Genomic DNA, 57,671 nt, shown 5'->3' on the forward strand with positions numbered 1-57,671 from the left:
TTCTGAATGACCTTGATCTGTTCGCGCAGAAAATACTCGCGCTGGCTCTTAGCCATCACGGTTTGCGTCTGTGCCTGGATATAACTCTCCAGTTCGTAGCGCTGGATCACTCGCTCGATAAAAACACTCAAATCCAGGAGACGCTGCTCCACCGACAGATCAGCCAGCATAATCTGCTTTTCCTGAAAGGAAAACGGCAGATGGGTAGCCAAAAAATCCGCGAACAAACCGGGCGTTTGCATCATACCGGCTTCTCTCAGTAGGCTGGCCGGATATTTTTGGTTCAGCCGTATCAATTGCCGCAGTCGTTCCGTGATCCGCTCCACCAATAAAGTTGACTTTTCATCCATAATATCCAGCTCCGTCTGCTCGGTTGCCTGAGCGCGCAGCACATCTTCTCCGTTTGGCAGATAGGTATGCACCAAACCACGCTGCTGACCTTCCAAAATAACCTGCTTTTGACCGCTGGGCAGGCGGATGATTTGCTTTACGCGGCAGATCGTACCAACCAAAGCCAGTTTATCGGCGTCCACCTGGGCGGCGGTATCATCCGCTTCTTTGCGATAACCCACAATCAGCACCTGTTCACCCCGCGCCATGGCGTCTTCCACATCGCGTTCCACTTTACCTTGCATAAAATCCAGCCGCAGCATGGTATGCGGGAAAACAACAACCTCTTCCAAAGGCAAGACGACATAACTCTTTGCTTCTGACAAGTAAACAGCCCCTCTTTTTATACAATCTGGTTCTCAGATTATGATTCATCCTTAAAATAATTCGCCAAACCTGCCGCAGAATCCTGCCTGCCGCTCACTCGCCCTCAATGCGGCGCCGGAAAGATAAAAAACGGCTTCTTTCGCAATGGCTTGACCGGCGTAAGAAACCGTTTTATCGGTTCGTCTGCTAATTCTCTTCGATCACTAATTTGCCCATCTGCTCCAATTTCTCGAGAGACGCCTCAACCATCCGGACTTTACGCTTCGGCTCCCGCGTCACGAAATTGGCGGTGGTGGAACCGCTAAGGATGTGCAACCCCTCCTGTGCCATGAATTTACCAGCAAACTCCTGATCACTTCTCTTTTGCTCCGGCGGACCGGGCAGAATCGTTAAACTGAGCGCTTTTCTGCGGTGAATCAGCAGAATCGAGGTATCGTCAGCTGCATAACCGCCGGAGATTTTTTGGTTAATGCAAGGATTTTGTCCAGCTTTTGCTGCCGGTGCGCATACTCCGTCAGAGCATGCTGCAAATAATCCGCAATTCCACTGGCTCCGATGCCGAAAACATATTTGGCGCCCATGCCGGCTTGCGTTACGCCGTCAGAACAAAGAAACAAACTTTCATTTTCCCGCAGAATACCGAAACTTTCCCAGATGATCTCAAAACCTGCCGTGTAGCAACGCGGCTTCATCACCTGCGCTGTCCCTTCACTGATCAGAATCGACCTGGGTGATTCGTGATCCTCTGTTTTCTTATTAATTGCTGTCAGGAAGATGTTCGGCAAGGAATTGAGAAATCATCGCCAGAGATGCTGACATATTCTCGCTTTTGATAAAAATCCCATCGGGGACCTTGAGATTGACCGGAGCAAAATTCCAGATGGCAATGATGCCGCCCGCCAGCATCAGGTCACACACCGATTGCGCCTGATCGGCCGGTACTGTAATAATTCCAATATGAATCTTTCTGCTCTGACACAGATTGATGAATTTTCCCATTGGCAGGATCAATTTGCCTTCGATTGTCATATGATGCAAATTGGGGTTGCTGTCAAAACCCGCAACGATATTCAAGCCATAAGTTTGAAAACCGGGATAGGTAAGCAGAGCCTGACCTAATTTTCCAACACCAACCAGCACGGCTTCATCTTTACTGTCATATCCCAGACGGGATTCAATCCCCTTGGTCAATTCATTGATATTAAAACCGGTCCGGGGTTTGCCGCCGGTCATACTGACAGCAGCCAAATCTTTTCTGACTTGAACTTCATTCAATTTCAAGCTGTTGGCAATCATCGTGGCGGAAATGCTGGTGACTTCTTTATGATTGATTGTCTGCAAATAGTGCAAATAATCCGGCAGGCGCTTGAGTGTTTGCATTGAGATCGGCTTTCGATTTTTCATTGTCACAAAAAGAGTCCTCCTTGTGCAGCTTATTTCGATAACATTATATCGATTACCGGTGTTCCCGTCAAGAGCAGCGCTCCTGCATTTTCACCTGATCTCATTGCGCGTTGATTCGGCATTGCTGAAAAACAGACTGATCATTCTGCTGTGAAATGATCAGTCTGTTGCCCGAGGGTTCCATCCCTTGCCGGCGTGCAGGTGATGGTTTTTATGCTTCGTTTTGCTCGCCGCCGACCACCTTTTCTCCGTCGGCAAGATAATTGTCATGCGATAACAGCAGGACCGGTGTTTTTTCTTTGCGCATAACCGCATCATCAATAATCACTTTGCGGACATCCCGGCGGGAAGGTATTTCATACATCGTCTGCATCAAGACACCTTCCAGAATGGCACGCAGCCCGCGTGCTCCCGTATTGCGGATGATGGCTTCTTTCGCAACTTCTCTGAGCGCATCGGCCGTAAATTCCAATTCGACAGCATCAAGAGCGAACAGCTGCTGATATTGTTTCACCAAAGCGTTCTTCGGTTCGGTCAGAATGCGCACCAGTGTATCTTCGTTCAGCGCATCCAACGTTGCGATGACAGGAATACGACCGACCAGTTCCGGAATCAGTCCATAACGAATTAAATCAGCCGGAATGACCTGATGGATCAACTCGTTCATGGTCATTTCCTTTGCAGCCCGCACTTCTGCACCAAAACCGATCGTCTTTTTGCCGACTCTCGTCTCGATCAATTTGTCCAGACCATCAAACGCACCACCCACAATGAAGAGAATATTGGTGGTATCCAGTTGGATAAATTCCTGGTGCGGCAATTTGCGGCCGCCCTGAGGAGGCACATTGGCTACGGTGCCTTCCAGAATTTTCAATAACGCCTGCTGCACGCCTTCGCCGGAAACATCCCGGGTGATGCTGCGGTTCTCGCTGCGGCGGCTGATTTTATCAATTTCATCGATATAGACGATCCCCTGTTCCGCCCGTTCGATATTATAATCGGCAGCCTGAATCAGACGGAGCAAGATATTTTCCACGTCTTCACCGACATAACCTGCTTCGGTTAAAGTGGTAGCATCGGAGATGGCAAACGGCACATTGAGGATCTTCGCCAAGGTCTGAGCCAGATAGGTTTTACCCACGCCGGTCGGACCCAGCAGCAGAACATTGCTCTTGGCTAATTCCACCTCTTCATTTTTTTGTTTGCTTTTTGATTTTGTTCCCTGGATGCTGCTCTTTTGACGGATTCGTTTATAATGATTGTAGACTGCAACAGACAGCGACTTTTTCGCTTCTTCCTGACCGATGACATATTGATCCAGTGCCTGCTTAATTTCCAGAGGTTTCATCAATTCCTCCAGCGCAAACGCTTCTTTGGGATCATTTTTCAGTTCGTCTTCTAAAATCTCGTTACATAAATCAATACACTCGTTGCAAATAAAAACTCCGTTGCCGGCAACTAATTTACGCACTTGATCCTGCGGCTTACCGCAGAAGGAACAAAAAAATTGTTTCTTATCGTCCCGAAATCCTTTCGCCATCTTTCTCCTCGCTTAATCCAATCAAACCTGAAACGCAATGATTATTCCACTGCCGCTTCGGTTAAGAATTCTATTGTTTTTTTATAAGCCACTTCGGCAGCGATTTCCGGATACATTCCTTGATCATTGACGATTTTCTGGAATGCATCCACTTCCATTTGGTAGGTTTTGGCCATTTCAGCCACTTGTTTTGCGATTTCTTCTTCTGTTGCCACAATGCTTTCCACTTTCGTGATCTGATCAATGACCAGAGTCTGTCGCACCGCTTTTTCTGCCTGCGGTTTGAAATCTTCTTTCATATTTTCCGCTGTTTTACCGAGAATCTTTTGGTAATCAGCTAATTTCAGACCCTGACGCATCAGAGAATTCTCAAAGTTACGCATCATCTGCTCTGTTTGACGACTGATCAGAATTTCCGGAATTTCCACCTGCGCATTCGCCACTACTTTGGCCAGCACAGCATTCCGCTTGGCTTCTTTGTCCTGTAAGACTGCCGTTTCTTTCAGTGTATTTTCCAGCTGAACTTTCAATTCCGCCAGCGTCTCCACATCGGAGACATCCTTGGCAAAATCATCGTCCAGGGGCAAAATTTCTTTGCGATGGATTTCAGTGATTTTGCAGAGGAAAACCGCGTCTTTGCCGGCCAATTCGGCAGCATGATAGCTCTCCGGGAAAGTGACCTGAACCGTAACCTCTTCGTCGATATTTTTACCAATCAATTGATCTTCAAAACCGGGAATAAAAGAATTGCTGCCCAATTCCAAATCATAATTCTCCGCTTTGCCGCCTTCAAACGCCACACCGTCCACAGAACCGTCGAAGTTCAATTTAATAAAGTCACCCGGTTGCGCGGCGCTTTCCACGGGAACCAGGCGCGCATGTTCATCCTGCAAACGCTTCAGTTCGGCTTCCACCGCAGCTTCGCTGACTTCGCTGTGTTTTACTTCTACTTTAATCCCTTTGTATTCGCCCAAGACAACTTCCGGATTTACGGTAACCACGAATTTGATTTCCGCCGGCTGTCCTTTGGCGAAGCTGAGCACATCCACTTCCGGACGGTCGATCGGATCCAGATTGGTTTCTTTCAGCACAAACTCGTAAGCTTCCGGCAATAAGGCATCCACCGCTTCATCATAGAGCATTTCGACGCCGTAGCGGGCCTCCAGCATGGGGCGCGGAAACTTTCCTTTGCGAAAACCGGGAACATTGATTTGTCTGACCACTTTTCTATAGCTTTTCTCCAAACCCTGTTCCACTTCCTCCGGGCTCAGTTCTACGTTGAGCGTAACATAATAACGCTCCTGACTTTGAGATTTCAGTTTCATAATATCATATCCTCCTTTTATTACCGGTCGCGCTGCGCGTCCTTGCTTCATTCCCTCCCTTACCTGGAATCAGGGGAGAGATTCATATACAAATTGGAGCGGAAAACGGGACTCGGACCCGCAACCTCCACCTTGGCAAGGTGGCGCTCTACCAATTGAGCTATTTCCGCACTACGCTTAACATTATATCAAACAAAGCGGAAAATGCAAGGCGGTTCCGACGTTATTTTCTACTGAAAAGATGCAGAATATTGTGCTTTTTGCTGATGAAGATCAACAGGGAATCCCTGGCTGTGCCGGGCTTTCTGTTAAAGCGAGGCACGCAATTCCATCATAGCATCGCGGATTCTGGCTGCTTCTTCAAAATCCAGCGCTTTGGCGGCGGCTTTCATATCTTTTTCCAAACGCCCAATCAAATCCTGCAGCTCACGTTTGTCCATCTTGGCCACTTTCTCTTTGCTGAGATGCTCATAGGAATCCCCTCTGGCAATGGAATCGATCACGCTGTGCACGTCTTTGCGAATCGTGGTCGGCGTAATATGATGTTCCAAATTGAAAGCGGTTTGGATTTTGCGGCGGCGGTTGGTCTCATCGATGGCAATTTGCATCGAATCTGTGATGCGATCAGCATATAAAATGACCTTGCCGTTTGAATTTCTGGCCGCCCGGCCGATGGTTTGAATCAGCGAGCGCGCGCTTCTTAAAAAACCTTCCTTATCCGCATCGAGAATGGCGACCAAAGAAACTTCCGGCAGATCGAGACCTTCCCGCAGCAAATTGATGCCTACCAGCACATCGAAACTGCCCAGGCGCAGGTCGCGGATAATTTCCATGCGTTCCAAAGAATCGATTTCATGATGCATATAGCGGACTTTCACACCCAGTTGGTTCAGATATTCGGTTAAATCTTCCGCCATTTTTTTGGTCAGCGTTGTGATCAAAACGCGTTCCTGCCTGGCGGCACGCAGTTTGATTTCCGCCAATAAATCATCGATCTGACCCTTGATCGGTCTTAAATCCAATTCCGGATCGAGCAGACCGGTTGGCCGGATGATCATCTCCACGGTCTGACTGCTGTGAGCGGCTTCATATTCACTCGGCGTCGCCGATACGAAAATGACCTGATTGATATGAGCTTCAAATTCGGCGAAGGTCAGCGGCCGATTGTCAAAGGCAGACGGCAGGCGAAAACCGTACTGCACCAGCTTTTCTTTGCGGGCGCGGTCGCCGCCGTGCATGCCGCGAACCTGCGGAATCGTGACATGCGATTCATCCACCATCATTAAAAAATCATCCGGAAAATAATCCAGCAGAACATCCGGCGCTGTGCCGGGCATGCGACCGGAAAGCGGCCGCGAATAATTCTCAATGCCGCTGCAAAAACCCATCTCCATCATCATTTCCAGATCATACTCGGTGCGCTGTTGAATGCGCTGCGCCTCAATCAATAAGTCATTCTCTTGAAACCAGGCCACCCGCTCTTCCATCTCCTGTTCAATCTCCACAATCGCACGCTTCACATTCTCTTCCGAAGTGACATAATGACTGGCGGGGTAAATATCAACGGCATTCGGCGTTTCCAGAATTTCCCCCGTCAATACATTAACACAGGAAATCCGATCCACCTCATCGCCGAACAATTCAATCCGATAAGCCAGCTCGTTGGTATTGGCCGGGATGACTTCCACCGTATCGCCCCGCACCCGAAAGCGGCCGCGCTGGAAATCAATTTCATTGCGCTGATACTGAATCGCCACCAGGCGGCGTAAAATATCTTCCCTGCGAATTTGCTGACCCAGTTCCAAATGCAAATGCAAATTCATATATTCCATGGGGGAACCCAAACCATAAATACAGGAAACCGAGGCGACGATGATCACATCCCGGCGGGTCAGCAAGGCAATGGTCGCCGCATGACGCAGTTTATCAATTTCATCATTGATCGAGCTGTCTTTCTCAATATAAGTGTCAGTCTGAGGAATGTAGGCTTCCGGCTGGTAATAATCATAATAACTGACAAAATACTCAACGGCATTCTCCGGAAAATACTCTTTGAACTCGCTGCACAACTGAGCTGCCAGAATCTTATTATGAGCAAGCACCAAGGTAGGCCGCTGGGTTTGCGCAATGACGTTTGCCATTGCAAAGGTTTTGCCGGAACCGGTGACGCCCAGCAAAGTCTGACCCCAATAGCCCGCGTTGATGCCGGCTACCAATTGCTCAATGGCTTTCGGCTGATCTCCTTGCGGCTGATAGGGAGCGTGCAATTGAAATAGTCCCATCTTTGTCTGTTCTCCTCCCAGAAAATCACATTCACCCGTTGCTGTCCTAGTCTGCCGCCAGCAAACCTTGTAGGACTTCCCTTGCTTTCTCGTACTGCGGATCACCGCCGCCGTCCAACAAAACATAACAATCGGCGTTTAAATTCTGCACTGTTGCCAAATCCAGTTGACCGGTTGCCTGCAACCCCTTGCTCGTTTGGTAGGCAGCCACCGCGTTTTGGGTTGCCTCAGCATATTCCGTTTCTGCCGCCACCGGGAAGCCCAGCGCGTTCAGTTTATATTGCAGTAAAGAGAGATCGGATGGTTTCAATTTTGCCACATCAATCGTGCCAAGCGGGAACCAGGCATCCACCACGATGAAATCGGGAGTCAAGCCGACATCGGCGACCTGACGACCATTTCTGGTATACCAGTTGCTGGTGGTAAAAGTAATTCCGGAACCGTTCGATAAATTGACGGAACTCTGTCCCACCCCTTTACCATAACTCTGCACACCGACCAGCGGTACGCCGCTGTCCTGCAAGGCGCCCGCCAACACTTCGGAAGCGCTGGCGCTGTATTGGTTGATCAGCACCACCATTGGGAAACCACGCTCTTTCAGCTGGGAAAACTCCTCATCTGTATAACCATTGGCATAAACAATGGAGAAAATTTTACCCTCCGGCAGCAGACACTGCGCCGATTCCACTACGCCGGTATGCGTACCGCCGCCATTGTTGCGCAGATCGAGAATCAACCCGGTCATGCCTTGCGCTTTGAATTCTTCAACCAGGGCGGCTAACTGCTTGCCGGTCTGATCATTAAAGGAAGTCAGTTCGATATCGGCGATTTTATCATCGCTCAAACTGCCGGTCACCGTTTTGGTTTCTACGGTCGCTCTGGTGACGGTGACCTGCAAATCCTCCATGCTGCCGGGACGGCGGATGGTCAAAACAACATCCGTGTTCACCGGACCGCGCACCAGCGTGACGGCGTCATCGGTGGACCAGCCCACGACATCGACACCATCCACCGCCAGAATCTGATCTCCGGTTAATAATCCGGCGGCTGCAGCCGGAGAATCCTCATAGGGCTGCACGATGGTAATATAACCGCCGTTTTCAATCACAGACGCTCCGATGCCGGAATAAAAGCCACTGCTGTCATCCATTTTCATCGAAAAAGTCTCCGGGTCATAATAAGCCGCATATTTATCATCCAGAGCAGCCAGCATGCCTTCGATCGCACCGTCCATCAGTTTAGCGGTATCCGGGTTCAGAGTGGAATTTTCGGTTACATACTGATAGGCTTCCATAAACGCCGAGAGATCCGGGTTGGATGAGATCAAATTGGCCAGATAAGCAGTGTATTTGCTTTCCTCTGTTTCGGTTAAGCTGCCCGATGGGCTGTTCACCATGTTATAACGGCGCCATAATTGCGTGCCGTTAAAGAGCAGAGCCACAGCGAGCAAAAGACAACCCGCAAAGAAAACCAGATTACCGCGGCCGATCGGCTGTTTCAGCCGAGGCGTCGGTTCCGGCAGCACAGGCAAATGCTCCTCTTCGGGCGGCAACAAAATCGCAGGACCCTGCGCCGCGTCCGGCTCCGGCTGCGTCTGAGCGGGCAGTTCCGTTGTTCCCTCTGCCGCCGGCTCCGGCTGTGTCTGAGCTGGCAGTTCCGTTGTCTCCTCTGCTGCCGGCTCCGGCTGCGTCTGAGCGGGCAGTTCCGTTGTCTCCTCTGCTGCCGGCTCCTGCGGCGTCTGAGCGGGCAGTTCCGTTGTCTCCTCTGCCGCCGGCTCCGGCTGTGTCTGAGCGGGCAGTTCCGTTGTCTCCTCTGCTGCCGGCTCCTGCGGCGGTATCTCACTGCCTGGCATACCTTCCGCGTTTGATGCCAGCGGCTTATTGATCCGATCCTGCTCAGCGGGCTCCGGATTTTTCTTTTCCTCGATTTCCATACAATACGACTCCTTTTGTTGCGGGATTCTCACTCTCGAATCCTGCGCATTCTTGCCAAACCATTCACTTAAGCCAGATAATTCCAGGGGTCAACCCGCTCTCCGTCGACACGGAACTCAATATGCAAATGCGGTCCTGTGCTCCAGCCGGTAGATCCCACCAGCCCGATCACGTCACCCTGATCGACGGTATCCCAAACACCGACTAAAATTTGTGACATATGACCATAGACCGTGACGATGCCGTTACCATGGTCGAGCATGACCATATTGCCATAACCGCCGGTATTCCAGCCGGCATAAATCACCGTGGCGTTGTCCACAGCCAAAATATTGGCGCCGTAAGGACCCGCAATATCCAAACCACCATGGAAATTACTATTGCTACCGCCAAAAGGATCATCCCGCCAGCCGAATTCATCCGTTGTAACATAAGAGCTGGGCAGAGGCCAGATATACTGTCCGCTGCCGTAGACATTGCCCTGATTCTGCGCCTGCAATTGACGGATGGTTTCTGCCAAGGCCACCGCCTGCGCTTCAAAGGCGTCATAGGATGCCTGCCAGCTTTCTTTCTGACTCTGAATGTTCCCCATTAAGCTGTTGCGCTCCGTTTGCATGCTTGCCAGTTCCTCACTGCGGACGCCGGCCTGGTAGGCCAGTGAGGCTAAATAACTGTTATAGTTTTCCAGAGACGTATTGATTTCCTCTTGCTGCTCCCTCAGGAGACGCTGTTCTTCCAGTAATTCGACATCTCTTTGGAACAGCAAAGTGATCTGATCAAAACTGGTCAGAAATTCACTGAAGGAGGAACTGCCGAAGAGGACTTCCAGGTAACTGACGTTGCCGTTCTCATAGAGAGCGCGCAACCGTGTTTTGGAAACTTCGTATTTCTTCTGCAGTTCCGCCTCGATGGAAGCCAATTGCTGCTGCCCTTGCAGCACATTCTGCTCTGTTGTGGCTTTCTCATTTTGCAGATAGGCCAGCTCTTTGCCGGTCCAGTCCAACTCCCAATCGATTTGGGCCAGTTCCGTCAGAAGACTGTTGGTCTGTTGATTGGCCCATTCAATTTTACCCAGCAGTTCCGCTTTCTGCGCATTGGCCGCCGCCAGAGCCGCTTCATAATCTGATACTTCATCGGCACTGGCAAAACTAAAAGCGGCAACCAGACAAAGGCAAAGCAGACTGATGATCCATTGCTGTTTTTTCATTTTTTCACCTATTATACTTTTAAATAACGGCCCAGGGAAAGCGCACTGCCGATAATTCCAATCAGGGCACCCCCGGCTATCAGTGTGAAGAATAAACCGCGCATAAACGGGAACACCGGCAGCACCGGCAGAAAGGGAATCGAGGTTGTCACATAACCGACAAAATAATGATAAATCAGAAAAATGAAACCGCCCGCCAGCAAAGCGCCAAAAATCCCCATGATCATTCCCTCCAAAATGAAAGGCCAACGGATAAACCAATCGGTAGCGCCAACGTACTTCATGATCTGGATTTCCTGCCTGCGGGCAAATACAGTCAGGCGAATCGTATTCATCATCACAAATAAGGTCGCGGTAGCCAGAGCCAACATGACTGCAGTCATGCTATAACGGATCGCCTGGGTGATACTCAGCAGTTTTTCCACTTCTTCTCTGCCATACTTGACTTCCGCGATCCCATGCAGCTTTTCCAAAGCAGATGCCACCACAGCGACCTGTTCGATCTCCGTCGTCGTCACTTCAAAGGAATTGCGTAAAGGATTATCGCTTTCATACCCCGCCAATAAATCCGAACGGCTGCCTAATTTTTTTGAAAGGCGAACCAGTGCTTCCGCATTGGATACGAAGACGGTTTCTTTGACCGCAGGCATGGCTTCAATCTGGCTCTGCAGCAGGGCAATTTCCTCCTGCACCACCTGATCGTCCAGATATGCGGTGATCTCCAACTTACCTTCCACATCGCGCGCGATATAATCCAGGTTGGCGGTCAGCACCAGAAAAAATCCCAGTATGATAAACATTACCAGCGTAATACCCACCGAAGCAAACATCATCCAGCCGTTGCGGCGCAAACCGGTAAAGGCTTCTTTAAAATAATAAGCGATGGTGTGGGGTTTCAATTGTTATATCCCCCTTCCAGGCGTTCATTTACTTTCTTCCCGCCTTCCATCACAATGACCCGATGCTTCATGCGGTTGACCATTTCTTTATCATGCGTCGCCATAATGACGGTCATGCCGCGCTCGTTGACCAAACTCAAAAGGCGCATGATTTCCCAGGAAGTCGCCGGATCCAAATTTCCGGTTGGTTCATCACAGATTAATATACCGGGGTCATTTGCCAGCGCTCTGGCAATGGCGACCCGCTGCTTCTCACCGCCGGAGAGCTGATCGGGAAAGGATTTGGATCTGGTTGACAGACCAACCAATTCCAGCAGCAAAGGCACCCGATTATGAATCTCCCGGTTGGATGATTCCACTACCTGCATAGCAAACGCCACATTTTCATAAACCGTCTTCTGCGGCAGCAGCCGGTAATCCTGAAAAACGACGCCAAGTCTGCGGCGTAAGGCCGCCACCCGGTTGCGGCGCAACCGATTGATGATTTGGTTATCCAGCGTAATCTTGCCGGCTGTTGGGCGCTCTTCGGCAGTCATCAGGCGTAAAATTGTCGATTTGCCGGCGCCGCTGGGACCCACCAAATAAACAAATTCCCCTTTCTCGATGGAAAAGGAGACATTATCCAAAGCCTGCACCCGGTTGTTGTAGATTTTACTGACTGAATCAAAAGTAAACATGATCCTCCCCCTGCGGCCACCGGCTGCTCCCTACCGGGGCTGCCGAAGATCCGCTGATTGGACACCGATCGATCTGTATCCGATTCTGTCTTGAGTTAAAGACGAATGAAAGTGCCTAAAATGTTCCTTTTTCATCATAGGAACTTGCATGAATCTTCGACGAAGTGATTTTGTTTTCCTCTGCTATGCGAATTATTTCATAAAGTTAGCAATAAATGGATTTTACCTGTTGTGAAAAAACGCAAAAGAGAGTAAAATAGAATAACAAGGATTTATGCTGGTCTATTTTTAAGCATTATGATCAAAGACTGCAGCCAAGACAGATCAAAACGCTGTCATATCGCAAGGCAGTTGAAATCAGAGTAAATTACGGTCAGGATAACAGGATTATCGCGGAACTTATGGAGGCAACATGGCTAAAAAAGGTACAAACAAATTACAGCTCATTCCCCTGGGCGGTGTGAGCGAAATCGGTAAGAATATGACGGCACTGCGTTTTGGGCAGGAAATCATCCTGATCGATACCGGTTTAAAATTTCCCGGGGATGATATGCCCGGCATCGATTACATTATTCCCAATTTTTCCTATGTTCTGGAACACAGGGATCTGATCAAAGGACTTTGCCTGACTCATGGTCATGAAGATCACATCGGCGGGGTTGCTTATTTGGAACAGCAGCTCAAAATTCCGATCTGGGGTTCCACACTGACCTTGGGCTTATTGGAAAATAAGCTGAAAGAGCACAAAATAACGGCGGAAACCCACACGATTCAAAATGGCGACATTGTACAGTTCGGTCATCATTTTAAAGTTGAATTCATTCAGAATAATCACAGCATCCCGGACAGCTTTGCTTTAGCCATCCGCACACCGGCAGGAATCCTGATCCATACCGGTGACTTTAAGATTGACCAAACGCCGGTCTCTGGACCCACGATCAATCTGCAAAAGCTGGGAGCCTACGGTCAGGAAGGTGTATTGGCTCTGATGATCGACTCAACCAATGCCGAACGGGAAGGCTTCACCAAATCAGAGCGCGTCGTCGGCAAAACGTTTGAAGAAATTCTGCGCAGCCATACCGAAGGACGCATCCTGATCGCCTCGTTCGCCTCCAATATCCATCGCATCCAGCAAGTCTTTGATGTTGCGGAAAAATACGGCCGCAAGGTTTCGGCGGTCGGCCGCAGCATGATCAATAACATTGAGATTGCCGGCCGTTTGGGCTATTTGAAATATAACGAGAAGAATTATCTGCCGATTGAAGCAGTCAGTTCGATCAAAGACAATGAGCTGCTGATTATTTCTACCGGTTCTCAAGGGGAACCGCTGGCCGGACTGACCCGCATGGCCATGCAGAGCCATCCCAAAGTCAACATTCGGGAAGGCGATCTGGTGATCCTCTCCTCTTCTCCGATTCCCGGCAATGAGCGTTTGGTCAGCAAGGTCATCGACGGTCTCTATCGCTGCGGCGCTACCGTGATCCATCAGGGGATGAGCGAAGTTCACGTTTCCGGTCATGCCAGCCGCGAAGAATTAAAACTGATCCTCAGCCTGACGCAGCCGCGTTATGTCATCCCTTTCCACGGCGAGTACCGGCATCAGGCAAGCATGGTACGTTTGGCCGAAGAAATGGGAATCGGCCGTACCCGCAGCTATCTTGCTGAAATCGGTGATGTGATAGAGATTTCCAACGAATCGCTGCGTAAGGTTGGCACCGTCACAGCCGGCCCGGTTTATGTCGACAGCTCGGGAGTCGGTGATGTGGGAAATGCTGTGCTGCGTGACAGAACGCAATTGTCTTTGGATGGTACTCTAACGGTAGTAATGGCAATGGACCGCAGCCATAAGAATATCCTCAGCGGGCCGGAAATTCTGACGCGCGGTTTTATTTATGTCAAAGAATCGGAAGAACTGATGCGGGATATCCGTCAATTGGTCAAGGGTATCGTGGCAGAACAGGTTCAAATCGGCAATACCGACCTAAACCTCATCAAAAACACCTTGCGGGACGCTTTGAGCGGTTATTTGTTTGAAAAAACCGAGCGTACGCCGATGATCCTGCCGATTATCATGGAAATCAGCTGACGGAGCGATCGGCCGACCCTTATCACTGTCTGAAAAAATCCGCCCGGGCGATCAGCTCAGGCGGATTTTTATAATTAGAAAAGAAATCTTCTAACGCTTGCGGCTGCTGATCAGATTCTTCTCCAGGTAATTTAAGGAATCCAGCGCCAAACAGGTACCCAGGCCGACACACTCGATCGGGTTATCGGCCACGTAAGTATGAATCCCGGTTTCCTGCGTCATCAATTTATCCAGGCCGTCAATCAAAGCACCGCCGCCTGTCATAATGATACCGCGGTCCATGATATCGGCCGCCAGTTCCGGCGGAGTGCGTTCCAAAACAGTTTTTACCAGACTGACGATGCTGTCGATCGGTTCCTGCATTGCTGTCATGGCCTGATGAGAAGTAATTGTCACATTTTTGGGTAAACCGGTGACTAAATCACGGCCGCGCACTTCCAGATAAACTTCGCGCGAGCCCGGAAAAGCGGTGCCGGCTTGAATCTTGATATCTTCTGCGGTGCGTTCGCCAATCAACAGGCGATATTCATTGCGCATAAAGCGAATGATTGCTTCATCCATTTTATCGCCGGCAATGCGGGCCGCTAGAGAAACGACAATACCCCCCAGAGAAATGACTGCGACATCAGTCGTGCCGCCGCCAATATCCACAACAATGGCGCCGTTCGGTTTGGCCACATCAATGCCAGCCCCCATGGCAGCTGCCAGTGGTTCTTCGATCAGGAAGGTCTGGCGTGCTCCGGCTTCGCTGGCTGCTTCCAGCACGGCTCTTTGCTCGACCGTTGTAATTCCGGAAGGAACCCCAATCATCAGACGCGGCCCGAAGAAACGATTTTTACCGCAGACTTTGCGAATAAACGCCTGCAGCATCTGTTGGGTCACATCATAATCGGCAATGACACCTTCCCGCATGGGGCGGACAGCAATAATATTGCCCGGGGTGCGACCGATCATTTGACGCGCTTCTTCCCCGATGGCAAGTATCTTGCCGGTATCTCTGTCGACCGCAACAACAGAAGGTTCATTGAGTACAATACCTTTATTCTTAATGGAAACCAAAACACTGGCGGTTCCCAAATCGATGCCAACATCCATACCAAAACCAAACATGTTAAAATCCTCCCCCGTGTGCCTTTCGATCATTTTCGAACAGGCATGCTTCCGCAGTCCCAATTCAGATTCGCCGCTGTTTTCACTGAATCCTGCCTGTCCTATGAAATTTGTATCTCCTGTCCGCTCCGATAAAACATTTTTTTAGTCTCAGCACCGCGGCCCACAGCGATTGATGAGAAGCAACAGAATTCTTGATAATTCAAATCAATTCCCGGAAAAACCGTCTGCCTTACGACTAACTTTTGGACTTCGGTTCTTCCGCAGCTTTTTTACCGGGCAATGGCTGAGGATTCTGCTTTAACCAATATAAACCTTCACGCAGTACAACGCGGTCACGCAGCAGGATATATTTCATGGTATAATCAACGCATTGGTTCTTGCGCATGCGGAAACTGGCCTGCTTGGGTGTAAACCAACGCAATTCAAAGCCCAGCCGTCTTTCATTGGCACTCAAGTCGTTGCCAATCGCTTCTCCGCTAACCCTGCCGACAAAACAATAAGAAAGCTGCAGATAATGATTCTGTGCCTTATGTTCCTCAATCGTACCGATTTCGGCTAAAATTTCCACCGGGAAACCGGTTTCTTCCCGTACTTCTCTGATAAAAGCCGCTTCTTTGCTTTCGCCGGGCAAGATGCCGCCGCCGGGCAGTTTATAGATGCTGAGTTTTCTTAAGTACATTAAAGCGATTTTGCCCTGATCATTGATGACCACGCCTCTTGAGCCATAACGGGAAATACGGGACACCAGACCAAGATCTTCCCCGGTCACCTGTCTGTCGGTAATGCGTCCCAAAAAGCGCATGTTCTTTACACCTCTTCACTCTGCAGCCTTGACAGTTCTGATTTGAACGCGGTTCGCGGCCTGATCCGCCGCTTTCTGATCCCGGGCCCGGACGCGCTGCCGGTCTTCGTCTTATCTCGTTTCTGCTTCATCTTCCAAAGGGCGCATCAACGGGAATAAGACTCCGTCGCGAATATTCTCCAGGTTTAAAAGCACCTGCAGTAAACGGTCAATCCCCATGCCCCACCCCGAAATCGGCGGCATACCATATTCCATACACTTGAGATATTCATGATCGAGCGGCATCGCTTCGGCATCGCCCCGGCTGCGCAATCCCGCCTGCTGTTCCAAACGGATGCGCTGATCAACCGGATCGACCAATTCAGAATAGGCATTGATCAGCTCCGCACCGTTGACTACCAATTGGAAACGATCGACAATCTGATTGTTCTCATCATTGCGCCGCGCCAAAGGGGAAAGATCCAAAGGATGACAGATCAAAAAAACCGGACTGATCATAAATGGACGGCTGACCTTTTTGTATAATTGATCAATCAGATTCCCTTTACCAAGGCTCTCCAGATTTTCATGTTCCAGTTTGATTCCCTGCCCGCGGATGGCGGCCAGCAGTGCGGCGGCATCCGCACACGCGTCGATATCGATCGCCGTATCTTTGAGAATTAAGTCCCGGAACGAAACGACCGGCCATTCCCGGCTGAAATCAATCTCCTGCTCACCGATTTGCAATAAGGTGCTGCCGAACAATTCCTGCAGCACAGTCAGAATCAATTCCCGCAGCATCTTCATATTGTCCCGGTAATTAAAGTAAGCGCTGTAACCTTCAATCATGGTGAAGTCCTGTAAATGTACCGGACTGATTCCTTCGTTCCTAAAACAGCGGGCAACCTCAAAGACATGCTGAAAGCCTCCCACGATCAGGCGTTTCAGATAAGTCTCCGGCGCGATCCGCAGGTAAACATCCAGATCGAGTGAATTATGATGGGTCACAAACGGCGTTGCCAGAGCGCCGGAGGCCTGATTGGTCAGGATCGGTGTCTCCACCTCCAAAAAGCCTCTGTCTTCCAGAAAATGCCGGATGGTACTCAGCAATTTGGAGCGCATCAGGACAACCTTGCGTGTTTCTTCATTAGAGATCAAATCAAGATAACGTTGGCGATATCGTAATTCGGTATCCGCCAAGCCATGCCATTTTTCCGGCAATTCCCGCAGCGCCTTACCCAGAAAAGTATAACTTTCCACTTGCAGAGAACGCTCACCGCTGTTGGTGGTAAACAGGGTGCCGCAAAAACCAAAAAAATCGCCGATATCGACAATCTTATGAAAAAAATCATATTGGTCTTCCAATGTGTTCTTCTTGAGGACAAACTGCAGTTTGCCCTCAAGATCCTGCAGATGCCCAAATGTAATCTTACCCATCTTGCGCATCGAAACGACACGTCCGGCAATCCGGACATCCGCTGTGCCGTCCGGCAGAAGAAACGCATCTTTTAACGTGTGGCTGACAGAAAAGCGCTCAGGATAAACTTGAATGCCTGCCTCCTGCAGCAATTTTAGCTTATCGACTCGATAGTCGGCGAACTTATCATAATAGTCTTTATATTGTTCCACATCCATTCACATAACCTCCACCAGTTTACTGAATTATAATTGTAACCCCCCGCATCTGTTAATGTCAAGTAGCAGCGAAGAAATTATCATATATCTCATATTTACGTTAAAATCCAGCCCTTTTCATCTTGACACTGCAGCAAAGCGCCTCTATAATTATATATTAAGGAAGCTAATGGTTTAAGAAACGAATCAAATCGATACGGAAAGGTAAAAATCATGAAGAACAACGAACTACATATCTATCTTGGCCGCCTGTTCCGCAGTCACTGGCGCGAAACCACCAATCGTTTTGCGAAGATAGGTCTGAGCAGTGCGCAGCCGAAATTACTGCATTATCTCTCCAACCATCCCGGTGCCATGCAGCGGGAAATTGCGGATGGCTGCAGCATCGAATCCGCTACCGCCACCAGCATCTTAAGCGGCATGGAACAAGCCAAATTGATTTACCGCGAAGCGGATGGCAAAGACCGCCGGATCATGCGGACTTTCTTAACCGAAAAAGGACAGCAAACGCAGCAGGAAATCGATCGTATTTTCTTTGAAGTGGAAAATATCTGCTATCAGGGTTTCAGCGAAGCCGAAATCGAACAATTGTATCTCTTCCTGGACCGAATGTATCAAAATATGCAGAAAACCGAAAGCGAATAGGAAAATCCTGCTTCTTCACGCATAAAATTCCAACCTGAAATAACCGTCTCCCGCTCTGATTCGCACAGCGGCAGACGGTTTTTCTTGCATTCGCTTCTCACTCTTATTTTGCATCGGCCCAGCTGTTGCCGATGTTGGCTTCTGCCGTCACGGGAACTGTTTTCAGGATGAATTTACCCGCCCGTTCCATTTGAGTCTTTAAAAAATACTTGGCGGCCACGCCATCCTCTTGCGGCACTTCCATCAATATTTCGTCATGAACGAAGCCGATGAGATGCCACTTGGGATTGACATTTTCCTGATAGATCAGGCAGATCGCTTTTTTGGCAATATCGGCTGCCGTTCCCTGCACCGGCATATTATATAAGCCGGCCAAACCGGCGACAGTACTCCAAATATAGCGTCTGCCGCTGAGGGTACGCGTTTCTGCCGGGATTCCCGCTCTGCGGTCTGCCTCATTTTGTAGGCGAACCTTCTGATGCCAGCGGGCAATCCCCCGATAAGCCATAAAAAAGCGCTGCCGGAATTGTTCCGCCTGTTCCAGCGTCATCTCGGCGCCGTAAGTATCCCGCGCGTAAGTTTGCAGTCCTCTGGCTCCCATGGCGTAGACCAAACCGAAATTAATCGCTTTTGCCGCCTGACGCTGCTTCTTATCAATTATTTCGATCGGCAGACCGGTAACCAGGGAAGCGGTCAGGCGATGCAGGTCCTCACCCTCCCGATACGCTTTGATCATCCGGGCATCCCGGGCTACTTCCGCCGCCACCCGCAGTTCAATTTGCGAATAATCGGCTATCACGAGCACGTTACCCGGCGCAGCCTGGAAACAACGGCGAAAGGCTTCTTCCCTGGGTGTAGCCTGGATATTGGGGGAAGCGCAGGAAAACCTGCCGCTGCCGGCTCCCATTTGCTGATAATGCGAATGAATACGTCCGGTCAGCGGATGGATATAACCCGGCAGAGCATCAATAAAAGTATTCAGTTGCTTGGCAACTTTGCGGTACTCCAACAGTTGGGCAACTTCCGGATAGGTCTCCGCCAACCGGGTCAGCGTGTGCCGGCTGGTATCGGGCAAAGCAATGCCGCGGCGTGCCAGGGCGGCGCGCAGTTGTTCCGGGCTGTCCAGATTGACCGCCGTCGTATCCGTCTCTCCCAGTAAATTCATCTGGGATTTTTCGGAAGAAAGTAATGGAGACAATTCTTTTTCCAGGCGATCAGCTTCCCTGTGCAGCTGATCGCCTAAGGTCCGCAATACCTGCTGGTTCAGATACATGCCGGTCAATTCCATATCGGCTACGCCGTACACACAATCAAATTCTATTTTAGCCACATCCACCAGTTGATTTTCCACCAGGTGCTCCACCATCGCAGCACGCAGCGGCAATAATACTGCGGTGGCCTGCGCCTGCAGCAGCAGCCTGTCTTCCCGGCTGCGCTGCTCCGGACCGTTGTCTTCCGGCAAAACGGTCAGCGGATACCGCAAAAAAAACCGCGTCAAAGCTGCCAGCTCATATTCCTGTGGCCCCTGCGGCGTTGTGAGCAATTGAGCAGCCAAGAAAGGATCAAACAAAGTACCGTGCAGCAAAAGATCATTGACTTGACAGAATTCAACCGCTTCTTTGGCATGAAAGATTACTTTCACCGTCTTGGCGTTGCCGAATAGCCGCCGCAAGGGAGCTCTGTCGGCGGCGCTTGGAAAGCGAGTAAATTCCACCAGCCAGACATCATCCTTGCCTGTATTCAGGCCAATCATTTGCAGAGGATGCAAATAAGGGTCAGGCCCTGCTGTCCGGATACTGATTGCCAACAGACGCTGTCCGCTCAGCTGTGCTACGGCTTCTTCCAACTGCGCCGTTTCCGTTATATAATGATATTTCACAGGTCCCGCCTCCTGCTCTCGCGTTTTCGCCGCCGCAGCCTCTCCTGCTGTCGTCTCTTTTCATTCGAGACACCGGCAGCCATTTCCTTTGTCAGTCGGTCGATGCACCGATTCGCCGCCCGCGCATGATGCCTTTTGCCGCCGTTTGTTCCGTTAATCGGATTCCTGAATATAAACTGCACTTTGCGCGAGGATCTTACTTTACCCTTATTTTGAAATATGCTATACTATGAATATAGTAACAAACCTGCGGGGAGGTGTTTTTAATGATCAATGAAGAGTCGGCAGGCGGCGTGATCGTCTATCGCGGCAATGTGCTGGTGGCGCGCAACCGCTTTGGCAGCTGGGTTTTTCCCAAGGGCCATCTGGAAGAAAACGAGACGCCGGAAATTGCTGCCTTAAGAGAAGTGGAAGAAGAAGTTGGCTTAAAGGCAATCATTCATGAAGCCATTGGAGAAACCAGCTATCAATTTAATTCCTCCGGTAAACTGCATAATAAAATCGTGCATTGGTTTTGGATGCGGGTGGAAGATCCCTTTTATACCTTAAACCGACGGGAAGGCTTCATCGAAGCGGTATTTGCTCCGGTCGAAGAAGTGCAGGCGATGCTGGCTCATGATAATGACCGACTCCTGCTTGATAAGATTGCTCTACGAATTAAAGCAGAGGAGATGCAATTACATGAATCCAACCACCCTACTCTTTGATTTGGACGGGACTCTGATCGACACCCGCGCTTTGGTCGTAGCCTCGTTTCAGCATACCTTTCGCACGGTGCTGGGTTTGGAGATCTCCGCTGAGGAAGTTCTCAACGACTACGGCCGCCCCTTAACCTATTCTTTCGGCCGTTACACCAACGATGCCGCCGTGATCCGGGAAATGCTGCAAATCTATCGCCGGCATAATCTGGCGGCGCACGACCAGATGGCACAGCCATTCCCTTTCATTCAGGAAGACTTGCAAGCCTTGCAGCAGGCGGGTTATCCGATGGGTGTTGTCTCCTCCAAAAAGCGCCTTACCGTCATGAAAGGCATCCGCCTCTTTCAGATGGAAGCGTTTTTTCAGGTTTATGTCTGCGAAGAAGATACCAAAATTCACAAACCGCAGGCAGAACCCTTGCTGGAAGCTTGCAGACTGCTGCAGATCGAACCGTCCGCCGCGCTCTATACCGGCGACAGTCCCTATGATATTCTCTGCGCCAAAGCAGCGGGTTCCCCTTCTGCGGCGGTACTCTGGAGCAACTTCCCCAGCACTGTCTGGGATGAACTGCAGCCTGATTATCGTCTGCAGCGTCTGGCCGATTTGTTGGCTTATCTCCAATAAAGGCAATTCCCCGGTGCTTCCCGGTTTTTCTACCGCCAGGATCACAACGGTAAGCGAATAATCCAGCGTTGTCCCGACGGATTTTCCATAAGGATGGTGGCGGGTATGTCTGAGCAAATCTGCGGCATTATTCTCGAAGGACCTTCCTGTTCCGGCAAGACCTCTCTTTTCAATGCAATTCAGCGCTATCACCTCACGGAAGCGGGAGCCGAACGCAATGTCATCTATTTGGCGGAACATTATTCGCAGAATCTGAATTGGGTCAACGGTGTCTTGCAGGGAATGAGTCGGGCAGAAAATCTGCAGGTACTGCGGGAGCGAGTTGCCCTCCTGGAGCAATTGAATCGCTATGCAAATTCCATGGGAATCCATTCCCGCCGCTCACGGGGACTCTTCTTTGTCTTTGAACGCTTTCATTTAAACTTTGCGGTTTGCTTTCGGGATGGCGGCAGCGAAGAGTATGTAGACTTGCAGCAGCGTTTGACCCAATTGCATGCACTGACCGTCTTATGCACCATCAGTCCGCAAAACGTACTGGCACGCTTAGAGCAGCGGGAAGCCAGCTCCAACCGCATTTTTACGCAAAATGATATCGATGCCTATAACGAAAAACAGCGGCAGTTCCTTGCCTGTGCGCAGGGTTCCTTGCTACCGACCGTCATCGTCAACACCGACAGTATGGCCTGGGATGCTTATACCGCTCGGATTTTTCGACGCCTGCGCGCCTGATTCCCTGCCAATCTGTTCAGTTAAAAAAAAAAGAGGATTGTCCTTTCCTGAGCTCAGCATCGGAGAAAGACAATCCTCTTTTTAATTTTCTTTTTGCAGCAAGTAACGAATCGCTTCGCCGGCAGCCAGCAAGCCGGCAACCGACGGCACAAAACTGATGCTGCCCGGCGGTCTGCGTTTCAGTCTGACCGGTTCTTGCCTGCCGGTTTCTGCTTTCACCTTGTCCGGCGCCTCCGGTAATTTCTCTTCTGTTCCGCCGGTATCAGCACTGTCTGCCACCGTCATCGGCGGCAAGGGGGAATAAATTACCTTGATCCCTTTCTGGATGCCGCGCCGTTTCAATTCCCGCCGCAGCGCTCTCGCCAGCGGACAGGTGTGGGTCTTGCTGATATCCGTAATCAGAAAGCTGGCGGCATCCAGTTTATTACCGGTCCCCATGACACCGAGGACAGGAATCCCGGCCAGGTACATTTCCGCCAATAAAGCCGCTTTCGCCGCCACACTGTCGATTGCGTCGATGACATAATCCGGCTTCCGTTCCAGCAGATCCCGTAGATTGGCCGCCGTGACGGTCAGGCACAGCATTTCAATCTGACAATCGGGATTGATATCCCTGATGCGTGCCGCGGCTGCCGCCACCTTGGTCATACCGATCGTAGAATGCAGCGCCAGTAACTGCCGGTTGAGATTGCTTTCCTCAATAAAATCGTCATCCACCAAAATGATGCGGCCAACCCCGGCACGGGCAATCGCTTCCAGCGCAAAAGAACCGACGCCGCCTAAACCAACGATCATCACACTGGCGGCCTGCAGGCGGCTTAAACCTTGCTCCCCGATCAGCAAAGCGGTTCGCTGCCATGCTTTGGCATGGCTCATATTGTCATCTCCTCCTTTAAGTCACGCTGCATTTTTACCAGCACCTGCCGCCTTTCAACGGCGGTTACTTCTCTATTCATACAGCATTTTCTGTTACATTATAGCACCACCGCCGGCAAAATCCAAACCTTCTTCTTGATAGATTCAAGCTTTCGTCACGATTCGCTCTTGCGTCACAACAAATTCTGCGATACAATACTGAATAGACAAATCGCATGACGCAGGTGAACGATATGCAGTCCCGTAAGCTTTCTTTCTTCTGGATTCTCCTGACAATCAGCGCTATTCTGCTGCTCAATGTGCAGCTGGCGGCGCCTCGTGAGCAAATCCAGGAGCTTCCGATACCAAACCCGATCCTTTTAGCGAAACCGATTCCCTCGGTTATGGATAATATTGTCGTTCCGGCGGACGGTCAATTAAAGCCGGCTGCTTACGACATTGATTTGGATCCTTTTTTTGCCGATAGCTGTTTTATCGGCGATTCTTTTACCAATGGATTGGAAGGTTACACCAGATTAAAGCAACAGGCTGTTTTTCTAGACGAAGTCGGTATGACCGTGGCAAAAGCGGAGGCACGGCTGAGTGAATTGAGCCAAATAACACCGAAGCGCATTTTTCTGCTGCTTGGCATCAATGATATGGGTTATGGTTACAGTCCGCAAGAATTTGCGGCGCAATACCAGCAATTGCTGACAAAACTGCAGACGAACTGGCCGCAAGCCAAGATTTACGCACAAGCCATATTCCATGTCACTGCCGGTCATGAGTCATTCGACTCCTGTCATACCAACGCAGCCATTGCTGCCTATAATGCGGCTTTGGCCGGGGTTTGCCGTCAATCCGGCTTCGCTTATCTGGATATCGCTTCTGCTTTTTGTGACCAGGCCGGCGTCATGCGGGAAGCGGAAAGCCCCGACGGGATGCACCTGGAATATTCCGGTCACTTTGTTTGGTTGGAATTATTAAAACAAATCGTACTGGATTACGAAACGTAAGAAACGAAAGAGGTGATGGATCGGTGAAGAAAGCGCGTATTTCCAGCGATACCAGCAAGAAAGTCGCAGCTTTATCCAAAACGGTCTTCATTCTATTACTGACACTCAGCCTACTGGCCGGTTTAATGATTAGTTTCGTAACCAGCCGAACCCCCTGGCAAAGAAATTGGTATACCCCTTCCGTCGTTTCACAATTGAGTTTAGTGCAAATTTGGTCGAATGAGTCTCTCCTGCCCAGCGGGATCGGTCAAATCAGCGATGACGCAGCCATTGTGGCTTGGATTAATACACAAACCACCGGCACGACATTACTGATCGATGCGGAACAGCATTTGCAGAGTTCCGCCAGTATTCTCCTGAAAGATTACTCTTTGTTTGTTTATACCGACGGTGTTCAGCAAGTCTGGCTGCATCGCAGTCAGAAAACACTGGAAGCCTATAATTTGGCAGGTGAAATTCTATGGGAGCATCGTTTCACCAATTGGCCCGGCAATGCCTGGCCCAGCAAAGACGGGTATACGCTTGTAACCACGAAAGAAAATGAAACCGACTGGCATTTAAGCCTGCTGGACTATCACGGCAATATCGTCTGGGAATATATCGAAACCAACTGCACGATTGACTCTGCCGTGCTGGCACCGGGCGGCGCCGGCACTGTCCTCGGTATCACTTCGCTCAACGATGGTTCCTCCTCTTTCCTTTTGATCAACAGCAGCGGTTTTGTCAGCCATCGGATGACGGTCGGCCAATTTAAAACCGCTGTCCCGGTGATCAGTGACGATGGTCTTACCGCCATGGTCGGTGCGGACGACAGGATTTATCGCTTCACCGATCAGGACAAAATGACGGAAATCACCTCAGTCAATCCTGCCACATCTTCAACGGAACAGAATGACCGGTATATCCGGTTACCAGCCGGGATTACTCAGCTCGCACTCAGCCAGACCGATGCTTCCTTTGCGGCGGCCTGTTGGAGTGAAGCAGATAACAGCGGTTGGATTATCGGTTACGATCAGAACAACCAAATAAAATGGAGCTATGCCCTGACGGAACCTGCCCTCAGTCTGAAAATTCATCCTTCCGGTTATGCCGTCTACGGGGGAGGCAAAAGTCTGATTTATGCTCTGTCCAACGAAGGTGCTCTTCTGATTTCACAGCGCTATGCAGATAATGACTTATTTGATCTTGCTTTTTCTCCCAGCGGAGAATACCTTTGCGGTCTCGGTCAAAGCGGCCGCTTAACTTTGTGGAGAATACCTCATTAATTTTTCCATAAAAGGACGTGAACGAAATGGAAAGCATTACCCTGCAGAATTATAACTGGGTAGACGGTGTGATCGTTATCATTCTGCTGTTTGGAGCCTGGCGGGGTTTTCACAACGGTTTTACCAAAACACTGATCAGTCTCCTGGGGGCTGTTGTTGGTTTCATTGCTGCTATTTTCTATTATCCGACTGTTGCAGCCTGGTTCAACTCGAATTGGCAGCTGAATCAAAAAATTGTCGACTTCATCGCACCCAAAATCAATATACCTACCATGAGTCTCTCCGAGGCGGATCCGATTGCCTATTTGATGAAGCAGCTGGCAAGCCTGAAACTACCGCAGGCGGTCCTCGATCAGCTGCAAAAAGCGATCGAAGCGATGGGTACGATCAATTTACAGTCCATGTCCAGCAATTTGGGTGAATTGGTAGCAACCCTGCTGGCCAACCTCTTAATCAGCGCACTGGCTTTCCTTGTGATCGTACTGGCAGTCAATTTGGCCGCCAATCTGCTGCTCTTCTTATTGCGCAATGTGCTGCGGGTCGCCGGCGGTACTTCGGATAAAATCAGCGGTCTCTTGGTTGGTCTGCTGCAGTCGTTCGCTATTCTGATCGGCATTATTGCAGTCGTACTGCCCATCCTGAGCAGCACCAGTCAATCCGGCTTAACAACTGCCGTGAGCGAATCATACCTCGCCAATAAAATGATGGACTTTTTCTATTTCCTGATCGCTTTGTTTTCATCAGAAGGGAGCTAGCTTATGACGGAATATTACTTGGGTGATCTTGTAAAAATGCGTAAGAGCCACCCTTGCGGCGGCGATACCTGGGAAGTAACCCGGATCGGTATGGATTTTCGTATCCGCTGTACGACCTGTGGTCACAGCCTGTTATTGCCCAGAGTGAAATTTGAAAAAAGCGTAAAATCCATCCTCCGCAGAGGGGATGCTGTCCTGACCGCACAGCAACGGCCTGCTTTTACCAATACATCCGACGATAAAAAGGGAAAACAGTCGTTAAAATGAAGTTGCATTTTCGGTTGAATTATGTTAAACTTTAATTCGTTCCCCCGCTCTGCCAAAGGCAGAGCCGTATAGTCCGGGGGGGAGGAGGTGAATTGAATGAATAGTTACGAATTGATGTATATCATTAATCCCACGCTCGAGGGCGATGCTCTGGAAGCAGTGAGTGAAAAAGTGAAAACATTAATCGAAACCGTTAAGGGCAGCGTAACAGAGGTGAAAAAATGGGGTAAGCGACGTCTCGCTTATGAAATCAATGATTTCAAGGAAGGTGTCTACCTGATTGTTACCTTTGACGCCGATCCTTCCGCTATCACTGAAATAGACCGTGTTTTAAAATTAACGGAACCAATTATCCGTTTCATGATTACAAAAGTAGAAAAATAGCCCTGTCATCTGTCGGCATAACAAACAAAAATGGAGGATGCAACAATGGTTAACAATATCGTCTTAGTCGGACGTCTGACCCGAGATCCGGAAATGCGTTACACACCCAGTGGTTCTTCGGTTGCCCGTTTTACTTTAGCTGTTGACCGCAATATGAAGGGTCCGAACGGAGAACGTCAGACCGATTTTATTCGTTGCAGCGCCTGGAATAAACGCGCCGAGTTCGTCTCCAATTATGTGCATAAAGGCCGGCTGGTTGCTGTGGAAGGTTCTTTGCATATCAACAGTGTCACCCAACCCGATGGCAGCCGCAGGGATTATACCGAAGTGACCTGCAACAACATCACTCCTTTGGATCGTCCCAAAGAAACCAACATGGAAAGCGGCGAAATGCCCGGCGATCTGCCGTATGAACCCTATGACAACAATGACAGTAAAACCGGTAAACAGCCCGGCGAAAGTGATGACGATGTTCCGTTCAATTTCTAATTCAAGCAAATAAACATGAGTAAAGGAGTCATTCAATATGGCCGAATCATACAATCGCGACCGCGGTGATAAAGACGAACGTCGCCCCAAGGGCCGTCGTCCCAAACGTCGCGTCTGCAGTTTCTGCGTCGATAAAGTGGAAACCATCGATTATAAAGAAGTCGATAAATTACGCCGCTTCCTGACAGAACGTGGTAAAATTTTACCTCGCCGTATCTCCGGATGCTGCGCAAAACATCAGCGCACCCTGACCCAGGCAATCAAACGGTCTCGTATCGTTGCTCTGCTTCCCTTCACAACCGAGTAGAAACCGCAAGAAACGAAGATCGCTTCAAACAGATGGTTTGGAGCGATCTTTTTTGCCTTGCCGCTTCTTTTTTCCCAAGCAGGATTCAATACTGTTTTAAGCGAATAAAGAATAATTGACATTACTTGGCTCCGATGAAACGAGGTGAACATCAATGAATCGTCGATTCTCCGTCCGTATGGTCACAGAGGGGGCTATGCTGGCCGCTGTTTTTGTCCTTCTGGCCTTAGTGTCTTACTATACACCGCTGGGAACCCTGGTGATCTTAGCCATGACAACTCCCACCGCCATCATGACTTGCCGCCATGGTTGGAAAGCCGGTTTGCTTTCTGCCATTGCCGCGGAACTGGTCCTGCTCTTACTGCTGGACCCCGTTTTCGTTATTTCCGGTTGCACGACACTGCAATTTTCCGGTCTCATTCTCGGCCTCGGAGTAGGGAAAAAATGGAGCCCCTGGACCACTCTGGCTGCCACAACCGCCGCCACCCTGATCGGCTTTGTTTTTTTAATTGTGCTTTCCTCCACGTTGATGGATTATAATTTTCTGGATGAAATGGTAAAACTCTATCAGGAAGCATCGCAGATTTCTCTGGATATGATCGAACAATTCAATTTTCCGGAAGAGCAATTGGATCTGATTCGGCAAATCCCAACCTATGCGGAAGTTTATTTCGGCCCTCTGCTGCCCATGCTGCTGACCTTAAGTTCGGCCATGAATGCTTTATTGAATTTCCAGATTCTCGGCATCGTGATGAAGCGCATGCACCTGCCGATGGAGCATTTGGCTCCCTTCCCCTCCTGGCGTTTGCCGGATTATACGGGTTTGATTTTCCTGCTGAGTATTTTGGCTAACTCAGGCGGCAGTTATTTCTCAATTACCTGGCTCGCCACCTTGGCGCAGAACATTTTTCAGGTGACTTACTATCTGATTTTGATTCAGGGCCTGGCCGTCATGGTCTGGTTTCTGCAAAAAGTACATGTCAGCAACCTTTTTCGCTGGCTGCTGCTGATTTTTATTCTGTTTAACCCTTATATCTCTACCGGTGTGATCATTTTGGGTTTAGTGGATTTCATTTTTGACTTACGAAAAATCGGACCGCGTTCCCGCGCGCGCGCCGAGCTGCAAAAAACCAATGATGCCGAAAAAAATCACGATCAGACAAAAAACGATCCGCCCTCCCTTTCTTAAGGAAAGGGTGCAAGAAAGGAGTGCTGAACAATGGAAGTAATCCTCACGCAGGATGTGAAAGGGATCGGCCAAAAAGGCCAAAAAATCCATGCGGCAGAAGGCTATTGCCGGAATTATCTCATGCCACGGGGCTTAGCCATCGAAGCGACAGCCGGTGCTCTGCAGCAGATGCAGGAGCGCGATGACAGCAAAGCACGCAGAGAGCAGCGTGAAAAAGAAAAAGCCCAGGAATTAGCCAAAAAATTAGCAGGTATTTCGGTGATTATTCAGTGCAAACACAGCGAAGGCGGCAAACTCTTCGGATCTGTTACCAACAGCACCATCGCCGATGAATTGAGCCGCCAGCATAAAATCAGCATTGATCGCAAAAAAATCGAGATAAAGGAACCGATCAAGACACTCGGAGTGTATGAAGCGGCTGTGCGGATTTATCCGGGCATGACGGCCAAACTGACCATCAAAATTCATCCTCTCGACTAAGCAGCCAATAAACAGTTCTTTCGGGTTTATGAAAAGGGCGATCCACCATCGCCCTTACTTTTGCTCTTCATCTTAGATTAGTTTTAGGGGGATTGAAATTGCAGCATACCATTCATGATTATTTAAACCAGTTCAAGGATTTAAATTGGCAGGATATCGCCAATCAGACAGATCTCTTGACTCAGCGCGTGACTGCCCTGTATGCGCTGATGGCTCAGGTTCTGGGACCGGATCGCTTGGTCGCTCGTGCCGCAAAAATGGAAATCATCGATCTGGTCAGTGACGATGATGAAATGAAACGCCTTTGGGGCTTACAAAAGCTGTTAAGTTCCGACCCCACTCTGCCTGAACCCAAAAAAGAAAATCTGGCAGCGGTCATGGAACAAGTGGAAAATGATCTGGCTGAATTCATCGCCCGCCGCTCCGTGGAAGAGCGTTTGGAAAAAATCGTCAACGAACGCATCCAAAGTCAGCAGGATGACTATATGCGGGACATCAAACTCAGCCTGATCAAAGAAGAAAACGGGCCTGAAACGGAAATCACCACCCGAAAACTAAAAACATTATTGGCTTTGGAAAAACGCAAAGCGCCAAAAATGGCCATGGAGCAAATGCGGCCGCATACTTTGGACGAAGTAGTTGGACAAGCCCAGGCCAAAACTGCCTTGATGGCCAAATTGGCCACTCCTTTTCCCCAGCATATCCTGCTCTACGGTCCGCCCGGTGTCGGTAAGACAACAGTTGCCCGCCTGGTGCTGGAAGCGGCACGCACTTCCCCCCATTCACCCTTCAGCGCCAATGCCCCTTTTATCGAAGTAGACGGTACCGTGCTGCGCTGGGACCCGCGGGAGATTACCAACCCCTTATTGGGTTCGGTGCATGATCCCATCTATCAGGGTGCCCGGCGGGATTTGGCGGATAATGCCGTACCGGAGCCAAAACCGGGTCTGGTCACCGACGCGCATGGCGGTATTCTCTTTATTGATGAAATTGGTGAAATGGACTATCAACTGCAGGCCAAACTGCTGAAAGTACTGGAAGATAAGCGGGTTTTCTTTGAATCTTCTTATTATGACCCGGAGAACACCAACATACCGGAGTATATTCACCGGCTATTCGAAGAAGGCGCGCCGGCTAATTTCATTCTGATCGGCGCTACCACCCGCAGTCCGGAAGAAATCAATCCAGCCATTCGCTCCCGCTGCGCCGAAGTGTTCTTCGATCCTCTCGATAAAAAGGATATCGAACAGGTGGTGCTGGGAGCAGCCAAACGCCTGCATATCAATCTGGCCGGGGGAGCGGAAAAACTGATTGCCGAACATACCGATGAAGCCAGAAAAGCCGTGAATATTCTGGCCGACAGTTACGGTTTTGTGCTCTCCCGGATCAAAGAAAAATTGGATCGCCGGCATAACGTGGATGTTACGGTCGCCGATGTGCAGGAGATTCTGCAAATCAGCCGTATCACCCCGCAAGCTCCTTATCTGGCGCAGGAAACACCAAGAGTGGGTCAAGTCTTTGGCTTGGGTGCTTTTGGTTATACCGGCAGTGTCCTGGAGATTGAAGCGGCAGTCTTCCCTGCCGCGGAGAAAGGCAAAGGCAGCATCCGTTTTAACGATACCGCCGGTTCGATGGCCAAGGATTCTATTTTTGTCGCCTCGACTGTCCTGCGCAAAGTACTCAATCTGCAGCTGCAGGATTATGATGTGCATGTCAATTTTGTCGGTGGCGGCAATGTCGATGGTCCCTCGGCAGGCGGAGCATTGACCCTTGCTCTGATCAGCGCTGTCCGCAATATACCGGTCCGCCAGGATATCGCCATGACCGGAGAAATCTCCCTGCAGGGACTGATCAAACCGGTCGGCGGCTTATATGGCAAACTATACGGCGCCGCCCGGGCGGGAATGAAAGAAATCCTGGTGCCGGCGGCCAACAGCAAAGAACTGCCTGCCGAAATGTACGGCGTCAAGCTGACCCCCTACGCAAACATTGAAGAAGCCATGAAAATCATGCTGATTGAAGCAGTTGATTGAGAATCACAGAACGGAGGTATCCCATGCCTGATCGTAACATGCCCCAGAGTTTGGAAGCAGAACAATCTGTGCTTGGTTCGATGCTGATTGAACGCAACGCCATCACCAGCATCATGGAAGAACTGCGTGAAAACGATTTTTATTGGGAAAACAACCGGGAAATCTACGCGGCCGCCCGTGATCTCTATGCCCGCGGCGAACCGCTGGATTTGATCACTTTAATCAACGAACTTCGCCGCAAACAAAAACTGGAAACCGCCGGAGGTCTCGCTTATCTCAATCAATTGGCGGAAATCGTGCCAACCACCGCTAACCTGCCGGCTTATATCAAAGACCTGCAGGAAAAATCCGCTTTGCGGGCCATGATTGCCAGCGCCCACAAAATCAGCAATCTGGCCTTCGCCGCCGAAGAATCCGCCGGTGAAATTCTCAATAAAGCGGAAAAAGAATTCCTGGAGATCGGCAATCGCCGCGGCAGCGGTTCCACCTACGCGTCCATTGGCAGCATCCTCTTTCATACCTATGAAGAGTTGGAAACCCTGATGAACCAAAAAGGCGGTCTGACCGGCGTTTCCACCGGTTTTTACGAATTTGACCGTTTTACGGCCGGCATGCAGCGCTCGGATCTGATCATTTTAGCCGCGCGCCCCGGTGTAGGTAAAACGACAATCATGACCAATATCTTACAGCACGCGGCAGTCAACAATCATGTGCCCTGCGCTTTGTTCAGTCTGGAAATGTCCAAAGAACAGCTGGCGCAGCGGATCCTTTGCAGCGAGGCCAATGTCGATCTTTATAAACTGCGTAATGGTTATTTGGAAGAAGAAGACTGGAGCAAGATAACCCAGGCCATCGGTCCGCTATCCGCCGCGCCGATCTATATCGACGATACCCCCTCCCTCTCGGTGGTGGAATTTCGCTCCCGTCTGCGCCGCATGAAAGCCGAACTGAATATCGGCATGGTTGCCGTCGATTATCTGCAGCTGATGACCATCGAAAGCAAGCCGGAGTCCCGTCAGCAGGAAATTTCCTTCATCTCCCGGACGCTGAAAGCAATCGCCAAGGAACTCGACCTGCCGATCATGGTGGCTTCCCAATTAAACCGCGGTGTGGAAAGCCGCAACGACAAGCATCCGATGTTATCCGACTTGTTGGAATCCGGCGGTATTGAAGCCAACGCGGATGTGGTTGTTTTTCTCTACCGTGACGACTATTACAATAATCCCAGCAGCGACCCCAACGGAGCGGAACTGATCATTGCCAAGCAGCGCAATGGCCCGACCGGAACCGTCAATCTATTTTTTTTGAAAAGCATCAATCGGTTCGTCAATAAAGATAAGCCGGTTTGAGTAAAGGAGACCTTTAAAACCATGCCCACTCAATATGATGTCATTATCATCGGAGCCGGCCCCGCCGGTATTTTTGCCGCCGCTGAACTGGCCCGTAAAAAGCCAAATTGGCGTATCCTGATTCTGGAGAAGGGCAATGATATTCAAAAACGCTACTGCCCGATGCACGATAAACACATTCCCTGTATTCACTGTAAAAACTGCTCCATTACCTCCGGTTGGGGCGGCGCCGGTGCTTACTCCGATGGCAAACTCACGCTGACCACCGAATACGGCGGCTGGCTGGGCGATTTCATCGGCACCAAAGCGTTGGAAGAAATCATCGCTCAGGTAGATGATATCTACGTGCGCTACGGCGGTAATTCCAAAGTCTACGGCATGGATCTCGATAAAATCAAAACCATTCAGCGTCAGGCCGCCACTGCCGATCTGCGCCTGATTCCAGCCAAGATTCGCCACCTGGGTACGGATAAAAACTATGAAATTCTGACCAACCTGCGTCAAGCCCTGGATAAATTGGTGGAAATTCGAACGGAAACCACGGTGGAACAGCTCCTGGTGCAGGACCGTCAGATCAGCGGCGTTGTCTTGCAGGACGGCAGCGAAATCACCGCCCGCTTTGTCATTGCGGCGCCGGGCCGCGAGGGGCACGAATGGTTTTCCGAAGAGGCAAAACGCCTGAATCTGCCCACCACCAACAATCAGGTCGATATCGGTGTGCGGGTGGAAGTCCCGGCTGTGGTGATGTCTGACCTGACCGATGCGATCTATGAATCGAAATTTATTTACTATTCCCACTCCTTCGATGATCAGGTGCGGACTTTCTGTATGAATCCCTATGGGGAAGTCGTGATGGAAAATACGCGTGGCCTGATCACAGTCAACGGTCACAGCTATGCCGACATGAGAACCGAAAACACCAACTTTGCTTTGCTGGTCGCCAAGACCTTCACCCAACCGTTCAATGAACCGATCGCCTATGGTAAAAATATCGCAGCCCTGGCGAATATGCTGGGCGACGGCGTCATCGTTCAGCGTCTCGGCGATCTGCAGTCCGGTCGGCGTTCCACCGAAGAACGGATCAAACGCGGTTTGGTCACGCCCTCCCTGCCGGAAGCCACGCCCGGTGATTTAAGTCTTGTAATGCCCTACCGTCACCTGGTGGATATCATGGAAATGCTGGCAGCGCTGGATAAAGTAGCACCCGGCGTCAACAGCCGTCATACCCTGCTCTATGGCGTCGAAGCCAAATTCTATTCCAACCGCATGCAGGTCAGCAATCAATTGGAAACCAAAATTCACAATCTTTTTGCGGTAGGCGACGGGGCTGGCATCACCCGCGGTTTGGTGCAGGCATCGGCTTCCGGCTTAATTGCGGGCAGAGTCATCGCAGAACGCGATGAAAAGAGTTCTGCTCGGTAAATAAGGGGAATTCATCCTATATTAACTGAATTTGCAGAATTCTTTGAAAAACAACACCCCTTTTTTATTGACATTCCACCGACGTTTGTGTATTATAGATAAGCGATGTCGCAAAAGGGATACTAGCTCAGGGGTAGAGCACCCGCCTTTTAAGCGGGGTGTCGATGGTTCGATCCCATCGTATCCCACCATTCTGGAAGTTTAGCTCAGTTGGTAGAGCATCTGCCTTACAAGCAGAGGGTCAGCGGTTCGAGCCCGTTAACTTCCACCATAAAATTCAAGCGTGTTTTCATTGAATGAAAACGCGCTTTTTTTCTCCCCTTAAAAAGCAATTCGGACAGCAAAAACAGACTCCGGAACAAGTTGACCGCAGTGAACAACCGCTCAGGGTTGTTCTGCACCGCCACGCTGTTCGTCTGAGTCTGTTTTGTTTCGCTCTAAGTGAGCAAATATTTGAATTTTTGCCGCAAATGATGCTATTTCACCGATTTATAACCAAGCAGTTCGATCTGTGAAGTGAGGAAACCGGCTTTCACCGGTTCTTCTTTGACATAATCGGTCGAGAGATATTTCTTGCTGTCGTCACTAAAGACGGTCACGATGGTTTTATTGCCGCCGATCAGATCGCCAACCTTCAAAGCGCCCAAGAGATTCGCACCGGAAGAAATACCGACACCCAGCCCGAGCTGACGGGAAAGCATCTGAGCCATAATAATGGAGTCGCCGTCATCCACGGCAATAATGCCATCTACTTGCTCCATTTTCATCAGAGCCGGAATAAATTCATCGGAAATACCGGCGATGCGGTGTTTGCCAACCTGGTAACCGGTACTCATGGTAGGAGAACTTTCCGGCTCCAAAGGGTAAACTTTGGCGTTGGGATTGATACATTTGATAAAATTGCCGATACCCATTACAGTACCGCCGGTGCCGACACCGGCCACAATCGCGTCGGGAATCAAACCGAATTTCTCAAGCTGTTTGACGATTTCCGGTCCGGTTGTGCTGAAATGCGCTTCCGTGTTATCTTCGTTGGAGAATTGGCAGGGTAAGAAAACGCCGCCTCCTTTGGCGAGTTCTTCGGTTTTCGCAATGCTTCCTACGAAGCCGCCTTCCTCTTCGCTGACCAAACGGATCTCCGCTCCATAGCTGCGAATCAGATTTTTTCGTTCGCTGCTCATCCAGTCCGGCATGTAAATTATAACTTTATGCCCCAAATAACTGCAGACCGCGGAAAATGCGATCCCCGTATTGCCGCTGGTTGCTTCAGCGATGATGTCAGCCGGTTTGACCGTCCCTTTGGCATACGCTTTGCGCATACAATGCAACGCGATGCGGTCCTTGATGCTGCCGGTCAGGTTGTAATATTCGGCTTTGACATAGATTTTTCTGAGTTCACCTTTATACTTCAAAGAAATCTCCAGCAGCGGCGTATTGCCGATCATACTGGAAAGAGCTGCAAACTTCTCGCTGATATCCATAGCAAGAATCCTCCTTTAAAAATAGATATGAAGCCATTGTCTCACTGCAAATTTCCCCGTAATTTTGCGGAATATTGCATACTTTGCTCATTATACCATTGCAAAAAGGAAATTGCAAGCAAGAAACGACTAAATAGGACATTACTAAAACATATCCAGTGAATTAGTAAATAAGCCTGAATCTCCGCCGCACGCTGCCGATAATAGTAAAAAACCCACTGGCTGCTTATTTTTTAAAGCCTATTTTCTGGCAATACTCTCATCTCTTGCTATCTCTCACTGCTGCGGCTATAATAAGAAAAAAAGAAAAGAGTGGATGGAAATGCCGGATACCTATACGCTGCAGGGGACAGTCAAAGATAAAACTGGAAATCCGATCGCAGAAGCGGAAGTCCGCTTGCTCGATCGTCATTTTGAAACCCTTTATAGCGGTCTGACCGATGCAAACGGAAATTACGCACTGCCGGTGCAAGCAGGCGTTTACCCTTTCTTTTTTGCCTGTAAGGATTATGCGCTCAACAATCTGGAATTCTGGTGTCAGGACTTGCCGCTCTGGACGGATCTGAGCCTGGATGCTGTCATCGACAAATTGGAAGTCTATGGCCTGCATTGTTTTTCAATTCGTGGAGCAAGTCCCGCTCTCACCCTTTATTTTCGTCCAATGAGCTTAGAAAAAGTTCTGGCCAAGGAAAATAACCTTTGCCCGGATCTGGAAGCAGCGCAGATCAAGGCCTGGGTGAATGGGGTTGCCTGCCCTTTGCTGCACTGTAATCGAGTAAGCGAGTATATCAAAGCGGATCAAGCGGCGATGGATGCCTTTTTGATCCAAATCGCCCGGCCGGATGGTGTTGCCCTGCTGCCCGATGCAACTTACTACCTCCTGCTGGAAATCAACGACTGTCATTCGGGAGCGGTTGGTCAGGCAGGCGTCTACTTTACTTATTAAGCAGCGGGAAGCAATTTGAAAAAAATAGCTGACGAAGGTGATGGATGGAAGGGTCGGGGTCCTCCAGACACCATCTTTTTTCAACGAAGATGCAATTACAAACGATGCGGAGTATCTGTAGGGAACGGTCTTGACCGTTCCGAACATCACAATCCACAACGAATATTTAGTTACAACCAATGCGGAGTATCTGTAGGGAATGGTCTTGACCATTCCGAACGTAGCAGTTTACAACGAATATTCAATTACACAAGACACAAATACGGAGAACGCGGAGCGGTCAAGACCGCTCCCTACAGGGAGTGCTGCGTCTCCAAATACAACTTACGAGCCATATGATACGAACGTAGCTGGAAATACAGAGAGTGCTGCGCCTCCAAATACAACTTGCGAACCATATGATATGAGCAAGATTATAAAAATAGCTGACGAAGGTGGTGTATGGAAGGGTCAGAGTCCTCCAGACACCACCTTTTTTCAACGAAGATGCAATTACAAACGATGCGGAGTATCTGTAGGGAATGGTCTTGACCATTCCGAACGTCACAGTTTACAACGGATATTCAATTACACAAGACACAAATACGGAGAACGCGGAGCGGTCAAGACCGCTCCCTACATTTCGGCAATGTACTATCGGCAACGCTGACGGAGATTGCGGAGCGGTCAAGACCGCTCCCTACAGAGAGTGCTGCGTCTCCAAATACAACTTACGAGCCATATAATACGAGCGGGGTTAGAAAAACAACAATCGGAATGATCTAAATTGCTCTTCTACTCTGCTAAATCCACCTGTCTTGTATAACGTGCAATCGCCGCTACATCTTTATCCCCTCTGCCCGAAAGATTGACAATGATGCAGTCCTCTTTCGGCAAAGTGCCGGCAAATTGCAGGGCAAACGCCACCGCATGCGCGCTTTCAATGGCCGGGATGATCCCCTCACTGCGGGAAAGCACCTCAAAGGCATGCACCGCCTGGTCATCGGTCACCGCTGTGTATTCCGCTCTGCCGCTGTCCCGCAGAAACGCATGCTCCGGCCCAACGCCTGGGTAATCCAAGCCGGCAGAGATGGAATAGACCGGAGCCAATTCGTTTGCCTCTGTCTGGTTGAAATAGGATTTCATGCCATGGAAGGTTCCCACCCGACCCAAGGTCAGTGTCGCGGCGTGATCCGGTGTATCCAGGCCTCTGCCGGCGGCTTCACAGCCGATCAGGCGAACTTGCTTTTCGCAAGCGAATTCATGGAACAAGCCAATGGCATTGCTGCCGCCGCCCACACAGGCGATCACGGCTGCCGGCAGTTTCCCTTCCGCTGCCAGAATCTGCTCTTTGGCTTCCCGGCCGATGATGCTCTGAAACTCACGCACCATTTCTGGAAATGGATGCGGCCCCACGGCCGAGCCCAGCAAATAATGGGTATCTTCATGACGCTGCATCCAGGACATCAATGCCGCATCCACAGCGTCTTTTAAGGTGCGCGTGCCGCTGGTGACGGCGTGCACCGTCGCGCCCAGTAATTCCATGCGGTAGACATTTAACGCCTGCCGCTTGGTATCTTCCTCACCCATATAAATATCGCAGCTGAAGCCCATTAAAGCCGCTACCGTGGCTGTGGCAACACCATGTTGACCGGCGCCGGTTTCGGCAATTAGATGGGTCTTGCCCATGCGTTTGGCTAATAAAGCTTGTCCCAGCGCATTGTTGATTTTATGGGCGCCGGTATGATTCAAATCTTCGCGTTTTAAATAGATTTTAGCGCCGCCCAATTCGCGGCTGAGATTTTCCGCATAATAAAGCAGAGAAGGACGTCCCGTGTAAGTCTTGCAGAGATGTAAAAATTCTGCTTGAAACTCCGGATCATGCCGGAATTTTTGCCATGCCAAATCCACTTCCTCTACGGTCGGCTGTAATTCCGGCGGGATAAACTGCCCGCCAAATTGACCGAAAAAGCCTGCGGAGAGAGAATTTTGACCAGACTGGAGATTTTCCTTGGTTTCATTCATGGTAATCACCCTATTTCATTGATGGCATGAAACGTTCCTTTCTATTATTCTTATTTTTTTCTGATTAGCAGCAGATTCGATGCCGAATTAAAAGCAAGCGCTTACTTTTTTCCCTGCAAACCGTCTCTTCGGGTACACAAAAAAAGCCTTTGTCTCCTCTCTAAAAGGGACAAAGGCTTATAAAAGCTTCTGCGGTACCACCCAATTTGACGGCAAACTGCCGCCCACTCTTTCGCATACCATCATATGCGCTTCCCTGGATAACGGCGGAAGAAGCCGTCAGCGCCTACTTTTCTAAAAAATTTCGGGCTGCCCTCACAAGTCCATTCACTAAAGCTGATGTTACCGCACTCGCACCATCGGCGGCTCTCTGTTAACAGGCTGCTTTACCTACTCGTCTTGTTCAATGGTTTATGTTTGAGATTATAAGCCGACAGCATCGCTTTGTCAAGCAGAAAATTCTCTGCTATTTATTCTTTGTAACGGCACAGAGTTGTGATCGCCTGCCGGTCCAGCGCCTGTATTTCTCTTAACAATTCTGTGATCGCTCTTCTGTTTTTCGGTTCACGCAAGCCTTGCCAGCCTTTTTCGCGCAGCACGGCATCCACCTTGCGGCTGCGGTTGCGGATTTTGACAAAGCAGCCGGCCACGTCTTTGATCCCGTTCTCGCGCAGAAAATCAGCCGCCCAGCCGCGCGCTTCGGCATTGCTGAACAAGAGATTGCGCTGAAGCTTAGGAATTAAGATTACCACATCCTGAGCAGTTGCTAAATAAGCAAACAGGGCACTAGCAACGCAGCATTCTGTATCATTATATATAATTATGTATCATTTCGCGCTGGCTGTTACTTTATTGATATTAATTAGCATAAAATTCATCGAAAAGTTGTTATTTTTTTCCCGATTTTCTTCGTGTTTCTATTAAAACGTTCATATTTAATCTTATTTTGGCCATTACTATTGGTGAATTATTTCTCAATGGTCTTCGGGTTGACACATTTATACTATTGACTTATTTTGGTATATGTTTATAATATTTCTTAGAGGATTATAAAATAAAAAATGAGGATTAAGAGAGGTTTTGTCATGATTAGGAGAGTCAGAAAATTCATCGCGTGTTTGCTAATAGTCCTAATGTTATCAAGTTCGGTTTTGGCCAATGTAGTGTCTTCCATTGACAATTGTTCTGATTGTGATTGTGCAGAAAGCTATACTGATTCTGATTTTCGTTTAGAATCTACTTCCGAATTTCAGAGAATACTGAACGATCTCCTAGCAACAATCCCTAAAGATGCCACAATTGAGGAATTCCAAAAAACCTTGTCCACCAAGTTTCCGGGAGTTATTGTGGTTAAGAGTGATAAAGTTGACTACGCCAACGATTTAGTTAATTCTTTAAACACATTTACCGAAGCAGAAATCGGAATAATTTATTCCAAGGTTAAAACTATTGCTGATATAAGCTCAGAACACAACTTTGAAAGTTATACAATTATTTGGAAAGATGCTGAACATAATGATTTTTATGTAAAGTCGGCAAAATGGTGTGCCGGATGTGGAGCATTTGTTATGTGGTTATTAGACCAAACAGGTTCATATATATTTGATGCACTTGCAAAACGGTTAGAGACTTGGTTAATTGAAAGAGTGACGTGTGCATACAATCACCTTATCTCCGAAACAAGTACTCTTGTAAGTGTTGAATATGCTCCCACATGTAATATATGTCTCTCTTCTAATAATATGACTTGGAACGGATATTGGTGGTGTACTCTTTGTAATCAGGCGAAATGAGGCGAATAATTTGAACATTTTACTTCTCTATGCCGTATATATTGTTGTTTCATCAAGTTCCACGTATTATCTTGCTAGACTATTTCTAAAAAAAGTAAATGTTTCATGGTTGTTTTTATTCTTGATATTGAACTCTTCGTGTGTGTTTTTTCGCTGGAGTAATAATTTGACTCCTCCAACATATACACTAGTAATAACTAAGTCATTGATTTCTCTCGTCTTTTTTTTGAAAGATTTCTCAAAATGGAAAAGATCAACACAACGGTCACTATAATAGAAATCAATCGGGAGGTCGGCTATCCATTAATTGGATAGCCGACCTCCCACAGCATCGTACGTACTTCGGTAAACGGTACTTCCTCAGTTTACACAATCATCAACTCGTAACAGTTTGCAGAAATAAAGTATCCGGCTCTCAGAAGGTGCTGGTTGGTAAGAGAGCTAGACAGGATTGGGCTATGGGCTGTTCGCCAATAGCCCTTTCTTGTATTTGCCCACATCATGCCAGATCAGTCTTGATTCCAAGATGAACCAGCTGAGTGTTGCGTGTTTTTACTCACTTCCATCGCTTCCAGGTGACCATTCTGATTCGACTTCTTGTCCACTCATCCAGGCCCTCCAACAGCGCTTTCATATCCGCTAGGTAGAAGCAGTTCACCCATCCTTTTATTAAGTAGTGAGTTCTTTCTTACGTCGGTCTATGCTCATCCCATTGCTTCTTGCTGTGATTTCTTTAATTTTGACTTTTCAATTTCTCAGTGCTTTGCTTGTTCACACGCAAGCGACCCTTTCCTTTGTATAGGTAAAAGCTGTATCCCAGATATTACTCTCTTCCTGCATAGGCGACTTGTGTTTTCTCACGGTTCACTCGCAGCAGCAGTTTCTTTTTAATAAAGGGGATTAAGCTGTTCAGGACGTGCTCAGTTGCTCAGCGGCTTTTACAAAAGATCAGCGTGTCCTCCGCACAACGCACAAAGTGATGCCCTCTGCGTTCTAACTCCTTGTCGCATTCGTTGAGCATGATGTTTCCCAGTAATGGACTAAGGGTCCTCCCTGAGGGATTCCTTCCGGTCTTCCTTCCATCCAGCCTTCTACTATAACTCCTGCTCTTAAGAATTTGTGAATGAGTGAGAAGACCCTGCCGTCTTTTATGGAGTTCGAAAGGATTTGCACCAATTTACTCTGGTTCACGGTGTCAAAATATTTCTCTATATCCAAGTCCACAACATAGTGGTAATCCTCGCTTAAGTTGTCTTGACATTTTCTTAATGCATCATGGGCACCTCACTTCGGTCGAAAACCATAATGTTGTCCGAGAACTGTTTTTCGTAAATGGGTGTAAGCACTTGGCAGATTGCCTGTTGGATCAAGCGATCTACGACAGTGGGTAATCACCATATTTCATTTGATGGCATGAAACGTTCATTTCTATTTTTTTTACTTTTTTACTGACACAGCAACAGATCCGATGCCGAATAAAAAGCAAGCGCTTACTTTTTTCTCCTGCAAATCGTCTATTGGGTACACAAAAAAGCCTTTGTCTCCTCTGAAAAGGACAAAGGCTTATGAAAGCTTCTGCGGTACCACCCATTATGTTTGAGATTATAAGCCGACAGCATCGCTTTGTCAAGCAGAAAATTCTCTGCTATTTATTCTTTGTAACGACACAGGGCTGTGATCGCCTGCCGGTCCAGCGCCTGCATTTCTCTTAACAATTCTGTGATCGCTCCTCTGTTTTTCGGTTCACGCAAACCTTGCCAACCTTTTTCGCGCAGCACGGCATCCACCTTGCGGCTGCGGTTGCGGATTTTGACAAAGCAGCCGGCCACGTCTTTGATCCCGTTCTCCCGCAGAAAATCAGCCGCCCAGCCGCGCGCTTCGGCATTGCTGAACAAGAGATTGCGCTGAAACTGATAACGCATTTTCAGAGTGGCATCGTCAAAGTCCGCGGCCGTTGCAATCAAGTCGATCCAGGCGTCATAAGCCGCCTGCCCCGCCAGATAATCTTCGACTTTTCTCTGCTTCAGGATCGACAAACCGTAAGCCAATACAGCGGATAGCTTGAGCCGGCGTGCGGTTTTCTCGCCCGGAAACACGAGAAAATAGAGGTTCTTCTGCCAATCCGCCTGGCGAAACATGCCGTTCGGCTCTTCTTCAGAGGGAGCGATGACCTGGAAATGGCTCCAGCCCAGCAGTACTTCCCCCGCCTGATCATAGCCGGCGATCAGACTGCACTCCGGCGGTCCGATGACGCCAAAGGCCAGCACCGGTTTGTTGCGGTCAATCGAGGCCACGATCTCTGCTTTCATTGCTTCGTAGCTCGTCTGATCGGGCCGTACAATCCGATAATCGTAACCTGCCCAGGCAAAGGCACGGCTGACCGCCTCGATACCGATGGTCAAATCGAAACTGCTCGGGCAGAGTGTTTCGTGCCAGAGCAATTGAAACGCCATGCCGCTGGCGGTGATAAATTGCTGATAGCCGCTGCGTTTGATGTAACGGCGGCCTTCCGAATAGCTGATTTTCAACGGATAATCCTCTCCTAAGTATTCCATCAGGGAGGTCATGCAGGCCGGAAACGGCAAACTTTCCGGTGCTCGCTGATCGCCGGTGTAGCCGGGGAAACCAACGCGTTTCACCTCAAGCACTTTTTTCTCTGGCATTCTTCTTTCTAACCCCCTAAAAAGCCAAATCTTGATTAAACCTTGCTAAACCGCTTCAAATGGAAAGGTAAAGGGCAACTGTAATTGGTCTCGGATCTGGATAAATTCCTGCTGCACCGCACTTCCAATCGGCACACCTTTGCTTTTGCGCTGCAGCCAAATCAAATATTCCTTTTCTCCGGCGGTGTAGATTCGTTCCTGCCCGGGCGCTCTGGTTGAACTGCGCAGTTCTCGTAAAATTGCTCCAGCCGTGTGCTTGAAACTCTCCGCACCCATAAAAGCTTCCGGATCAATCGCCAAAAAGAAATGGCCTAAATGGACGGGCACTTTTTCTCTCTGCTCCCCAATGCCGGTCAGCATCTTGAGATAACTGCCTGCCTGCAGCGCCGCCGAAAGTATCTCCACGACCGTGGCATAACCATAACCTTTATAACCGGCCAGCGTCTCGCCAATGCCGCCCAGCGGTGTCAGAGCAGCGCTGCCGCTGACCAAATCCAGCAGAATTTGCTTGCTGTCGGTCTGCGTGGAACCATCCCGTTCGATTACCGTGCCGGCCGGCGTCTCCAAACCGGCTCTGGCGTAATATTCAATTTTGCCGCGCTGAATGATACTGGTGGCGCAGTCCAGCACGAAAGGAAATTCTTCATCCGTCGGCAGGCCAAAGGTCAGGTCAGGGGATTGGTGCCCAGCATATTTTCCACGCCAAAGGTGGGAGCAATGGAGGGTCTGGTATTGGTCCCGGTCAGACCGATCATATTCTGCCGGGTGGCCATGGTGGCATAATAACCGGCGATACCGTAATGGGTGGAATTGCGCGCCGCCACCATACCCATGCCGTAGGTTTTGCTTTATCAATCGCCATCTGCATGGCTTTGACCGCGACGACCATGCCCATACCGTCGTGTCCGTCCACCACAACCGTTGTGGCGGTTTCGCGGATTACTTCGAACTCTCTGTTACCGGCTGCTGAATTCCAGCTTGAATGCGGTCAATATAGATCGGTTTAAAACGATTGCAGCCGTGACTCTCAATGCCGCGCCGGTCGCTCTCCATTAAAACATCGGCGCAAATCAAAGCGTCCGCCGGCGGCACGCCCACTTTGATCAGGGCCGCCGTCAGAAAATCAGCGGTTAGCTGTCAGGAAAGATAAGGTCTTGTTTCCATCGTTGACCTTCTTTTTCCTTGCCGCACTCTCTTTTCTTTAGCAAAAAGGGGACGCAATCGTCTCGCATCCCCTTCGTTGTGATAACAGCCTAGAAATAAATCCTGCTGTATTTGTCTTTCAGGTAATTGACATAATAATGCGGGTCAAAGGATTCGCCGCTGGCATTGATCATCAGTTCATCCGGCGTCAATAAGCCGCCATGGCGGTGAATCTTTTCGCGCAGCCAGGCGTTGATGGTCTGCATGCGGTCGTTGGCGATTTCTTTTTCCACATCTACCTCTTGGCAGAGCGCATGGAAGAATTGCGCGCCGTAAGCGGTGCCCAGCGCGTAGGTGGGGAAATAACCAAAGGAACCGTTGGCCCAGTGGGTATCCTGCAGGATGCCTTCGCTGTCGTTCTGCGGACGCACGCCAAGGTATTCCTCCATCTTGTCGTTCCACATTTCGGGCAACCGCATAATATCTACTTCGCCGGACATGATTTGACGTTCCAACTCATAGCGAACCATGATGTGCATCGGATAAGTCAGTTCATCCGCATCGAGACGAATCAAGCCCGGTTTGCTGCGGTTTGCCATCTGGTAGAAAGATTCCGGATCGTAAGCGGCCAGCTGCTGCGGAAAAATATTCTGCAGCTTATAGAAATGGCGCTGCCAGAAGGCGTGGCTGCGGCCGATATAGTTTTCATAGAAGCGCGACTGCGATTCGCCGATGCCCATGCCGGCGCCGCCGATCATACGGCCTTCCTGGGCGGGATCGCCTTGCTGCGAATGAATGGCATGTCCCATCTCGTGCATTCCCAGGAAAATAGAGGCCGGCAGATAATGCTCCAGGTAACGAGCGGTCACCCGCATGTCGTTATAGGAAGCGCCGCTGGTGAAGGGATGGGCGGATTCGCTGATCACACCGCGGTTTAAATCATAACGCAAGACGCCGGCGAGATATTCCAAAAACTTGCGCTGATCGGCTTTGGGATAATATTGATACAGCGCGCTGTCGTCGATTTTTTTGCCTTCCGTTTGAATTTTCTTGGTAAAAGGAACCAGCTCCGCGCGCAGCAGGCCAAAGAAAGCATCATAACGCTCCATGTTCATGCCTTCTTCGAAATCATCCAGCAGCGTGTTATAAGGATGCCCGACATAGCCGCGATATTCGGCAGAAATCTTATTATGTTCAATGTTTTTGGCAAGATATGGCGCAAACATGGCAAAATTGTTTTGCTTTCTGGCTTCTTCCCAGACCTTTTTGGCCATGGCATTGTCCTGCTGGCGGGCGACCATTTCCTCCTGCGGAATCTTGGCGTTCTTGTTAATCTCCTTCAGCATTTTGGCGGCGGCAAATTGATCGAGCGGGTCAATCTCTGTCATTTGGCTGACGGCTTCCAGCATGGCGATATTCTTGGGATCGCGCTGCATGGAATAGTTATCCTTGCTCAAAATACCCAGCATTTTGCCGCGATAAGCAGCCGACATCGGCGGCGCTTCGGTGGAGGCATCCCAACTGATGTGAAACATGGCAAAACGGAAGGCTGCCATTCTGTTTTGATATTCATGGAACTGTTTTAACGTAGTTTCCTTGTCCATTTCTGACGCACCTCTTTCTTCTGATTGTTTTCTTGTGTAAACCGCTTTGGTTGTTGTTTTAAAAATAAATCTTGCTGAATTTTTCCTTGATGTACTCAACGAAATACTTGGGATCAAACGACTCGCCGGTCACTTTCCGCATCAATTCATCCGGTTCAAGCGGACCGCCATACTGATGAATCTCTTGCTTCAGCCAGGCGTTGACATTTTCCATGCGGTCATTGGCAATTTCCTGTTCCAAATCGACCGATTTGAGTATGGTATGGTAAAATTGCGCGCCGGCTTGCGGTGCCCGGGTAGAAGCGTCCCGGCTGATGTGAAAACGCATGAAATTATAAGCAGCCATTTGTTCCCGGTATTCCGTAAATTAAGACAGCGGGGTTACTTTATTCACCAAAATGCACCTCTTTTAAGCTGTCGGCATAGTAATCGGTTACGCTGCCGGCAAACGGTGTGAAAGGAATGGCTGTTTCATTGTTGAGGAACGCCAGGGCAAACGCCACGGTGGCGGCCGCACCGTTGATCATGGCTTTTTCATCAATATCGAAAAACTGGTTATGAATCTCGGCACCGCTGCCCACCGCGGGATTGGCAATGCCCAGTTTGGCAAAACAAGCCGGCGCGTAATTGGCGTAAGCCGGGAAGCTTTCGGAACCCATGGCGGGCATGCCTTCCACAACATGATCGGCGCCGACGACGGCCGTAATCGCATCCCAAGCAAGCCGGGTTGCCTCCGGTTGGTTAATCAGCGGTTTGCCATGCCGGACCGTATAATCGATCTTGCAGTTATAGAGCTTGCTCAAGGCCTCCGCGCTCGCGGCCATATGCTTTAAGAAGGGCAGAGCCGATTTTTCTTCGTCAAAGAAACGCGCCGTACCGGCAAACTCCGCCGTATCGGGAATCACATTTTGCACCGTTCCGGCCTGAATCAGCCCGATAGACAGCGTAAACGGTTCAAAGGGATTGGTATATTTCATCGGAGCCTTATACAAATCGTCCAGCACCGCCAGCATGCAGTCGATGGGGCTCCTGGAAAGATCCGGACGGGAGCCATGGCCGCCTTCACCGGTGATTTTATAGCGGAAGACGAGCGAACCCGCCATGCAGCCGCCGGCGCGAATGCCAAGAGTACCGGTCGGCATATCCTGGAAGCAATGCAGACCCCAGGCGCCGTCCCAGGTAACCTCGTGATCTTCCATATAGTGCATGATTTGTCGGATGTTGCCGGCCGCCTCTTCGCCGCGTTCGAATACGAGCAGGATTTCGCCTTTGATCTCATCCCTGTGCTGATTGAGAATTTTTGCCGCTCCCAGCAGCATGGCGGTGTGAGCGTCATGTCCGCAGGCATGCATGACGCCGTCATTCCGGCTGACGCAAGTCCGTTCTGTCTTCAGGTTGACTGGCGGTTCCTGAATGGGCAAGGCATCCACGTCGGCGCGCAGCAAGACGGTTTTGCCGGGGCGCATACCTTTGATAAAACCAAGCACACCGCCGTTTTCTACCTCAACGAAAGGGATCTGCAAAGCCTTCAGCTCTTGCATGATGTACTGAACCGTTTCGAATTCCTTGCCGGACATCTCCGGATGAATATGCAGATAACGCCGGTGTTTTACCATGTAATCAAATTGTTCCTGAGCCGATTTTTGAATCTCCATTTTCATTAACACCTCTCTCATACAGATTCTCTGCCATAATTCTATTCTAATTATTAGTCGTTTGAGGGAATAAATCCTTTCGCCTATAAAAAAATCCGAACGAATTACCGGCGGACTCTCTCAGAAAATGAGCGGGCGGCTGCGCGAAACTCTTCGGATTTTTATTGGTTTCATTGTCTCATAACTGACCGGCTAAATCAATTTCGGCAGCGTCCCGCGTCAGAATTTTTGTCGCAGCCTGACCGCCCAGATACTGCACCGCTGTCTTCGCCAGCAAGTCCAGGGCCGCCAACAGATCCGCGTGACGGCTGGGATCGACCGATTCAATCACCAAAACGGCATTTTTTGTGCCCTCCGTCAGCATCGTGCGCTGACCATCGCGCCAGTTCCAGCAGCGGCAGACCGCGCCCTGATCGTCCAGATAGCAGACTTCCCCCGGCAGGGTCGGATCGCTCTCTTCATCGCCCAGCGCCAGAAAGCCATCGCCGCCGGCGGTGACCGTCAGGCGTAAATCACCGGCAAAGCAATCGAGATCCTCCCCGCCGCAAGGTAAGCCATAGCGCAGCGAGACCGTGTTATATATGTCCACCAGGGGATTAATCGGACCTACTGCATTGCCTTTTTCGATGCGTTTCAAGAGCGCTTCAATGGAGGAGCGGGCGCCTTTCCTGGTCTTAAACTGAGTAAACGCCTGACGCCAAATCGCCACGACCGGATTTTGGCTGAACGCCGCCCCGGTTAAATATTTCTTTGCCTCGCGGTTCGCATTTTCCAACTGTCCGATCCGCTGCCGGCGGAACGGCTCGCTGCCCGCTTCGCTGTTGTCGATGCCATGCAGCACAACCACGCCAATCTCACACTGTGGGAACAGCTGCCAGAAAGACGGTTCAATCCGAAATTTGCTCATAAAAAGTCCCCCTTAAACGTCAAATTTTCCATTTCAAACTCTTACTCCGGATGATACACGAAAACAAAGCGCAGCGTCAGCCTAAAATGCCAGAAAGCTGCGACGCCCTTTGCGGGTCCCCAAACGGCAGCGCAGCATTTTTTTGCGTTCGGCGAAATTTTCCATTATAATAATATAAAATCAGTCTGCAGTTTTCTCTTGCCGATTCTCCTGTTTTCTCTTATAATGATTCTTATGCATCCAGCCGCAACACCTCAAAAATGGCGAATAGCGGATCACAGTATTGGCAATTTTTGCAAGAGCGGTTATTTTTCGCTGAACAAAGGAGAAAACATGAACGGCAAAGACCTGGATTTTTTAAACATCAACAACACTTATGGCGGCAATCAATATAAATTTCTGCACCCAATGATGAACCGCGGCGGTTGTTCCACCGTCTGCGCCTGCCATGCCGCCGCCTTACTGGCAATGCACGACCGGACAAGAGCCGCCCTTTACCCTTACGATACGCTGACCCTAACCGAAGCAGAATTCAAAGCCTTTGCCAAGACGATGTACCAATATGTCTTCCCGAGCTTTCGCGGCATGCCGGAAACCCGGCTTTTCCGGGAAGGCTTTGAAAGATACGCCCAAAGCGTTGCCGTCAAGGTAGAATATGCCGAACTGCAGGGAGACGAGAGCGTTGAGGCAGCCCGGCAATTCATCCATCGGATGATTGACGATGGCATCAGTGTGCAATTCCTGCTGCTGAAGCATCAGAACGAAGCGTTTTCGGAAATTGAATGGCACTGGTTCACCATCACCGGCTACACGGATGAAAACATCATTTATTCCACCTGGGGTGAGCGCTGCCTGGCTTCTCTGCCCGATCTCTGGGATACCGGCTATCCGGAAAAAGGCGGCCTAATCGCCATCTATTAAGCGCTCTCAGCCAATCTACCGGCTGTCTCCTGTGATTAAATTCGCAAGAGACAGTTTTTTTTTATGAAGAGGTTACTCGACGAGATCGCCATAATATCCCTTGCTCATCTGCAATAAATCCTGCGGTGTCAATTGTACCTGAACTCCCTTTCTCCCGGCGCTGCAGGTAATCGTCTCAAATAAACCGGCCGTATCATGCACCACCGTCACAAACTTCTTTTTCATACCCAGCGGAGAGCAGCCTCCATGCAGATAACCGGTCAAAGGCAATAGCTCCTTTTGCCTGATCATTTCAATGCTCTTCACTTTCACCGTTTTGGCCGCTTTTTTTAAGCTGAGTATGCAGTTTACCGGGATCACAAAAACATAATACTGCCTGTCGCTGCCAATCGTCACCAGAGTCTTAAATACTGTGTCCGGATCTTTACCGATTGCCGCTGCGACCTGTTCTCCCTCTGTAAGCTCAGCATCATATTCATATGCAGTATAGTCTATCTCATTGATCTCCAGCAAGCGCATGACATTTGTTTTTTCCATCCAATAAAACCTTCTTTACAGAAACCTATGCTCAATCGAGCCGGTCTCTTACAACTTTTTCAGGCTTTCGATCAGGCGGATGCCTTTCTCAATTCTGTCTTCTTCGTCCAGACCGGCGGCGGATTGTTTGATCTTGCAGAAAAAGTCCGGCGTAAGCGCACCGGAGCGGCTCATTTTTTTCAGCAAAGCATGGCCGGCCGCTCCGACAGCCTGTAATTGGAAACCGGCATTCTGATTGCTGATCTGCAGTTCGACCTCTCCTTTGAGATACTTGAGGGGAGAAGCTTTCTTTTCCAGCGTGACCAGACTGCCCAGTTTATTCTTGATGGTCAACAGGAACGGATCCCAATGACTGCCCTCAATTGTTTTCTTGTTCAGCAACATGCACTCGTAGGGTTTGGCGGCATCGTTCCAGGCATAATACCCCTCCATAAATGTCCTGAACTCGCTGTAGCGAATAAAATAATAGCGCCAGTCTTTCTCTTTGTTGGGGTTCTGAGCAAAAGCAGCCAGATAGGAGCTCACCACTTCTTCCACTGTCAGGTTCGGGTTTGCCCGCATGGCATTCAGGAGTTTATAGAGCACCTTCTGGGTGTTTTCATAATCGCCGCGCCGTTGGCTGCGGCTGAATAATTCACGCCAGACATACTCTCTTTTATTGCCGAACCTTCTGGTTTTGCCTACCGTCTGCGAATAATCGGCAAACGTGAGCAGCGCGCAGCTGATGGTGTCATAATTGCAGTCTTTGGCAAAAACCCGCTCGAATTGCCTGGCATATTCGCCGAGATCGGGTGTCAATTTAAAAATCGCCAGCGCACCCTGCAGCAGAGCATGATCCTCCAGATGATAAAGCGGTTTGGCCAGCTTGGCATGCTGCCGGATCAGAGCTGCCTTCTCATTCTCTTCGGCAATCTGCCGGGTGTTGAATTTTGTCTCCGCCGATAAGTGATCGGTGCTGATCAGCTCGGCGACGGAATTGAGCAGAGCGGCCAGGTTTTCCTTACGCATGCTATCCTCGGAATTGGCAATGAGATTGCGCAGCTTACGAATCCTGACTTTGAATTGCACGGTTGACTGCAGCAGATGAACGATACAGCCGTAAAGCATCAGCTGCTCTCCCATGGAAAAGGGATTGCTGCGCTCTTCTGTATCGTAGACATTGGCGCATTTTTTGAACAAATTGGCATCCGCATTGAAAAAGAACAAACGTATTTTGCCTTCCGCCTCCGGACCGGATTCTACCGTGAACAGTGAGGTGAAGAAAGCCGGATCGCGCTGCTCCAGGGCCACAAAAGCATCCAGCACGCCAAAAAGAAACTCAACATTCTCTTTGACGGCATAAACTTGCCCGAACAGCTGCCACTCCTCCGCGCTCTCTTCCCGGCTTCGATTGCTTTTACCTACGATGAGATCGGTGATGAAGCGGAAAAAGCGCAGGAACCCCTCATCCACTTTTTTGGCGATATCCGTCAGCTCGTCCTGCCGGTAGAGGTTCCAGAATAAATCCGACCAATCCAAATCCGCTTTGCGCGTGAAGGTTTTCGCCGGGTCCGCCGCGAATTTCTTGCTGTTTTGCGCGAGCAGCTCGGCAAAGCGAATCTTGAAATATTCAAACTCGGTCAATTCTTTGCCCCGGGAATTCATTTTGATGTATAAATCATCGGGCAGACCGAGCCGCTCCATCGGCAGCAAATAGAAGAAAACCGGCGCTTTGTCCGCGGTCAGCATAGGCCACAGCCTGGCTAAACGATACCCGGCCAGCTTTGCCTGAATTGCATCGAGCATGACCAGCATCGAGCGGATGGTCGGATCGTTTTCCCAGGCGGTGAAAAACCAGGGTTGATTGATGATATCGCTGCGGATCGATTCCGTAAAATTCTGCGGCTGATAATTGACCAATTCGGAACAAAACAGGCCGGAGCTGTGCCTGGTTTCGTAAGTGAATTTTGCTAAAACAGGAGCGGCGGCCTCGCCATAGCCTTCTTTGGCTGCGACATACCAATGCAGCAAAAACAAGGTGGTTAAGCGCTGCTGTCCGTCCAGCGGATAAAAAATTTTGCGCTCTTTCTCTCCGCTTTTGCTTTGATTGGTATAGCCGTAGATAAAATCCAATTCCAGCGGTTTTGTCTTGCCTTGCAGGGCATCACAAATTGCAGTCAGGATATTTTCCCGAATCGCGGCGATCTTGCCGGAATCGCGGCCCTGGGCGTAATCGCGCTGCAGTTTGGGGATTACGATTTTATGCGTTTGGATCAACTGCCAAAAACTCGTCGCCATCTCTACTCCTCCGCCGGCTCTTGCTGCGGCAAATAAGCCTGCAGCACTGTTTTCATTTCCCGCAGATAATTGACCCGGTCATCATGGCTCCAAAAATAGAACTGCTCTGCGGAAGATAAGGGGTTGTAGTATTTGAGGAAGACTCTGCGGGTGCAGATGGGGATATACTTTCCCTCTTTATCCAGTTGAATGATCGCCCGGCGCTTCACTTCAAAAACGGAATTATTCAGAACATTGTTATCCGGCTGGCTGAGAAGTGCTAGATTGGCAATACTGTGCATGTCGTCGCCCGATTCGCCGCTGGTTTTGGAGAAGAGTTCAATGATCCGCTCAGAAACGGCGCTGAATTTCTCCCAGCTTAAACGGCTGCGATCCATGGTTTTGACTTCCCGGATCAGCTCCTCCATCTTCTGGCGGCGCTCCTTGCTCTGATTTTTTTTGACTTCCTCCATCAGGGCAAGATGATAGTTCAGCCAGGTCAGCCATTGCTCTTTCTTATTACGGTCGAGCCCTTCGGAATTCTGCGCGTGGATATGCTCAAGACTCCAGCGGGTTGATTTATGAAAACGGAATGGGTATTTCTCCGCGATGCCGGCGTTGCTGCGGATGGACTCCACATTGAACAGCAGCAGCGCGCGCGAAATTTTCTCATAATCGGCGTTCTCTTCATAACTTAAATCGGCCAGCTGAAAATTGACTTTCTCGCGGATCAGGTCGTCCAGCTTGCCTTCAAACTTATCTTTTCTGGTTTGCAGCGAGGCGGTGATCAGATCATCCAAATTTTCGCCAACATGGATCAGATAGCCCACTTTATGATAGAGATTTTTATTTTTATACCATTCGCACAACGTCTGATCGTATTGTTCAATGGAAAACCACAATTTCCTTAACGATTGATCCTTTGCTTTGACGCGCTGGTATAAATGAATAAAGGTATAAAGCGGATCGAATTCCCGCTTCCTTTTTTTGGCCATCATATCAAAGAGCAGCTCGATCTTATTGGCATAATTCGACTGCGGCTCGTTGCTGATGAAAGCCCAAAAATCCGGATCGGCCAGGCGCAGTTCCATTTCGTCCCAGAGCAGCGCGATTTCATTCTTCATTTGCTGTTTTTCGGCTTCGTCAATCGCTTCGTCATCAAAACCGGAAGAAGACAAAAACAAGGCTTTGATCAGCTCCGAGTTGGTCAGCGGAATCTTGCCCATATTCAGCCGCGTGAAGAGTTCCCTGCCATCCGCCTGCGCTTCCGCCTCATACCAGATAATCTGCACCGAGAAGCGGTCTTCTTCTTTGCCCAGAATGGTACTGAGAAAATTCTCGCGGTCGCTGCGGTCTTTCATATTTTGGCCGTTGCTGAACCAGTCTTTGATCACCCGGTAGGCTTTGGACATGTAATAGAAATCGATATTGGACGTATCGTCGTGAATCTCCCGCAAAAATTGCTCGCTTTGTTTTCGGGTTTCATAGCGCAGCGTGAAACTGTTCCTGCCGTAGTGAGCCTGCAGGCTGTCGGTATGCAGGTATTCCCTGCTGATGTAATACAGAATGATATAAAGCGTGGTCAGCCGCTGCTGGCCGTCGATGACTTCCCAGCCCTGCAGCCGTTTGCCGTCTTCCTGCCAGCTTTTCTTTTTTACGACAATGGGCTGCAGACAATAGAATTCCGCCTCGGTGGTGCGTCGGCTTTTACAACGGAAGGCCCAGATATCATCCAGGAGATCCAGCACCTGCTGTTCGGTCCAGCGGTAACCGCGTTGATAAGCAGGAATAAAAAAATTCTCTCCCAGCAGCCGGTTGATGGATTTTAAGACTAAGTTAGCGGGCATTGGGCAGTCACCTCTTTCAAAAACCAAGCGCAGGCTGCGGCTTTACCGTGAAAAAACCACAGTATTACACTATATCATATTTCATTTTTAAGGTATTCATTCTATTGTATGGAACATAGCTTTCTTTTTGAAGTCGTCCTAAAACAATTCCAGGCGCGATTTTAATCTTTTGTGCAAATGCAAGAATAGAGTCCTCTGTAAATTCATGTGAATCAGTATATTCTTGATAGAGCTCTGGCGGTATGAGCATATTTGCTGCAAAAACATTCGCTGCAATTTCCTGCTGCTGCTTATCTTCCTCTAACGCACCTATATGCCCTAAAACAATGTGACCCACTTCATGAAAAAGGCTAAACCAAAACTTATCTGCATCTTTACCACGAACTGTTAACCCCATAACGATGCGGTTGCCATCATAAAAGGTGGCTCCATCTAGAAAAGAACCTCCAATATGCGGCAAAAGCACCAAAGCAACCCCACATTGCGTAAATAAATTGATGAGTTCGCTGCAAAATACATCAGGAGTAGTTCGTGTCATCTCGCGGATGCGAGGCAATTCCAATTCTAACTTGCTGATATTGATTGCTGCCGTTTCATATTGCCTTGCTTCAATTCTTGCTTTCTGTGCCCATATAGCAAGGCTATAGTCAGATACTTCATTCGCATCTGCTTTTCGGTAAACAATGCCCGGTATTCTTAAATTTTCCAACAATTCCAGTTTTGCCACTTCAAAGAAGGCTCTTAAATGTATCGCTTTTTCTTCTGCATTTCTTGTTGCTGCAACCCATCCTAAAGCTGCAATTTTTGCATAGGGAAATTTTTCTGCGAGTTCCACATCTTGAGCCAATTCATTTTCCGCAATAACACGAGCCAGTTTTTCTCTGTAGATGGCTTCGAGATTGTTCCAAAAGCCCGCCGGTACACCCAAAACAGACTCAAGCCTTAACGCGACTTCCTGAGTCAATTCAACCTGACCATTGATCAAGCGGCTAATGTGTTTCTCGGATAATCCCATGCGAGAAGCAAATTCTTTTTGTTTCATACCTCGATTTTCGAGTTGTTCCCGGATTGTTGCACCCGGTGGAACAGCAATTGTACTATTGCTGTAGATCATAATTAATCTCTCCTTATCACATGACTACATCAAAATCACAAGACGATATCAAATCAATGGTAGTCTTCGATCTTGATCACCTGCACTACCTGGCTCTCCTCTTCACTTAGTATAAATACTAAGCGATATGGTTGCACTAAATCCATAGCATACTGACCTTTTCGATCCCCCACAAGCGGATGACATTTGCCAATACGAAATTTGACAAGCATCTGAACCGAATCAGCAGCATTAAGCTCTGCAATCCGTTGATGGATGAGCACCGCCATGCTATCACCATGATTTTTCTTAGCTGTTGAAAAGTTTGTGCATTCCTCTTTCAACTTTCGAGTTTTGTAAGTTATCCGAAGCAACTCACCACCTCTTTACCTGTAAGGTTAATTTATGATAACATAATTCACGGCAACTGTCAATAGAAGATATACCTTATGGGTTAATTATCTACGGGTGGAACTTCTTGCTCAGTATCGCTCTTCTTTAATTGAGGTAAAAAGGTCTCATCTCAAGGGTTGCTTGCATCAACCGTCTTTCGTATGTTACGATGTCATCAGCAATACTGTTCTGGCGATTCAGCAAAAGGAGGCTCTTCATGCAAAAAATTTATCAAGTGAAACGTACCCTGCTGCTTTCCCTGCTTCTGCTGCTCGTGTTGGCTAAGCTGGGTTTTGCGCCGGCCAACGTGCTGGCCGCGGACGGAAACCGGGCCGATGCCATCGTCGACAGCTTTCGGCTGCCCTACACGGCGGACTCCGGTTATCCTTATATTGACGCCAACAACCGCACACAAGTGCCGCTGCGCCTGACCTGCGAGGCCATCGGCTGCCAGGTCGCCTGGGACGCAAACCGCAAAGAAGCCACCATCAGCAAAGGTGCGGTCAGCGTGCTGGTTGCCATCGATTCCAGTACCATCTACCGCAACAATCAGGCGATCGCCAATGATACGACCGCGGTGATCAACCCCGCCGACGGCCGCACCTATCTGCCCATCCGCGTTGTCCTGGAAGCCTTTGGCTGCAAAGTTAATTGGGATCAGGCAAACCGGACCGTCCTGGTCGACAGCCAATGCAGCGCCGCTTATGCGAAATCCCTGGAAACCGGCGCGGTCGCCCGGGCCAACTACTGGCCGAATTTTAACGCCGGTCTCGCCGCCTGTCAGAGCGGAGCCTATCCGGCGGCGATTCCCCAATTGGAACAGGCGGTCTGTGATCTCAGCGTTTATGGCGGCGGAGACGGTCTGAACGGCAAGTATACCAATCTCGCCCTGGCTTTTTTCAATCTAGGCACTTGCCAGGCCAAAGTTGGCAATTACGACCGGGCGGCGGCCAGCTATCTGCGGGAAGCCGATTACTGGCAGCTGCTCCATGCCGAATACAGCGCTGCCGCCGACAGCTACAATGCCAATCAGGCCGAACAGATGATCATCGACGCCCGACGCCGGGCGGAGTATTGCGCTGCCGGGATCAGCCTGTATGCCGTCACCAACGACGCGAGTTTATCGCTGGTCAACCATTACGGCGAAGCCGGAGAAAGCAAAAACGGCATTCTGCTGGGCGCTTATGCCGAGGCGGAAAAGGCGCTGAGCGGCAACTATACCACCTTCTCCCATTATGTTGGCAAAACGCACGGAGCTTATCTGATTTATTACTCCGTCGGCGCCAATCTGGAGGCGCAATATGGCCTCAAACAGTATATCCGCCTGGCGCAGGAAAGCAACACCGTCCTGCAAATTGCGCTGCAGCCGCTGAGCGGCCTCGATTACGTGCTGTCGGACCAGGGCAAGACGTGGCTGGAGAACTTCGCGAAATACCTGGCAACCACCGGCGTGCCTGTTTATGTGCGCTTTGCCGCCGAAATGAATCTCGAGAGTACGCCCTGGTTCACCGGCGGCGCTCGTTATATTGAAGCCTTCCGCCGTGTTTATACCATAATACATCAATATGCCGGCAACGTGGCGGTCGTCTGGTCGCCGAATTTTTATCCCACAACCAATTACGAAACCTTCTATCCCGGTGATGACTATTGCGATTATGTCGGCGTTTCGGCTTATCAAAACTACAGCGATGCCCTGGCCGCCACCGATCCGCTGGGCGAAGGCAAAGTGCGCCAGCGTTTCATCAACAGTCCGGCGGCGCTCTATATGCTTTATGGCGGTAAAAAGCCGATCATCATCTCGGAAGGCGCCGCAACCTTTGTTTCGCAAGAAGGCAGCGACGTCACCGCTTTCGCCAACTGGCAATTGAAAGATTTTTATACCTATCTGCCTATCCTCTACCCCAATGTCAAAGCCATGTTTTACTTTGATTCTGCCGATAGCGGCGCGGTCATCCGCAACTTTATGCTCTCGCAAAACGCCACCCTGCGCAGCACCTACAGCAGCGTGATCCAGTCTGCCAGTTATTTGTCTGACTATACCGCCGGCGCAAAATTAGCGACCTACTATGTGCCTCTGTTTGGCGTCTCCATTCCGGCTGACACCGCGCAGTTGTGCAGCTATGTCAATTATATCGACAACGAAGCGGTCGCCAGCGTAAGCTATCAGATCAACGGCAGCAAGCTTGGCACGGCCTACACCGCTCCCTTTACCATCTCCTGCGATCTGACCGCTTACCGGGGCATGCAAGATGTTGAGTTTTTAGTGTCTGCCTATGACAGTGCGGGCCGGCTGCTGCTGCAGCGCAGCTTCCAGGCGGATCTTCGCTAAGCAGCAACGAACCTGTTTTTCACTTGCTTATGCCTGAGGTAAATAGGCGATTTTTTGATGGAAGGCATTTTTCTCAAATCGTTGAAAATAGTACTGTTTACAAAAAAGTGGT

50 protein-coding genes, 3 tRNA genes, 2 pseudogenes and 1 other annotated feature are annotated in these 57,671 nt (G+C 49.6%); of the genes and pseudogenes, 23 read left to right on the forward strand and 32 right to left on the reverse strand.

Going from position 1 to position 57,671, the window contains the following annotated elements; genetic code table 11:
- From LLG09_00785 to ftsE, 12 genes are all read right to left on the reverse strand, one after another.
- Positions 1-716: LON peptidase substrate-binding domain-containing protein (locus LLG09_00785; GenBank protein ID MCE5195658.1), on the reverse strand; the 716-nt coding region annotated here is incomplete at its 3' end.
- Positions 717-903: 187 nt separating this feature from the next.
- Complete coding sequence (locus LLG09_00790) at positions 904-1,047, reverse strand: hypothetical protein (GenBank protein MCE5195659.1); 144 nt, start codon at positions 1,045-1,047, stop codon at positions 904-906.
- Positions 1,048-1,133: 86 nt separating this feature from the next.
- On the reverse strand, positions 1,134-1,502 hold the full coding sequence (locus LLG09_00795; GenBank protein ID MCE5195660.1) for a hypothetical protein: 369 nt from the start codon (positions 1,500-1,502) through the stop codon (positions 1,134-1,136).
- A complete protein-coding gene (locus LLG09_00800) occupies positions 1,474-2,121 on the reverse strand; it encodes a redox-sensing transcriptional repressor Rex (protein ID MCE5195661.1) in 648 nt (215 codons plus the stop codon). The genes LLG09_00795 and LLG09_00800 overlap by 29 nt, the downstream gene beginning before the upstream one ends.
- A gap of 211 nt (positions 2,122-2,332) precedes the next feature.
- Positions 2,333-3,661, reverse strand: a complete 1,329-nt coding sequence (gene clpX / locus LLG09_00805; GenBank protein MCE5195662.1) for an ATP-dependent Clp protease ATP-binding subunit ClpX — start codon at positions 3,659-3,661, stop codon at positions 2,333-2,335.
- Between the two features lie 41 nt (positions 3,662-3,702).
- Positions 3,703-4,986: a trigger factor gene (gene tig / locus LLG09_00810; protein MCE5195663.1), complete on the reverse strand. Its 1,284-nt coding sequence runs from the start codon at positions 4,984-4,986 to the stop codon at positions 3,703-3,705.
- 94 nt (positions 4,987-5,080) lie between these two features.
- Positions 5,081-5,156 (reverse strand) — tRNA-Gly (locus tag LLG09_00815).
- 138 nt (positions 5,157-5,294) lie between these two features.
- Entirely contained in the window at positions 5,295-7,268 is a 1,974-nt protein-coding gene (gene uvrB / locus LLG09_00820; GenBank protein MCE5195664.1) for an excinuclease ABC subunit UvrB, read from the reverse strand.
- Positions 7,269-7,314: 46 nt separating this feature from the next.
- The gene (locus LLG09_00825) at positions 7,315-9,201 is read right to left on the reverse strand and encodes a PDZ domain-containing protein (protein ID MCE5195665.1); all 1,887 of its coding nucleotides are present in this window, start codon (positions 9,199-9,201) and stop codon (positions 7,315-7,317) included.
- 68 nt (positions 9,202-9,269) lie between these two features.
- Positions 9,270-10,409, reverse strand: coding sequence for a peptidoglycan DD-metalloendopeptidase family protein (locus LLG09_00830; GenBank protein ID MCE5195666.1), 1,140 nt, complete (start codon positions 10,407-10,409; stop codon positions 9,270-9,272).
- 11 nt (positions 10,410-10,420) lie between these two features.
- The gene (gene ftsX / locus LLG09_00835) at positions 10,421-11,308 is read right to left on the reverse strand and encodes a permease-like cell division protein FtsX (protein ID MCE5195667.1); all 888 of its coding nucleotides are present in this window, start codon (positions 11,306-11,308) and stop codon (positions 10,421-10,423) included.
- Positions 11,305-11,985: a cell division ATP-binding protein FtsE gene (gene ftsE, locus LLG09_00840; GenBank protein MCE5195668.1), complete on the reverse strand. Its 681-nt coding sequence runs from the start codon at positions 11,983-11,985 to the stop codon at positions 11,305-11,307. Before ftsE ends, ftsX begins: the two co-directional genes overlap by 4 nt.
- A gap of 412 nt (positions 11,986-12,397) precedes the next feature.
- On the opposite strand from ftsE, the gene LLG09_00845 reads away from it, so the two are divergent.
- Entirely contained in the window at positions 12,398-14,071 is a 1,674-nt protein-coding gene (locus LLG09_00845) for a ribonuclease J (GenBank protein MCE5195669.1), read from the forward strand.
- 90 nt (positions 14,072-14,161) lie between these two features.
- Here LLG09_00845 and mreB read toward each other — a convergent pair whose 3' ends face one another.
- The 3 genes from mreB to lysS all read right to left on the reverse strand — a co-directional run bounded on the left by mreB (position 14,162) and on the right by lysS (position 17,600).
- Positions 14,162-15,181: a rod shape-determining protein MreB gene (mreB, locus tag LLG09_00850; protein ID MCE5195670.1), complete on the reverse strand. Its 1,020-nt coding sequence runs from the start codon at positions 15,179-15,181 to the stop codon at positions 14,162-14,164.
- A gap of 238 nt (positions 15,182-15,419) precedes the next feature.
- A complete protein-coding gene (locus tag LLG09_00855; protein MCE5195671.1) occupies positions 15,420-15,986 on the reverse strand; it encodes an NUDIX domain-containing protein in 567 nt (188 codons plus the stop codon).
- A gap of 111 nt (positions 15,987-16,097) precedes the next feature.
- Positions 16,098-17,600 carry a lysine--tRNA ligase gene (lysS, locus tag LLG09_00860; GenBank protein MCE5195672.1) on the reverse strand — a complete coding sequence of 501 codons (1,503 nt, stop codon included), beginning with the start codon at positions 17,598-17,600 and terminating at the stop codon, positions 16,098-16,100.
- Positions 17,601-17,813: 213 nt separating this feature from the next.
- Between lysS and LLG09_00865 the strand changes: the two genes are divergently transcribed.
- Positions 17,814-18,245 carry a MarR family transcriptional regulator gene (locus tag LLG09_00865; protein ID MCE5195673.1) on the forward strand — a complete coding sequence of 144 codons (432 nt, stop codon included), beginning with the start codon at positions 17,814-17,816 and terminating at the stop codon, positions 18,243-18,245.
- Between the two features lie 103 nt (positions 18,246-18,348).
- Here LLG09_00865 and LLG09_00870 read toward each other — a convergent pair whose 3' ends face one another.
- Positions 18,349-20,124 (reverse strand): DNA polymerase, encoded by a 1,776-nt coding sequence (locus LLG09_00870; GenBank protein ID MCE5195674.1) that lies wholly within the window; start codon positions 20,122-20,124, stop codon positions 18,349-18,351.
- Positions 20,125-20,390: 266 nt separating this feature from the next.
- Between LLG09_00870 and LLG09_00875 the strand changes: the two genes are divergently transcribed.
- The 3 genes from LLG09_00875 (at position 20,391) to LLG09_00885 (ending at position 22,176) form a co-directional block, all read left to right on the forward strand.
- A complete protein-coding gene (locus LLG09_00875; protein ID MCE5195675.1) occupies positions 20,391-20,831 on the forward strand; it encodes an NUDIX hydrolase in 441 nt (146 codons plus the stop codon).
- Positions 20,806-21,447, forward strand: a complete 642-nt coding sequence (locus tag LLG09_00880) for an HAD-IA family hydrolase (GenBank protein MCE5195676.1) — start codon at positions 20,806-20,808, stop codon at positions 21,445-21,447. The genes LLG09_00875 and LLG09_00880 overlap by 26 nt, the downstream gene beginning before the upstream one ends.
- A 105-nt stretch (positions 21,448-21,552) precedes the next feature.
- A complete protein-coding gene (locus tag LLG09_00885; protein ID MCE5195677.1) occupies positions 21,553-22,176 on the forward strand; it encodes a hypothetical protein in 624 nt (207 codons plus the stop codon).
- A gap of 81 nt (positions 22,177-22,257) precedes the next feature.
- On the opposite strand, the gene LLG09_00890 is transcribed toward LLG09_00885, so the two are convergent.
- Positions 22,258-23,052: a tRNA threonylcarbamoyladenosine dehydratase gene (locus LLG09_00890; GenBank protein ID MCE5195678.1), complete on the reverse strand. Its 795-nt coding sequence runs from the start codon at positions 23,050-23,052 to the stop codon at positions 22,258-22,260.
- 233 nt (positions 23,053-23,285) lie between these two features.
- Here LLG09_00890 and LLG09_00895 point away from each other — a divergent pair, with 233 nt between their 5' ends.
- From LLG09_00895 to LLG09_00960, 14 genes are all read left to right on the forward strand, one after another.
- Positions 23,286-24,047: a GDSL-type esterase/lipase family protein gene (locus LLG09_00895; protein MCE5195679.1), complete on the forward strand. Its 762-nt coding sequence runs from the start codon at positions 23,286-23,288 to the stop codon at positions 24,045-24,047.
- A 23-nt stretch (positions 24,048-24,070) separates the two neighbouring features.
- Positions 24,071-25,312 carry a hypothetical protein gene (locus LLG09_00900; GenBank protein ID MCE5195680.1) on the forward strand — a complete coding sequence of 414 codons (1,242 nt, stop codon included), beginning with the start codon at positions 24,071-24,073 and terminating at the stop codon, positions 25,310-25,312.
- A 26-nt stretch (positions 25,313-25,338) separates the two neighbouring features.
- A complete protein-coding gene (locus tag LLG09_00905) occupies positions 25,339-26,067 on the forward strand; it encodes a CvpA family protein (GenBank protein MCE5195681.1) in 729 nt (242 codons plus the stop codon).
- Positions 26,068-26,070: 3 nt separating this feature from the next.
- Complete coding sequence (locus tag LLG09_00910) at positions 26,071-26,334, forward strand: DUF951 domain-containing protein (GenBank protein MCE5195682.1); 264 nt, start codon at positions 26,071-26,073, stop codon at positions 26,332-26,334.
- 96 nt (positions 26,335-26,430) lie between these two features.
- Positions 26,431-26,718 (forward strand): 30S ribosomal protein S6, encoded by a 288-nt coding sequence (gene rpsF, locus LLG09_00915; protein ID MCE5195683.1) that lies wholly within the window; start codon positions 26,431-26,433, stop codon positions 26,716-26,718.
- A 45-nt stretch (positions 26,719-26,763) separates the two neighbouring features.
- On the forward strand, positions 26,764-27,207 hold the full coding sequence (gene ssb, locus LLG09_00920) for a single-stranded DNA-binding protein (GenBank protein ID MCE5195684.1): 444 nt from the start codon (positions 26,764-26,766) through the stop codon (positions 27,205-27,207).
- Positions 27,208-27,244: 37 nt separating this feature from the next.
- The gene (rpsR, locus tag LLG09_00925) at positions 27,245-27,514 is read left to right on the forward strand and encodes a 30S ribosomal protein S18 (protein ID MCE5195685.1); all 270 of its coding nucleotides are present in this window, start codon (positions 27,245-27,247) and stop codon (positions 27,512-27,514) included.
- A gap of 154 nt (positions 27,515-27,668) precedes the next feature.
- Positions 27,669-28,703 (forward strand): YybS family protein, encoded by a 1,035-nt coding sequence (locus LLG09_00930; protein ID MCE5195686.1) that lies wholly within the window; start codon positions 27,669-27,671, stop codon positions 28,701-28,703.
- 30 nt (positions 28,704-28,733) lie between these two features.
- The gene (rplI, locus tag LLG09_00935; GenBank protein MCE5195687.1) at positions 28,734-29,183 is read left to right on the forward strand and encodes a 50S ribosomal protein L9; all 450 of its coding nucleotides are present in this window, start codon (positions 28,734-28,736) and stop codon (positions 29,181-29,183) included.
- 98 nt (positions 29,184-29,281) lie between these two features.
- Positions 29,282-31,216, forward strand: coding sequence for a Lon family ATP-dependent protease (gene lonC / locus LLG09_00940; GenBank protein ID MCE5195688.1), 1,935 nt, complete (start codon positions 29,282-29,284; stop codon positions 31,214-31,216).
- 23 nt (positions 31,217-31,239) lie between these two features.
- Positions 31,240-32,565, forward strand: coding sequence for a replicative DNA helicase (gene dnaB / locus LLG09_00945; GenBank protein ID MCE5195689.1), 1,326 nt, complete (start codon positions 31,240-31,242; stop codon positions 32,563-32,565).
- Positions 32,566-32,586: 21 nt separating this feature from the next.
- Positions 32,587-33,987, forward strand: a complete 1,401-nt coding sequence (locus tag LLG09_00950) for an NAD(P)/FAD-dependent oxidoreductase (protein ID MCE5195690.1) — start codon at positions 32,587-32,589, stop codon at positions 33,985-33,987.
- Between the two features lie 116 nt (positions 33,988-34,103).
- A tRNA-Lys gene (locus LLG09_00955) sits at positions 34,104-34,178 on the forward strand.
- 4 nt (positions 34,179-34,182) lie between these two features.
- Positions 34,183-34,258 (forward strand) — tRNA-Val (locus tag LLG09_00960).
- Positions 34,259-34,463: 205 nt separating this feature from the next.
- On the opposite strand, the gene LLG09_00965 is transcribed toward LLG09_00960, so the two are convergent.
- Positions 34,464-35,468 carry a PLP-dependent cysteine synthase family protein gene (locus LLG09_00965; GenBank protein ID MCE5195691.1) on the reverse strand — a complete coding sequence of 335 codons (1,005 nt, stop codon included), beginning with the start codon at positions 35,466-35,468 and terminating at the stop codon, positions 34,464-34,466.
- Positions 35,469-35,790: 322 nt separating this feature from the next.
- Between LLG09_00965 and LLG09_00970 the strand changes: the two genes are divergently transcribed.
- Positions 35,791-36,414: a carboxypeptidase-like regulatory domain-containing protein gene (locus LLG09_00970; GenBank protein ID MCE5195692.1), complete on the forward strand. Its 624-nt coding sequence runs from the start codon at positions 35,791-35,793 to the stop codon at positions 36,412-36,414.
- Between the two features lie 774 nt (positions 36,415-37,188).
- Here the strand turns inward: LLG09_00970 and trpB are convergent.
- Both trpB and LLG09_00980 read right to left on the reverse strand, forming a co-directional pair.
- Positions 37,189-38,418: a tryptophan synthase subunit beta gene (gene trpB / locus LLG09_00975; protein ID MCE5195693.1), complete on the reverse strand. Its 1,230-nt coding sequence runs from the start codon at positions 38,416-38,418 to the stop codon at positions 37,189-37,191.
- A gap of 162 nt (positions 38,419-38,580) precedes the next feature.
- Positions 38,581-38,834, reverse strand: a binding site (T-box leader).
- Between the two features lie 54 nt (positions 38,835-38,888).
- Positions 38,889-39,170, reverse strand: coding sequence for a hypothetical protein (locus LLG09_00980; GenBank protein ID MCE5195694.1), 282 nt, complete (start codon positions 39,168-39,170; stop codon positions 38,889-38,891).
- A gap of 333 nt (positions 39,171-39,503) precedes the next feature.
- Here LLG09_00980 and LLG09_00985 point away from each other — a divergent pair, with 333 nt between their 5' ends.
- A complete protein-coding gene (locus LLG09_00985) occupies positions 39,504-40,211 on the forward strand; it encodes a hypothetical protein (GenBank protein MCE5195695.1) in 708 nt (235 codons plus the stop codon).
- A 365-nt stretch (positions 40,212-40,576) separates the two neighbouring features.
- On the opposite strand, the pseudogene LLG09_00990 reads toward LLG09_00985, so the two are convergent.
- From LLG09_00990 to LLG09_01020, 7 genes and pseudogenes are all read right to left on the reverse strand, one after another.
- A pseudogene (locus tag LLG09_00990) lies at positions 40,577-41,602 on the reverse strand (group II intron reverse transcriptase/maturase).
- A gap of 258 nt (positions 41,603-41,860) precedes the next feature.
- The gene (locus LLG09_00995) at positions 41,861-42,874 is read right to left on the reverse strand and encodes a hypothetical protein (protein MCE5195696.1); all 1,014 of its coding nucleotides are present in this window, start codon (positions 42,872-42,874) and stop codon (positions 41,861-41,863) included.
- A 45-nt stretch (positions 42,875-42,919) separates the two neighbouring features.
- Positions 42,920-43,993: pseudogene (locus LLG09_01000) on the reverse strand (Ldh family oxidoreductase).
- Positions 43,994-44,127: 134 nt separating this feature from the next.
- Complete coding sequence (locus tag LLG09_01005; GenBank protein MCE5195697.1) at positions 44,128-45,621, reverse strand: carboxypeptidase M32; 1,494 nt, start codon at positions 45,619-45,621, stop codon at positions 44,128-44,130.
- 58 nt (positions 45,622-45,679) lie between these two features.
- Complete coding sequence (locus LLG09_01010) at positions 45,680-45,967, reverse strand: hypothetical protein (GenBank protein ID MCE5195698.1); 288 nt, start codon at positions 45,965-45,967, stop codon at positions 45,680-45,682.
- 40 nt (positions 45,968-46,007) lie between these two features.
- Positions 46,008-47,282 carry an amidohydrolase gene (locus LLG09_01015; protein MCE5195699.1) on the reverse strand — a complete coding sequence of 425 codons (1,275 nt, stop codon included), beginning with the start codon at positions 47,280-47,282 and terminating at the stop codon, positions 46,008-46,010.
- 172 nt (positions 47,283-47,454) lie between these two features.
- The gene (locus tag LLG09_01020) at positions 47,455-48,183 is read right to left on the reverse strand and encodes a B3/4 domain-containing protein (GenBank protein ID MCE5195700.1); all 729 of its coding nucleotides are present in this window, start codon (positions 48,181-48,183) and stop codon (positions 47,455-47,457) included.
- A gap of 333 nt (positions 48,184-48,516) precedes the next feature.
- On the opposite strand from LLG09_01020, the gene LLG09_01025 reads away from it, so the two are divergent.
- Positions 48,517-49,104: a hypothetical protein gene (locus tag LLG09_01025; GenBank protein MCE5195701.1), complete on the forward strand. Its 588-nt coding sequence runs from the start codon at positions 48,517-48,519 to the stop codon at positions 49,102-49,104.
- 72 nt (positions 49,105-49,176) lie between these two features.
- On the opposite strand, the gene ybaK is transcribed toward LLG09_01025, so the two are convergent.
- The 5 genes from ybaK to LLG09_01050 form a co-directional block, all read right to left on the reverse strand.
- The gene (gene ybaK, locus LLG09_01030) at positions 49,177-49,641 is read right to left on the reverse strand and encodes a Cys-tRNA(Pro) deacylase (GenBank protein MCE5195702.1); all 465 of its coding nucleotides are present in this window, start codon (positions 49,639-49,641) and stop codon (positions 49,177-49,179) included.
- Positions 49,642-49,689: 48 nt separating this feature from the next.
- On the reverse strand, positions 49,690-51,918 hold the full coding sequence (locus LLG09_01035) for a DUF262 domain-containing protein (GenBank protein ID MCE5195703.1): 2,229 nt from the start codon (positions 51,916-51,918) through the stop codon (positions 49,690-49,692).
- 2 nt (positions 51,919-51,920) lie between these two features.
- Positions 51,921-53,744 (reverse strand): DUF262 domain-containing protein, encoded by a 1,824-nt coding sequence (locus LLG09_01040; protein MCE5195704.1) that lies wholly within the window; start codon positions 53,742-53,744, stop codon positions 51,921-51,923.
- Between the two features lie 64 nt (positions 53,745-53,808).
- On the reverse strand, positions 53,809-54,858 hold the full coding sequence (locus tag LLG09_01045; GenBank protein MCE5195705.1) for a HigA family addiction module antitoxin: 1,050 nt from the start codon (positions 54,856-54,858) through the stop codon (positions 53,809-53,811).
- 53 nt (positions 54,859-54,911) lie between these two features.
- Entirely contained in the window at positions 54,912-55,211 is a 300-nt protein-coding gene (locus LLG09_01050) for a type II toxin-antitoxin system RelE/ParE family toxin (GenBank protein MCE5195706.1), read from the reverse strand.
- Between the two features lie 236 nt (positions 55,212-55,447).
- Here LLG09_01050 and LLG09_01055 point away from each other — a divergent pair, with 236 nt between their 5' ends.
- Positions 55,448-57,559, forward strand: a complete 2,112-nt coding sequence (locus LLG09_01055; protein ID MCE5195707.1) for a hypothetical protein — start codon at positions 55,448-55,450, stop codon at positions 57,557-57,559.
- Positions 57,560-57,671: the final 112 nt, after the last annotated feature.

The sequence above is a fragment of the Negativicutes bacterium genome, assembly GCA_021372785.1.
GTDB lineage: Bacteria > Bacillota > JAAYKD01 > JAAYKD01 > JAAYKD01 > JAJFTT01.

Coding starts and splice junctions, on each gene's coding strand:
- clpX (MCE5195662.1), bottom strand. CDS start 3,661: ATGGCGAAAGGATTTCGGGACGATAAGAAACAATTTTTTTGTTCCTTC.
- LLG09_01025 (MCE5195701.1), top strand. CDS start 48,517: ATGAACGGCAAAGACCTGGATTTTTTAAACATCAACAACACTTATGGC.
- trpB (MCE5195693.1), bottom strand. CDS start 38,418: ATGAATGAAACCAAGGAAAATCTCCAGTCTGGTCAAAATTCTCTCTCC.
- LLG09_00985 (MCE5195695.1), top strand. CDS start 39,504: ATGATTAGGAGAGTCAGAAAATTCATCGCGTGTTTGCTAATAGTCCTA.
- LLG09_01010 (MCE5195698.1), bottom strand. CDS start 45,967: ATGGCTGCTTATAATTTCATGCGTTTTCACATCAGCCGGGACGCTTCT.
- LLG09_00845 (MCE5195669.1), top strand. CDS start 12,398: ATGGCTAAAAAAGGTACAAACAAATTACAGCTCATTCCCCTGGGCGGT.
- LLG09_01040 (MCE5195704.1), bottom strand. CDS start 53,744: ATGCCCGCTAACTTAGTCTTAAAATCCATCAACCGGCTGCTGGGAGAG.
- LLG09_00910 (MCE5195682.1), top strand. CDS start 26,071: ATGACGGAATATTACTTGGGTGATCTTGTAAAAATGCGTAAGAGCCAC.
- rpsR (MCE5195685.1), top strand. CDS start 27,245: ATGGCCGAATCATACAATCGCGACCGCGGTGATAAAGACGAACGTCGC.
- rplI (MCE5195687.1), top strand. CDS start 28,734: ATGGAAGTAATCCTCACGCAGGATGTGAAAGGGATCGGCCAAAAAGGC.
- mreB (MCE5195670.1), bottom strand. CDS start 15,181: ATGTTTGGTTTTGGTATGGATGTTGGCATCGATTTGGGAACCGCCAGT.
- LLG09_00855 (MCE5195671.1), bottom strand. CDS start 15,986: ATGCGCTTTTTGGGACGCATTACCGACAGACAGGTGACCGGGGAAGAT.
- LLG09_01015 (MCE5195699.1), bottom strand. CDS start 47,282: ATGAAAATGGAGATTCAAAAATCGGCTCAGGAACAATTTGATTACATG.
- LLG09_01020 (MCE5195700.1), bottom strand. CDS start 48,183: ATGAGCAAATTTCGGATTGAACCGTCTTTCTGGCAGCTGTTCCCACAG.
- LLG09_00865 (MCE5195673.1), top strand. CDS start 17,814: ATGAAGAACAACGAACTACATATCTATCTTGGCCGCCTGTTCCGCAGT.
- LLG09_00895 (MCE5195679.1), top strand. CDS start 23,286: ATGCAGTCCCGTAAGCTTTCTTTCTTCTGGATTCTCCTGACAATCAGC.
- LLG09_00875 (MCE5195675.1), top strand. CDS start 20,391: ATGATCAATGAAGAGTCGGCAGGCGGCGTGATCGTCTATCGCGGCAAT.
- LLG09_00970 (MCE5195692.1), top strand. CDS start 35,791: ATGCCGGATACCTATACGCTGCAGGGGACAGTCAAAGATAAAACTGGA.
- LLG09_00800 (MCE5195661.1), bottom strand. CDS start 2,121: ATGAAAAATCGAAAGCCGATCTCAATGCAAACACTCAAGCGCCTGCCG.
- LLG09_00995 (MCE5195696.1), bottom strand. CDS start 42,874: ATGCCAGAGAAAAAAGTGCTTGAGGTGAAACGCGTTGGTTTCCCCGGC.
- lysS (MCE5195672.1), bottom strand. CDS start 17,600: ATGGATGTGGAACAATATAAAGACTATTATGATAAGTTCGCCGACTAT.
- LLG09_00830 (MCE5195666.1), bottom strand. CDS start 10,409: ATGAAAAAACAGCAATGGATCATCAGTCTGCTTTGCCTTTGTCTGGTT.
- tig (MCE5195663.1), bottom strand. CDS start 4,986: ATGAAACTGAAATCTCAAAGTCAGGAGCGTTATTATGTTACGCTCAAC.
- dnaB (MCE5195689.1), top strand. CDS start 31,240: ATGCCTGATCGTAACATGCCCCAGAGTTTGGAAGCAGAACAATCTGTG.
- LLG09_01035 (MCE5195703.1), bottom strand. CDS start 51,918: ATGGCGACGAGTTTTTGGCAGTTGATCCAAACGCATAAAATCGTAATC.
- LLG09_00930 (MCE5195686.1), top strand. CDS start 27,669: ATGAATCGTCGATTCTCCGTCCGTATGGTCACAGAGGGGGCTATGCTG.
- LLG09_00905 (MCE5195681.1), top strand. CDS start 25,339: ATGGAAAGCATTACCCTGCAGAATTATAACTGGGTAGACGGTGTGATC.
- LLG09_01045 (MCE5195705.1), bottom strand. CDS start 54,858: ATGATCTACAGCAATAGTACAATTGCTGTTCCACCGGGTGCAACAATC.
- ftsE (MCE5195668.1), bottom strand. CDS start 11,985: ATGTTTACTTTTGATTCAGTCAGTAAAATCTACAACAACCGGGTGCAG.
- ybaK (MCE5195702.1), bottom strand. CDS start 49,641: ATGGAAAAAACAAATGTCATGCGCTTGCTGGAGATCAATGAGATAGAC.
- LLG09_00825 (MCE5195665.1), bottom strand. CDS start 9,201: ATGGAAATCGAGGAAAAGAAAAATCCGGAGCCCGCTGAGCAGGATCGG.
- rpsF (MCE5195683.1), top strand. CDS start 26,431: ATGAATAGTTACGAATTGATGTATATCATTAATCCCACGCTCGAGGGC.
- LLG09_00880 (MCE5195676.1), top strand. CDS start 20,806: ATGAATCCAACCACCCTACTCTTTGATTTGGACGGGACTCTGATCGAC.
- LLG09_01005 (MCE5195697.1), bottom strand. CDS start 45,621: ATGGACAAGGAAACTACGTTAAAACAGTTCCATGAATATCAAAACAGA.
- LLG09_00885 (MCE5195677.1), top strand. CDS start 21,553: ATGTCTGAGCAAATCTGCGGCATTATTCTCGAAGGACCTTCCTGTTCC.
- LLG09_00965 (MCE5195691.1), bottom strand. CDS start 35,468: ATGGATATCAGCGAGAAGTTTGCAGCTCTTTCCAGTATGATCGGCAAT.
- LLG09_00890 (MCE5195678.1), bottom strand. CDS start 23,052: ATGAGCCATGCCAAAGCATGGCAGCGAACCGCTTTGCTGATCGGGGAG.
- LLG09_01055 (MCE5195707.1), top strand. CDS start 55,448: ATGCAAAAAATTTATCAAGTGAAACGTACCCTGCTGCTTTCCCTGCTT.
- LLG09_00790 (MCE5195659.1), bottom strand. CDS start 1,047: ATGGCACAGGAGGGGTTGCACATCCTTAGCGGTTCCACCACCGCCAAT.
- ssb (MCE5195684.1), top strand. CDS start 26,764: ATGGTTAACAATATCGTCTTAGTCGGACGTCTGACCCGAGATCCGGAA.
- LLG09_00950 (MCE5195690.1), top strand. CDS start 32,587: ATGCCCACTCAATATGATGTCATTATCATCGGAGCCGGCCCCGCCGGT.
- uvrB (MCE5195664.1), bottom strand. CDS start 7,268: ATGGGACTATTTCAATTGCACGCTCCCTATCAGCCGCAAGGAGATCAG.